We start from the raw sequence: 57671 nt of genomic DNA, 5'->3' as shown, positions 1-57671 counted from the left end.
AGTTCCTGCATCCATTTTATCCTTTGTAGGGGTAAATAGGTCAATAAATGGAATATTCATAGCTTTGGCTACCTCCGCCATTCCCTTGCTATAGATTTTTAAGTTTTTATTATGCTCTGACGGATCAGGGAGATTTTCATTTATTTTTTCATGGGCTATTGGAGAAATCAAGAAGATCTGAGGGTTGTTTTGATTCGGAATTTCCTGTTTTTGTAGTGATTCTAGGAGACTTTTGAGGTCCTGTTTAAAAACGTCTAAGCTATCAGGTCCTTTGAAGGATTCGTTCATTCCGAAGCAAGCAAAAATTACATTAGCCTGCAGGTCTTTGAGATGTTGTTGGATGGTTCCAAAGTTGAGCGGACGGGGCCTAAGATTCACTTCATCAGCATCCCAACCAAGGTTTCGAATCGTTAATTTTTCTTCGGGAAAGCTTTGATATAGCAAGGTTTCGAAATAGTTGCTTCTTTGAAGGCCTAAGGCGAAAGAGTTTCCAATAATGGCAATATTAGAATTTGAATCAGGTTTAAAGGGGAATTCTTGAGTTTTTGGCTTACAGGATGCCAAAAGGATGAAGAATAGTACCACAATTGGCCAAGAGTATCTTTTCATATTAAGGGTTTTAACCTAAACAATTGATTAGTAGATGTAGAAATTTAATGTTTCATGGTTAAATAAAACGGCCTTAAAGCTTGTTATTCTGTGATTAGAACAGCTTTTTTCTTGGGCTGAGATATTCTATTAATAAAGAAACAAAAAAAATATGTTGACCGCATCCTGTGCTAGCCTGTATCATTGGGCTTAACCTTTAGCACGGTTTTTGAAGCAAGGGTTAAAGCAATAAAACAAAGGTTTAAAAGTTTAAACATGTATTATTGAAAACTAAGCCTATTGGAAAAACATTGAGAAGAATTGAGAGAACAGTTCTAAAAATATCCTTTTGTAAAAATTAGGAGTTGTTTGGTGACTGTTATTCAAGTTATTAACTATTATAGACCAATTATGAAAAGTACCAAATTATTTAGTTTGCTGATTTTATTTCTAGCACTTTTTGCTTCATCCTGTAGTAAGGATGATCAGCTGGATGATGAGGAAGATCCGGATATAAATGTACCATATCTCCATGAAAGTAGATGGGGAATTGTGGTTATCTGAGGCGCCAGATCCTATTGATGCGTATTTTGAAATGGCCTGCCATAAGTATGATAATGTGGATCGCTACGTAATGCATATAGCAGGAAGAAATAGCAATGATTTCAATGATGATCGAGATTATTTCATTATTCGATTTGATACACCTAAAATGTTGGGATTAGGCACTTATACCTTTCCACTTAATGAGAATTGGAATTCAGCATTTTCAATAGATTTTGGCACTTGGGTAAAAGAAAATGAGACCACCTCAAATCTGGTGATCTATGCCGATAATTCGAATTATAGTCTTAAAGGTCCCTTCAAGGTTACAATCAACAAGGTGATTCCCATGAAAGGAGAGCCTAATAGGGCATATGTAAGTGGGAGTTTTGAAGGCGAACTAAAAAAGGCTTATGGGACTATGGTAAGGATTTCAGAAGGTAAATTTGAGTGGAAAGTAGATAAAGATGGGGAAGTTAAATGAAATTATGGAGTTTACAAGGTTCTTAAAAGAGATGTTCAACAGCTTGGAATGACCATCACTTAATTGATCCAAGGTTCTTTGCTGTATGATTGTACCTTTTATTACTTTTCCATTTTTTAGAAGGTTTTCATACTGTCTTTTGCTCCGTAAAAGTTTTCGCAGAAACTTATTATAGAACAATACAATTAGGGTAATCCATAGTAAGGTTCCTAAACCGGGGTAAAAAAATGCTAATTCTGCGGAACGATTATAATTGTATTTCCAGTCAACCTGATTAGAATGAATTAATATGGGGAGGCCAAAGGCCATCAAAATTGTGAAGATAGTCCAGAATGTTATGCCTGGAGTGGATTGGCCAATTAATGACGCTGGAGATCTGCCGTTTAAGTTGCTCATTTAAAACACAATATAAATAAAATTTACTCAGGATGTAAATAATATTTAACGATTCAATAGATTTTTAATTATTCTGAATTTTTAGGCTATAAAAATGAGAAAATACATAGTGGAAAGATCAAATTTTCGTATTCTTACTTTTTGTAATCAACAGCATTTATTTGATGAATTTGCCAAAGGAATTTATCCTTCCAAATACTAATTTCAGTACACTTTCCGTATTCGACATCTTAAAACATGTGGAACGAGCAGGGTTTATTGATAGTAGGGATTATAAACATATTTTCCCTATCAGTTTGGAATTAAATGCAGGTGTTTTTACCAAAACAGGAGGTTCAGTAGACTATCCCGTAGTAAATATTATTCAGTTGCGAGACAACATTACAACAAGCTGTACTTGTGGGAATCAATCTCGATGGCTATGCGAACATCAAGGGGAAGTCATCCATGCGATTCTAAAGGAGATGGAATTCAAGGCATTCTTTGATGCAGGAATTCGTTTGTCATTACTGAAGGATTTTGCTAAACCCTATGGCTTGGAAAATGAGCCGGATCTAGATTCTTATTTTGTACTGAAATTTGAAAACTCAAAGCTTGGTATTGAACCTCGTATAAAGGAGTTGATTCCTTATGATGAGCAGTTATTGAGTAATAAACTTATACCTAAACAAGTCTCACGATTCAAAAACTTACCCGAAGAAACTGCGGGGAAAGAGCAGATTTTGGTTCTTGGAAGACATCGGTATTATACTCAACTGAGTTTTCTTTTAATGGAGGCAGAGCATACTAAATCAGGAAAGATTAAGAACCCAGTAGAGAATGTAGATTTACAACCATTAATATGGAAGACTGATGAACCTTCAGAAATAAAGTTTTATACCGCAATTCAGTATTTTCAAAATAAGTTTACGGAAGATGAGGTTGAAACTGATGCTGAAGCGTTGAAGTTGATTATTAAAAATCCATTGGCATTAAATGTCTTTTTACATGACCGGAAAGTTTCTGAAACGATATCTTCGAAATCATTAATTCCAATTTACCTTGAAATATTAAAGACGGAGATAAAACTGAATGTTTTTAAAAAAGAGCCATTCTATGAAATTACAGGGGAATTGTTTTTCAATGACATCAGTTTACCTTTTAATCAGCTGAATCTTCGAAATGACTATTTTATTTACTATCGTAAAGGTCTTTATTTCATTGATAATCCAGATTTATTGAAGCTTATCAAATTCTTTAAATCCAATAATGAAATTCTGATTCTCCATTCTACAAAGTATGAAGAATTTGCCGAAACGATTCTTTCACCGCTAGAGGAGATTGTTCATGTGAATTATAGTTACATCCGTGAAGCTAGCCCGGCGCAGCTAAAAGAGAAGCAATATCTACAGAAAAAAATCATTTACCTACAGCAAGAAGGGAATTACATCGCAATCACTCCGGTAATGAGGTATGGCGAGATAGAAGTACCTACTTATTCCAAGAAACAGTTGTTTGATACCGATCAAAACGACAATGTATTCAAAGTTCAGAGGGACTATTCTGCAGAAGATAGTCTGGTTTCCAGTATAATGGGCACTCATCCTGATTTTGTAGAGCAGATTGATGACGCTCAATATTTTTATCTGCATAAAAACAGGTTTGTTGACAATGATTGGTTTATCAATGCATTCGAATATTGGCGGGAAGAAGAAATTGAAATTCTTGGTTTTAGCGAAATCAAAAACAATAAAATAAATCCGCATAAGGCGAAGGTCAGTATTGAAATTATCAGTGGGATAGATTGGTTCAATGCCAAGCTAAAGGTGGGCTATGGGAATCAACAGGCATTACTTCAGCAGATCCATCGGGCAATCCGTAATAAGAGTAAATATGTAAAATTAGGTGATGGTAGTCTTGGTGTTTTACCTGAGGAATGGATTGAGAAAATTGCGGCTTACTTTAGGGTAGGAGATATAGAACAGGAAATGATTACTATTCCTAAAATCAACTATTCGGAGGTTTCTGAAATATTTGAAGATGAATTGTTGAGTGAGGAAGTAAAGCAAGAGATTGAACTGTTGAAAAGTGACTTTTCGAGAGAAATCCATGCAGTAAATGTTCCAATTCCTAGGGGTCTAAATGCGGAGCTCAGGGAATATCAGCATCAAGGTTTAAATTGGCTTTCTTTTTTGGACCAGTATAATTTTGGAGGTTGTTTGGCAGATGATATGGGTTTAGGTAAAACGCTTCAAATTATAGCTTTTATATTATCACAGAAAGAAAGGAAAGGTTTCCAGACTAATTTAGTCGTTGTACCCACCTCGCTTCTGTTCAACTGGGAGGAGGAAATTTCTAAGTTCGCGCCTAGCTTAAAAATATGGAAACATTATGGGGCCGACCGAGAAAAGAGTCATCGTAAATTCGCTGATTATGATGTGGTTTTAACCAGTTATGGAATTTTATTGTCAGATATTCGATTCCTTAAGGAATTCACGTTTAATTATATTTTCTTGGATGAATCGCAGGCGATAAAGAATCCGAATTCAGAACGATATAAGGCCGCCAGATTACTGAAAGCAAGGAATAGGGTTGTTTTGACAGGAACTCCCGTTGAAAATAATACCTTCGACCTCTATGGACAGCTTTCCTTTGCCAATCCAGGGTTACTGGGGAGTAAACAGTTTTTCAAGGATACCTATGCCATTCCAATTGATCGGTTTCAATATAGTAAAAGAGCAATTGAACTTCAGGAAAAGGTGAAACCCTTTATTTTAAGAAGAACCAAAAAGCAAGTTGCCAAGGAGCTCCCTGAAAAGACTGAAATGCTTATTTATTGTGAAATGAATAGTGAGCAAAGGAAAATCTATGAAAGCTGGGAAACAGAGCTAAGGGAGTACATCTCTGCTATTGAAGAAGAGGATATCAAGGATAAAAGTATGCATGTACTGACCGGCTTAACTAAGTTAAGACAGATTTGTAATTCTCCCGTTCTATTAAAAAAAGGCTATTCAGACGTTGGTTCTGTTAAGATTGAAGTGATTCTGGAACAAATAGAAAGTAAATCAAAAGAACATAAGATTTTGATTTTTTCGCAGTTTGTAGGGATGTTGGATTTAATCAAGAAAGAGCTTGAACAAAGGGGTATTCCATTCGAATATCTGACAGGACAGACTAAAGACCGTGGAGAAAAGGTTCATAATTTTCAAAACAACAGTGATATTAGGATCTTCCTAATCAGTTTGAAGGCTGGTGGGGTGGGTTTAAACCTGACAGAGGCTGATTATGTTTACCTGGTTGACCCTTGGTGGAATCCTGCTTCTGAGAATCAAGCAATCGATCGTTCGTATCGGATAGGTCAAACCAAGAATGTCGTTGCGGTACGGTTGATCTGTTCAAATACCATCGAAGAAAAAATATTAAAACTTCAAGTGCGTAAAACCCAATTAGCACAAGATTTAATCCAAACCGACTCCTCATTTTTTAACTCCTTATCCAAGGAAGAATTGCTGGGAATTTTATAGTTTGCTTAAAAGTAATTAATATTAATTAAGCAGAAAATTCTATTATGCTGATTTTTTTGTTGCAATTGGTCATATATATAGAGAATTTCAACTTATCAAATGGAGCATCTCAGACTTTCGACAATATTCCACCTACTGATTATGGATTTATCTTTGATGTTTATTACTTAGATAATTCATTGAACTTAATCATTAATGGAGAACCTTTATTAAAACGAGAGTTTTGGCAAGAGAATAATCAAGGAACCGCATCCAACCCTAATTGGGTACAGACAGATTATACTAATCAGGGTTATGACTTCCAATTTGTGGATAAGCATGATGATGTGCCGTCATTGGTTCAGAATTTAAGATTTGCAAGCGATTAAGCGAGATGGGGTATACCAGGAACTAGCTCAACAGGGAATGATGTAGATTTTATCTACTTCCTGAAAGGTGATGCTGAACGTCCGATTTTCAGAATTCATATTCTTCAAAATGGACAAATAGAATTGCTTGGTAGTCGTGGAAATTATGGCCCATTGGAGCCGCTTGAGATTTTCGGTACAAGAAGAGGTCCAATCGTCAATAATGACTTTAAAACTAAAATAAGGTATTATTATAGAGCTTTTTTAAATCCAGAAGTAGTCTGGAATACTACAGGCCCAATAAAGTTGAAGCAACACAGGTTAACTCGGGTCCTACCAATATGAAGGGTGTAGCATATGGACGTTCAAGAATGGATTGTCCTCAATAAACAATATAAAAAATACGCAAGATGTCCTTCGCTCATTTGGACATTAAATAAATGAGCGCCTCCTAATACAACCATAACGTACATTCTATTTTTAGAATGGGCGTTTTTTTATGCCTAAAACCTATTGAACATTTCCTTAGAATTCAATAACTTAGCTTTCGCAACAAATTAAACTGACACACTTATTCTATTTTATGAAATACCTATTCCTCCTGTGTTGCCTGCTTTGTTGGGGTTTACAAGGCCACGCTCAGCTTTCAATTAAAATTTACGAAGATAAAGATTACCTGCAAACGCTTGAAAAAAGACTCAAAGAGGCTAAAACTGATAGCGCTAAGGCGATGAATGCATTTAGATTATCGTATTTCTACAAAAAGTATAGAAATATGGAACTCTCTAAACTGCGTTTAGAGGAAGGATTACGCTATTCGAACGGGAATAATCTTTTACTAGGCTCCGGGAAGTACTATCAGGCATACTATGACCTTGGCTTGGCAGACATAGCAAAGATTGATTCTCAATTAATCGTGGCTGATAGTCTCTTAAAAACAGTAAATTCTGAAGAGTCTAAGAAAATACAGAGTGGTCTTTGGTTGATACGAGGGACAATTAAACAACTACAAGGAAATGAAAAAGGAGGGATGGATGCCTATATAAATCATGCATTGCCTTTGGCAAAAGAGTCCAAGGATAAGTTTAGCGAAGGAAATGCCAGCAAATTTGTTGGCATCAGTTTATTGAATGCTTCGGAAAGGGAGAAAGCCAATGAATATCTAAAGGATGCTTTGTTGTTATTTAAGGAAGCCCCCAGCGAGAGTGAGGTCGCCAAATTAGAAGGAGTAATGGAGGTCACTATAATTCTAGCTGAGAATAATCTGTATCTAAATAACCTAAAAGAGAGCAAGACCTATCTGGATGAAGCTTATTCGGTTTTAAAGAATTACCCTGAATCTAATGTTTTATTGTTTTATTACTATCCAGAAGGGGTTTATTATGAGAAAACTGGCGATTATGAATCAGCAATCAGGAGCTTTGACAAGGCAATTGCTTTCCAGGGCGGGGTAACCGAAAACTTTTATATCAACCGGGCAAAGTTCGCCAGATTTGAAACCCTTAGAAAAACAGGACGTTATAATGAGGCAATCGTGGTGATGCAGGATTTATTAAAAAGTACAATCTTACTCCCTTCAGATCGTAATTCCTATGCCAATTTACTAGCCAATACCTATGCGAAAACGGGGAATATGAAAGCTGCCTTTGAATGGTCTCAGAGGTATATTTCTGTCAGCGATAGCTTGCATGCGGCCGATTATAAGAAAGATATGCTTGATATGGAGAATAAATATCAGTCTGTTGAAAAAGAGAAGCAGATCAATCAACTGCAGGCAGAAAAGCAAGCCGCAGAATTGGTCCAAAAAAACCAAAGGCTATGGGTTTTGCTGATGTCTGTTGGAGCGGCGGTCTTTTTATTGGGCTTTTTATATTTAAATAATATCCTGAAAAATCAAAAGATAGCAAACGAGTTCAAGTTCAAAGAATTGGAGCAACAGCGGGAGTTACAGGTAACCAAAGCTTTTTTAGAAGGGGAGGACAAGGAAAGACAACGAATTGCGCAGGATTTGCATGATGGGCTTGGAGGGGCATTATCGGGAATAAAAATGAAACTCTCCGGAATTCAGACGCAGTATCAAGAAACCGAAATAGACCAAACGGTCGATCAATTGGATAAATCCATTGTAGAATTAAGACGCATTGCCCATAATATGATGCCGACCAATCTATTGAGAAGCGGCTTAAATGTCGCATTGAAAGACTTGTGTACGGCATTATCCAACCCTAATGTGGAAATTGAACTCAAAACCGAAGGGCTTGATACCGCATTGAATCAACATTATCAGGTGAATATCTATCGTGTCATTCAGGAGTTGCTAAGCAATGCCCTGAAGCATGCCAATGCCAACCATATTTTGGTTCAGTGTATACAAAATGAAGATCAAATTCTTATAACGGTTGAAGATAATGGGAGAGGTTTTGATCTTTCTCGTGCTCAGGCCTCAAAAGGAATGGGACTGAGTAATATTCAAAACCGAGTAGATTTGATGAGAGGGGCTTTGGATTATGACGTCATGCCTGGAGAAGGGACAATTGTCAATATTGAATTATCCGTTTAGATCAGAACTTTCGTTTTCGGTAAACCAACTTTTATCTTGTTCTTCAACGAGTCAGGAATTGGGTTGTTGGAAATTTGAAGGTTCTTTAACCAGGTCAGAAATTGAGTCAGACAAGCATAACACCTTCTTGACTCCATTTATTAATTTCTTATTTAGTTTATAAGATCCTGCTACGACATTCTTCAATTGAAAAAATATCCTTTAAGACCTTCTTGACATCTTCCTCAAAACCTGTCATCTCAAATTTATGCACTAAAAATAAAGCATATCTTTCAGCTAAAATGTCACCCGATACCGAAAAATTCTTTCCCCAGTTTTTATTTCCTGAGGCTGATATAGATAATACGGATTGAAAGTTTCTTTCCCTAAAATACTGCGTAGTTACTGGCACTGATCCTGAACCGGTGGTATAAGTTATCAAATGTCCTGGCAATAACACATCACCTTCATTAATATCATTAATATTAATTGCTATCATATTACTAGCCATAGCCAATAACTTTTTAATAAAATTTCTGACATTTCCAGTTTTTGTATCGTAATATACAGCCATAAGGAGAGGTGTTTTAATAATATTAAAGTATACCATTATTGCAACTTAATCAAAACACAAAAGTTATTTTAATTCATCAACGAAAAAAAGTAAAACATTTATTGAAAATCACGCCGGAAAAAACAGCGAAGGATGGTCTGCCGAAGGAGACAGGACGCAAAAGAAGGGTAGGGGAGAAACATAATTAAAGGATTACTTGCTGAAATTTCTACCTTTTTTTACATTTGATTACTATAACTACGGGGCCGTTTGGCCAAGGTTAATAATTGGTTTGGTAAGAGCGACCTTCAACGGATGGTCGCCTTTCTTCTTGATAGACGCTCTGCAATTGCATAGAAATTTTACTTTCTCTCGTTTTTTGAGATTAGTATTCTTGAACTAAAACATCAGCAGAAATATGCAGTTCATTACTTAATTTCCTAATCTGTGGAAGATTTAACTTTCTCTTTCCTGATAATATTTCAGACTTTCTAGAAGCTCCTAGAATTTTACTTAAAAACGACTCTGATTTACCCATTTGGTCTAAACGAAATCTAATAGCCTCTATTGGATTTGGTTTTTCTATGGCATAATGAGTATCCTCATAGTTTTTAACCAGAATAGAAAGAATTTCTACTTCATCAGATTCCTTAGAATCTGCTTTTAAATCTGTCTGCATTAAGACGTAAATTCTTTCTAAATAACTTTCGTACTGTTTTTCAGATTTAATCGGCTTTAACATAATCAATTTTTTTAACGTTTATTTTATCATATTCCTTATGAGTTCCAAACCAAACAATAAAAACTATTTTTAGTCGATACTCAATATCTACAATTAAGCGATAAGTATTACCATGAATATTAAAGACTACTCTCTTATCGGTAAGTATAGAAGCACTCCCAAACTGGGCTTTTAATTCATTTGGATTATTCCATTCTGCACTTTCACATTCATCATACCATGCCAATAATGGCTGTTCCGACTTTGGGAAATCTTTAATATAGAATTTTAAAGTTTTAACCGCTATAATTCTCATATACAAATATATGAAAAACATTACCAATATGGTAATGTTTTTGTTTTTTTTCTTAGATTAAACTATTAAATACTAATATTTTACATATTTAAATTCACCATATAAATCATTCGGTAAACAGCAAGCAATCGAAGGGCGGTAGTGATCTGCCGAAGGAGATAGGCCACAAAAGAAGGGTTGGGAAAAATAACTTATTAAATTAGAGATCTCCGGTTGTCGATGGATCGAAACAAAGTATGATTGAAAACTTTAATGTGTTATGCGCAAACTGATTAAGATCTTCCGGAAATGAAAATGCTAGCATACAGTAAAATAGTTTTACTTACCTGGTCCTCGTTTGCTGTATTAATTGCCATAATGTTTTGTTTTTAAGTTCAAAATGTAAACAAGGCACAACAGAAATAGTTTATGTCTTCTTAAATTTAAACAATCTTGCCTATATAAAACACCTATTGGATTGATTGTTATAGTTCTACAGTATTAACAGGCTATTTGACAAGAACTTAAAAGATAGAGGCTAAATAAATAACAGGTAATTTTTTGTCCTCCACTCAAATGCAGACGTATTTACAACCCCATTTGTAGCTAAACCACTACATGTATTAAATTCAATAAACTATATGTCTATTAAATTAAACAGTCCGCTATTTTGGTAATTCTTAAAAAAACACAATTTAGCTGTTAGTTGCATACCAGTAACTGTAAAATACTTTTTATCATGGATAGATTGATGAGGATTTAATTGGCACGGGTATTGAATATTGTCGATTATACAACCTTAACATATAGATATAACCTATCCACACGCGAGGTGTACAGATAGACTATATCAAACATCTTCCTTTGCGCAAAGGGTTAATTAAATAGTAATATTTATTCACAAAAGCCCTATTAAAGATGAATTATAGATTTATAAAAGAAGAGGTATTGGTGCATACACCAACACTTTTGCAATACGCCAATAAATTCACTCAGGATCATAATGATGCCGAAGACCTTCTTCAGAACACATTGATCAAGGTGCTGAAGTATCAGAAGAAATACGTTACTGGAACCAACCTATTGGGGTGGATCTATACTATTATGAGAAATACATTCATTAATGATTGCCGAAGAAGAGTTCATCAGCTCAAGTATATAAATGGGATTACGGATTCCAAGGATATAGAAAGTCGGATCAGTAGAGATAGAGCGGAAGGCAATTTAATGAGTGAAGAAATAAACACCGTCATGAAAACAATTCCTGAAATATACTATAATGCATTCATGATGTATTATGAAGGGTTCAAATATTATGAAATAGCTGAATATCTAGGGGTACCTGAAGGAACGGTAAAGACCCGAATTCATACGGCCAGGAAAATCCTCCAGAAAAAGCTACGTAACTATAGGCATGATTAGGGAAAAACTATAAAAACAGAACCAGAGGTAATTAAATCAGGCCCTCTGGTTCTGTTGTTCTGTTATATGGTGCGGGTAATGGTAATCAAGCAAAGCTGACCCTGAAGCCATATTGATATTATTAATCGTTTTTATCGTTCTTAAATTCCCCCTAAATTTAAAGCCCCCAATGATAGTATCATTACTTCTCTTGCATAGGAGGGGACCTATGAATTCCATTAAGCAATTACATTCAATGTGCACATAGCTGACCCATGAAATTCTTGTTGATCAAAATATTTTAATTTATGATCCTCTGGTATATGTGATCAGGTATAGTGACCTTTCCATGGAGGAATTTTTCTATCATCATGCTGCCAACAACCCTTTAAAAACTCAAAAGGAGAAATGGTTCATGGTCTGTTTGGTATTCTGCTTAAAGAAACCGAAGTAATTCCAAGATAAGATGCGACGTAATGCTACGGAACACGTTGGATAATATGGGGATATTCTTCGATCAACTCTCTGTAGCGCTACTCAGGACGTTTTTAAGGTAGGAATAGAAAGTTTTTTGAGATTGTAAAAGTCGTTTGAATAGATGCTCCTGTATTTCTTCTTTGATTTCGGGGAAACTTTGTAACCCGTCCAAAAAATCCTTTTGTGAAAGCGTCAGCAGAATGCAGGAATCTAGGCTTTCTATGCTATAGAGGCTCGGTAGATCAGCACGGAAGCTTTCAATGGACGAAACTTTATCGCCTTCAAAAAAAACTGGGTGGAAATATCCTTACCATCATTATTGACCCAAGTCCGCAAACATCCTTTCTTAACAAAAAACATAGTTTTGGAGATTTCCCCTTCCTGTAAAAGAATGGTTTTGGCAGGAACTTCCAGCTGATTAAAGAGATTTTGGAGTTTATCACTTACCATTGTTAAGCTTCATTTATTATTGATTGGTAATACAATATTACGTTTTTTTAATAGATCCAATGTTTTGAGTCTCTAGGGTTAAAACGAATATTTTGTCTTGAATTACATAAAATATTTAAAAGATTTTTCAGAGAAATTTATTGGGTCTGAAGTATGAATTTTTATTCCTCCTGCAGATATAAGAGCATATCCTATTTTAACATTGATATGCTAGTGATTGTCTCAATCCCAATGGCGAGATTTCAGCGTTCTATAAAAAAACTGTCCAGAAATTTCTTTGGCACACTCATTGCAACTTCATGTACATACAACCATAAGATTTTTATTGGACCGGAGATTTAACGAGAGGTTTGTTTCTGGTCCAATTTCAATCTAAACCATCTTTGTGCAAAGGGGAATTAAAACCCGTTTTCTACTAAATCTCTTTTTAAAATGAACAATGATTTTATAAAAAATGAAGTGTTGGTTCATTCGGACACCTTGCTTCACTATGCGAACAAGTTTACCAAGGAACAAAATGATGCGGAGGATCTCCTCCGAGATACCCTCATGAAGGTCTGTTGTATAAAAATATCCCCTGCCCAAATTTATATCTCCAGAATAAAATCTTCACTACTTTTATCTAAATCCTACAGAAGCTTGGACAAATACCGAAATTCAGAACAATTATGAGCTTAGTTTGTTAAGTCCCCAAACAATCTTAACAATATTATCATGGCAACAACAACAAAATCTACTCCTAAGGAAACTAAAGTTAAAGCAAAGCCAAGCGCGGCTAAAGATTTAAATGAGCTATTTGAGGACGGCCTAAAGGATATTTATTGGGCTGAGAGGGAATTGGTAAAAGCATTACCTAAAATGGAAAAAAATGCTACGTCTCAAAAACTGAAAACAGCAATATCTTCTCATCTTGAAGAGACCAAGGAACATGTCAGTAGACTGGAAGAAGTTTTTGAATCGATCGGAATTAAAGCGAAGGCAGAGAAATGTGATGCTATGGCCGGGCTATTAGAAGAAGCTAAAAGTATTATGGAAGAGACAGAATCTGGGGCTGTGCGGGATGCGGGAATAATCGCCGCTTCCCAAAAAGTAGAACATTATGAGATTGCAACTTATGGCACGCTGGCGGCTTTCGCAAAAACGCTTGAACATAAGGATGCATTAAAGTTGCTCTTGAAGACATTAAAAGAAGAAAAGTCATGCGATGAAAAATTAACCGCCATTGCGGATACGAACTTAAATTCAAAAGCCGAGTAATATATATCTAGTAAAATAGGTATTTTTAAATGCCAACCTTCTAGGTTGGCATTTAAATTTAATATCCTATCTTACAGGCCTTGCGCGCAATTTTCATTAAACCAAAAAATGCCAAAGCAGAAAAGAAAATAAGCGCCTAGATCGATGTCCCCATTTATAACATTCTGAAATATTATTTTTAAACTTAAATTTATCAAACGAATTGATTCCCGAACTGTTCTAGGCAACATATCTGACGGAAAAAGAGAGAAAATACCCGCTAACAGGTGGATCGACATTCACGAACAAAGCAATGAACCTTACACCTGAAAATACACCAGGAATGGGCAAAAATAAAAATAAAGCTGCACTTCACCCACTGGAAGGGAACAGGACGTACTAAATTAATGACGGCAGCACAGCTCTAGCATAATTTGATCTTTAAATTATATATGCTAAAACAAAATACATTCGAAACAGATTAAGGGTATAGGAATAATTCAATGACAAGGAATGGAAGCAAAGAAACCTTTTAAATATGTAAACTGCAATTCAAAGGGCATCTCTAGGATACAAAACGGTGAGGTATTTGAATACTACGACCAAAAAAACGTGAGGATTGTGGATCCATCGGTCCTATCTCGGATCCATTCCTTGGTAATCCCTCCAAATTGGACCAATGTATGGATATGCCCGAATAGATATGGGCACATCCAGGCCACGGGCTTGGATATTAGGCAACGTAAGCAATATATCTACCATCCCCGTTGGACAGCTTTCCAGGACCAGGATAAGTTCAGCAGACTATATCACTTTGGAAAGAGCCTACCAGTATTGAAAAAACAGTTGGAGAAGGATATCAAAAGGGACCTGTGTGACCAGAGATATGTCTGTGCTCTGGCAATCATGATCATCCAGCACACCTCCATACGTCCAGGAAATACCATATATAGAAATTCCAATGGTTCCTTTGGTCTCACCACGCTCCAGAATAAACATGTTAAATTACAGCAAGGAAAGGTAATATTAAGATATAGGGGGAAAAAAGGTGTAAAGCAGGAGAAAGCATTTAGTAAGAAAAGGCTGTATGATAATATTGAGAAGATATTGCAACTCTCGGGAAAACAGTTTCTCCAATACTTGGACGAACAGAATGTTAAAAGAGCCATAAAGCCTTGCCATCTAAACAGCTATCTTTCTGAAATATATGGTGGGAATGTTACCAGTAAAACCATAAGAACGTGGAACGCATGCTTTTTGGCTTTGGGTCATCTTTTGGAAACCTATCCCGGCAACACTAAGAACCGAAACAAAAGCTGCAGAGAACTTGTCAGTTCCGTCGCGCATATTTTGGGAAACACACCATCTGTGGCACGCAAAAACTACATCTGTCCAGTTATCTTAAAAAGGTTTGAAGAGGGCAGTCTTGACGGCTGGATGAGAAGGTATGCAAACATTGCAAAGAAGGAGAAGGATACAATTGTCCAAAAAAAGCTCTTGATGCTATTGAAAGGGTGTTAGATAGATCATCATTGTTTTTATCCCGTAAAAAATCTGAATAATTTGTTATAATGAGTAAACTCACGGCACCGATCAAACATAGCTGAGACCATGGTTTAACCCATGATCTAGAGCCTCTTCATACATATTCCAATAAACTGTGGAGCTCAGGGGGGGATGGTGATAATAGATTGATGAAGGTTCAAACACCTGATAGGAAAACCTAAAGTCCCCCTCATCAACTTCTCGGAGTATTACCAATACAATCACTCCCTTATTTCTCAACCAGCTTTGTATACTGGTCGTGTCGGGATACCCGTCAAACCCTTTTTCCCTCGCATATTCAAGGATGTTCATATTATTGTTTACCATAAAACAATGATCTAGGATTAGTGTCTTAATACTAAAATAGATAAAGAACATTCTACGGTGAAAATATTAAATGGAATTGAGTGATTTGATTAAAAATTGTAGACAAGGAGCTATGGGTTACTGATTTTATCCAATTCTTTAAAACAAGATAAACAGAAATAATTTGGTCTATTTCTCACGAAAATTATCAGTTATAAAATATTTTCAAGAAAATTCCTTAAAAAATATAAAGTTGAACGGTCTTTGCAATAATATCCAAAAATAAATCAACTAATGGAACTATATATGGAAAATTTTAAAACAGCAGAAGAACTTGGTCTGGAAAAGGGATATTATCTATTATTGTTAGCCATCTTGGGAGAGAATGGCCAAGAACATGGTTCCAGGGAAGATAGTGGAATTCAAAACAGTGCCAATTGATCACAGTTTTTTAGAATGCTGTTCTCGAATGGCAGAAAATAGGTGGCTCTATTTCTGATCTGAGTGCAACAGCAAAATTGCAAAAATAGATAAAGAATAAAAAACGTCCATTTTTATGGACGTTTTTGAGAATTAGAGATTATGGATATGTTTTAAAATTAGGTTTAATCCTCTTTTTCAGCTTCGGGATTGATATGGTTCTCTGCAATAAAAGTGAGTTCCTGATCTTCCTCTTCCTGAGCTATTTGAGCCACCCCCGGAATTATTCGATCCGCGTGCCGAGCTGGTAGATCCGCGGCGTGAACCACTTGACCTTCGTCCCGAAGCGCTACCTTTTCTGGAACCAGAGCTGGATGAAGTAAACCTTCCATCGCTATCGCGGCGTCGGTTTGATGATCTGCCGTCCGAAGAGTATTCATCATCCTCATCATAATCATCATAATCATCCTCATCGTAGTCTTCATCCTCGTTATCGTAATCCTCGTCCTCATAGTCATCATATTCTTCTTCCTCGAACTCATCATCATAATCTTCATCATTTGATGCGTCGCGGAATCCATGACTGTACCCTAATTGGTAAATGTTTTCTAATGAATGTTCGTTATTGTCAGAGGCCCCCCTCTTGAGCGGCTGCTTGAATTATTTCTTTTCATGATAAATTACTTAAATGTTAAACTGTTTTGATACAGTGGTTTATAATAATAAAATAACGAAACGCTCTCTAGAACCGGTTTCTTAAAATTGAACCCTTTAAAATATAAAAGGTTCACAATTAGTGCGAATTCTACAATAGGCTTTTAGACTTGATCAATTATCACTCTTTGATTTCCTGAAAGAGAGAGACGTCCCCTTAACTCCGAAATGCATGGGTCAGCCCTATAATATTCAATCCATATCGTTATTCCCCAACATATTGGCAATTCTCTCAGCCGCTGTATCGCAGAAATCCAGGCCAGAAAAATCTGGGTTTACCCCACTGATAAATGGCACTGCCATAATGAAGAGTGAGGGATTGACTGCCCCGAACCTGTCCAGTGCCTGAAAGTTATCATTTATGGCCAGTCCCGTCACTTTCATGAAATATTTGCCCATGTCATCTCTGTACACATTGGCTGCATCGTTTTCAACATGTTTTTTTGCATTTTCCTCATCCTTGAAAAATAGGAATCCGGAAGTGACCTTACCCGTCTTAAGCCCGTCAAAGGGAAGGTCGTTGAAGTGCATGGGCCTCTGCCCAATGGCATCTACAAAAATCTCATAGTTTTCTTCAAATCTGTCCCCTTCGTCATCTACGAACGTTACTTTACATCCTGAACCTGTTGCATTGGGAACGAACTCGCTTTCCTCACCAACGGCGTAGTTACGAAGGAGATCCTGTTCATATAGAGCAATCATCTCATGGTAGGAAGCTTGGGGCAGGGACGCAATAACAATTGAAATGAGCGGCATAAGCACTTTTTTGTGCCGGACCATATCTTCGGCGCTGAGATGTTTTGCCGGGTAGTTGATGGCATAGCTAAAGGCAGACAGAGCTTCCTTCCAACTTATGGACTGCTGCCGCTTTATTGACTTTTCAGCTTCCCTGAATTCGGCCATAAATAGCTTTATGGCATCGATCTCTTCCCGGATTTGCAGCATTCTCTCGGTAAATTCTTCAATTCCCAGATCTTTCACCCTGGAGTAAAAATCGGGGTCCCTCTGACTGAGAGGGATCAGGAAGTTTCTCTCAAATACGTGGTCGAGATCCACGAAGCCCCCATTTTTCGCTTTATATTCATTGATTTCGTCCAAACCCATTGTCCACTCACTGGAAAATGCCTTATCCTCCGAATGGAACCTTAGGGCGGGAAGGAACCCTCTGGTGGAAAATAGGTCGATCCGAAAACCGCTGCTGTCTTCGTTCAATATGAAATCATAACCGCCTTCAGGTCTTTCCCTGAATTTTCCGTTTGCCCTGGCCAAAGTTTTTATGGCATCAACTGCCGTTAACGACGCCCCCCGGATCGCTACTGGGAAATTTGCATTCAAAGATAGCTTTGAGGGAGGATAGGGAGAATCGTACCACGAATTGATCCTTCCTTCATTTTTAAGGGGCCATAAATGGCCGGTGCACAGGATCACAACGTCCGCATGGGTGGTGCCCTGGGATGTCAGAATCCTGAATGGTTCTCCTCCATCGCCGGGAATAATGTCCTCCACACAGGTATCCAAACGTATATCTATGGTAATCCCCAGGGACCTAGCTATTCCGATATAGCTATGGAAAGAATATTCCAGATAATCACCCAATAACCTCCTAGGGATCACTTCGTAGGGATTTATTTTTTTTCGTTGACAGAAAGATGGATATCCCTCTGGCGGAAATCTTTGAACGTATGATTCAAAATCTTCTGCAAGTAAAGGAAGTTCATTTGCAGAAACATTGGCCAGGTGTTCCTTTCCTGCCCCCATTTTGCCGTAGGGCATACCCACCCCCAATCTATCGAACCTTTCGAAAATGGTAAGCTTTTGAAGGGTAATTTTGCGTTCAACAATGTGCTTGACCATAAAAAGTGCTGCTGGTCCGCCTCCTACAATCGCAATATTTTGCTGTATGTTATTTTTGTCCATGGAATTGTTATATATTAATTTGATAGTAGCCAAGTGCTAACATTATCGTCCCATAGCTACTGGGACTAACCATAAACATAAACGGTATGGAAAAGTTAGATGTAAATGCATTTTTTAAATTACAAATCCTCTTTTAATATATCTGCTTAAAAAATCCATAGTCCTGTTAAATATTTCGAAACCGGATTGCGATGTTTATATTTATATAGATGTTGGGCCAAGCTGAACAATAACCAATGAACAAACCTTTTTTATAGATTTAAAAATATGTGGCAGACTGAAATATGAGAGATCTCATCCGGAAACTTAAGGAATACCTGTGGGAGGCAGGATATGAAATAGACCAGGAAGATAGAGGAATGAGATATTTTTTCTATTCCTATACCTTTTTAACTGTTCTTTTCATACTGATTATGATATATATCCTCCTTAAAACGTCCTTATAAAAGAAGGAAGGCTTGAATCGACGACCCAAGCCCCTATTAACCAAACAATTATTATCCTATAAAGATACTAAAAATTTCAGAGCAACATGAGAAACCCGTTAAATATTAGTGGAGATTAAATTAATGGTTTTTGATAGTGGAGATTGTTTCCTATGGCTGGAGGATCTTATTTACTATGCCCTCCAGGCTGACCAAGTCAAAAGGTTTGGAAAGGAAATAATTTGCTTTTGCCTGACCGGCTAAAAATTCTATGTCACTGTTCGCTGAGACCAAGATTACCGGGATATCTCGATAAAGTGGGCTGGATTTCAGCATCTGCGTAGCCGCCACCCCTCCGATATCCGGAATCCAGTTGTCCATAAAGATCAGGTCAGGCTTAAAACTGCTCACTTTCTCCAACACGTCGTGCGACGTCCGCGATTGATCGACTATATGCCCCATGTCCTCCAATACGATAGTAAATATCTCAAGCACGTGCCTATCGTCATCGAAAATAAGTATCTTTTTGTTTTCCATTGTATTATGCGAAAATATCAAATCTCCCCAAATTTTGAAACATTAATTTATTTTCTGCCAGATTTTTTGGTCACCAATCTGTTGGAACCTGCCCCTCAGAGAGGAAAACAGGAGGGTTTCCTTAGGACCCAGGCCTAGGAACCCGGCATTTTCCAAGCTTGTGTCGAAGAGTTCTAGAACCGATCCCTGAAGGGATCGCCTAAAATAGATCAGAACGTTCCGGCACAGGATCAGCTGAAAGCTATTGAAGGAGGAATCACCGGCAAGGTTATGGGTAGAGAACACCATACGGGAGCGGAGCTCATCGCTAAACCGAAATTTGCCCTGCTTAGAAGAAAAATAGTCCGATAGTTCCCCTGTACCGCCCGAACTGAAATAATTTTCAGTATACTCCCCAAGGTTCTCCAAGGGAACAAGGCCTTGGCCGGCAATCTCTACAGAGAACGGGTTTAGGTCGGTTGCGTAAATTAGGGACCGTTCAATCAGTCCTGCCTCCTTTAGCAGTATGGCCATTGAATATGCTTCTTCACCCGTGGAGCAACCCGCTATCCAGACCCGGATCAGGGGGTAGGTACTCAGGTAAGGGATTACCCTCTGGCGGAGGTTGAGGAAAAATGAGGGATCTCGGAACATGGAGGTCAGGGGAACGGTGACCTGTTGCACAAAGCTTCCTGCCAACGAGGGATCCATGATCATCTTGTCTAGGAGTCCTCCCAGATCGGTAACCTTCCATAGGGACATTATCCGCACAATCCTTCTTTGAAGGGAGTCCAGGCTATAACCGGTGAAATCATACCCGAATTCCTCGAGTAACCTGGCCAGGAACATATCTAAATGGGATCCGATTTCCATTTCTCAGCCTTTTACTAATCCCCGGATCTCGGTCAACAGGAGATCAATATCAACTGGCTTGGATACATATCCATCAGCTCCCGCGCTGAGACATCTCTCCCTGTCCCCCCTCATGGCCTTTGCGGTCACGGCAATAACGGGAGGATAATCCTTCCCAAGGGAAACCCTGATGTGCTTCAAAAACTGGAATCCATCAAATTCCGGCATCATCATGTCCAGCAGCACTACGCTTATCCCGCTTCCCCCTTCTAGGATGTCAAGTCCCTCCTGGGCGGTAATGACGCCCTGGGCATCGTAGCCCCTAGATCTAAGCGCGGTCTTAAGGGCGAAAATATTCCGTCTGTCATCATCAATAATCAATATGCTCATCTGTTTCTAAGTTTTAACGGTTAAAAAGCCACACTCTTAGTAAGGAGACCAATTGGTCCACATCAACGGGTTTAGAGATATAATCTGAGGCTCCTGCCTTCATGCACCGGTCACGGTCCCCCATCATCGCTTTTGCCGTGACTGCGATTATGGGGAGTTTGCTGAACGTTTCCACGGAACGTATCTTTTCGATGGCCTGAAAACCATCCATCTTTGGCATCATTATATCCATCAGCACGATGTCTATATCGGGATGACTTTCAAGGATCTGGAAAGCTTCAACACCATCGATGGCTGAGTAGATTTCCATATTTAATTTTTCAAGTGCCCTAGATATCGAAAAGATGTTGCGGATATCATCGTCGGCAATCAGGACCTTCCTGCCTTCCAAGATTTCGGACAGTCGGTTACCTTTGGGATTCACTTGCGGAGGGATCCCTGAAGACTTGTGGTCAACCAAATGAAGGAACAGGCTCACCTCGTCCAGGATCCTCTGGAAGGAATGGGCCGTTTTCAGGACGATCGAGTCCGCATATTCCTTAATGCGCATCTCTTCCTGGCCAGAGAGGCTCTTTCCCGTAAAGACGATTATCGGAAGGTCTTCTAGCCCAGCCTGCCCCTTTATGGTTTCCAATATCTCATATGCACCTTGGTCCGGGATTCCCATATCCAGGATTACACATTCAACGTTCCCTGATTTAAGGGCCTTTACGCCATGGTCAAGGGAAGACCTCACCTCTGTGGATATGTCAAAGCTCTCAAGGTAGGAGGACAAGGCTTCGGCATGCTTGGGATTTTCTTCGACAATCAAAACCTTTTTGGAACCCTTTCTCAGGGCCATATCTATTTTGGAGAAAATCTCCTGGAAACCCTGTTTTTGGAAGGGTTTCCTGATAAAATCGATGGCGCCCCTACGAATGCTCTCGCTTTTCTTGGCGTGTTCTGCCGACATCATATGGACAGGTATATGGCGGGTATCCGGGTTCGACTTCAACCCTTCAAGAACTTGCCATCCGTCCATATGGGGCAGGACGATGTCCAGGAGGATTGCCCGGGGGGAAAACCTCAGAGCTGCTTCAATGGCGTGGTCACCCCTGCCGATAGCTATTGCCTTGTAGCCAGACCTTCTTGCATATTGCAGTATCAGCTTGGCGAACGCTTCATCGTCCTCTACGATCAATAGGGTCCTGTCCCCCGGTACAATGTCCCCTCGGTCATCGGCAATGAATTGCGGGAAAAAGGTCTCTGGACCAACAACCGGTGCACCAACTGCCTGCACAATGGGACCGATGGGCTGCTCCTGTTGCACACCAATCCCGCCTCTGTCTAAAAAATCCATGGGCAGCGAGAGTGTAAAACAGCTTCCCTTGCCCGGGGTGCTTTCGACGGTAAGTTCCCCGTGCAGCAATCGTGCGATTTCCCTGCTGATCGAAAGTCCTAGGCCGGTTCCACCGTACTGCCTCCTGGTAGATCCGTCCGCCTGCTGGAAGGCCTCGAATATCAGTTTTTGTTTTTCTTGGGGAATCCCGATCCCGGTATCTCTGACATGGAACAGGACAGAAGGTTCCTTTCCATCGATAAGCTCTACGCTGAGGGTTATGTATCCCTTTTCTGTGAACTTGGTGGCGTTGGAGAGCAGGTTTCTTAGGACCTGTTCCAACCTTAGGCGGTCGCTTTTTAAGTTAAAATCCTCCGGCAGGGTGTTCTCGATCCGGAGGTTCAGGTCCTTTTCCTTGGTTAGGGGGCGGAACATCTGCTGAAGCTCCAAAATGAGGTCGGCCAACCTAAATTCCTCGAGCTCTACGTCCATCTTACCTGCCTCGATCTTGGAAAGGTCCAGTATTTCGTCTATCAGGTTAAGCAGTCCCGTACCGGATGACCAGATGACCTGGGCTGATTCCACCTGTTCATGGTTAAGGTTGCCTTCAATGTTCTCAGTGAGCACACGTGAAAGCAAAAGGATAGAGTTAAGAGGTGTCCGCAGTTCATGTGACATATTGGCAAGGAACTCAGATTTGTATTTGGTGCTCAGCGCTAGGGCTTCCGCCTTTTCCTGTATTTCCTTGTTCCGTGCGACGATCACCTGGTTGGTTTCTTCTAAAAGATGCGATCTTTTCTCGAGTTCCTCGTTGGAGATAAGCAGTTCATCCTGTTGCGACCTTAGCTCCTCTTCTGAGATCCTGAGCTTACCGGCCTGTGCTTCCAGCTCGCTATTGAGGGTCTCCAGTTCTGCATGCTGGACCTGCAACTCTTCGGTCTGGGTCTGCGTTTCTTCCAATAGCTGTTGTACCCTGCGCCGGCTCTGTGCCGCGACCAGGGAAATCCCGATGATTTCACAGAAGTCGGAAATAACATCGAGCTTTTCTTGGCTAAGCTCTCCTCGAGACCCGACTTCGATGATTCCCATGCATTCCTGCTGGTAGACAATGGGTAACAACGCTATCTGGTTAATTGATATCTCCCCCTGTGCAAACGAGAGCTTGAATTCATCGGGACATAGGTCCCTGATGACCCTTTGGCGTTTGGTCCTGTGTACCTCTGCGAAGATCCCCTCCGTTAGAGGAAGCTCTGAGAAAGGAAGGCTATGTAGCCCCACGGTATGCATGACCTTGAAGGATCCCCCTTGGACCATGAAAATTGCTCCGTTCTCCAGATCCATGAAGTCGGTGATGAATTCCATGCTGTACTTCGCAATTTCTGCAAGATCGGGGTTCCCCATCAATCCAGAGTTCAGCTGGGCCATGCCATTTTTCCGCCAATCGTTCCATTGTAGCTCATCAAAGTTCTTCTTCAATGACTTGGTCATTATGCGAAGACTCTCCGCAATGTTGCCAAGGTCATCCTTTTTCGTATCATCTATGATCACAGAATAGTTTCCCTGGGTAATCTGGCGGGCGATCCCTCTGATAAGGTTCAATCTATGTTTTATGTCACGGTCCTTATCTAGCAATTCCTGCTGTAGTTCTGCCCGCCTTTTGTAGTCTCCTCGAAGTTTCCAGAACAGGATGGCAGTGATGACCAAGGACATCAAGGAGGCAAAGGCAAAAAGGATATTTGTTCTAAAAGTGGAGTTATCGAGGTGTTGGGAACGTTTTTCCGCCCGGGTCTCTTCCTCATGCTGAATCTCGCTTATCAGGTTCCTACATGAATCCATGATCGATTTTCCCCTGTCCAACAGGCCGGGGGAAAGGTCGGCCGACCTCAGTCGCTGTCCTATGAGTTCGTCAAGTACTTCAATCCTTTCTCTGGCCAAACGGCCTAGCTGTTGGGTCCGGGCCAATTGCTCGGAGCTCAGATTTCCATTCACAAGACCACTGAGGTGCTGTGGGAGATCTCTCTGGCTGTCCCTGTAAGGAGCCAGGAACTTTTCCTGACCTGTCAAGAGATAGCCCCTCTGTCCGGTTTCAGCATTCTGCAGGTCGATCAAGATCAACTGTGAATTGAGTATGGTCCGTTGGGACTGATCCATAAGGGCTTTGTTCTCCCGCTGATTGCGGAACGAGAAGAACATCACCGCTGATGAGGCCAAAAGGATGGCCATGGAAAAACCAAAGCCTATCTGGAGGTTCCTTAATACATTTTGTGCCATTATTTATTGATTGGTAGGGTAAAATAAAATGTCGAACCTGCCCCGAGCTTGCTCGTGACCCCACAGGTCCCACCGTGGAGGGTAATGATCTCTTTACATATGTGCAGTCCGAGGCCCAGTCCCTGGAACTTTGCTGATGCTTCTTGAACCCTATAGAACTTATCAAACACGAAAGGTATTTTGTGTTCTGGGATCCCTATACCGTTATCGGAGACCTCTACGGACAGGAAATTTTTCTCAACATAGGTGTGGATGCGGACCGTTCGGGAACCGGGAGCATATTTTATGGCATTGCTGAGGTAGTTTGAAAGGACCTGCTCCAATCTTAGGGGATCCGCCAAAATCCGCCTATCTATCTTTGTACCTGTCCGCTCTATTCTCATTTCCGCCGCTTGATGTTCTATCAATGCCGAATCAACAGCCTGTTGGATGACAGTCTCGATATCAATTTCCTGGAGTGTGAGTTTCATCCCCCCGTTTTCCAACCGGGATATGTCCAGTAGGTCCTCAACCAATGTATGGAGCTTTTCGGCCTGTTCCTTAACCTTGCAGAGATAACTGTAAGCACGATGGTCCTTTATGTCCTTCATTGAGCGCAGCGATATTTCTGCAAAGGCCTTGATACTGGTCAAAGGGGTCTTGAGCTCATGGCTCGCAACACTCAAGAATTCATCTTTTTTATTTTCTAATTGCTTTCGCTCATCTATATCGGTCATGGTACCCACCCATCTGTGTCCACCTGACCCCTGAGCTACGGGCACAATCTTTAGGAGATGGTATCGGTAATTCTCAGAATGTTTTTCGCGAAGCCTCAATTCAGCCTCCAATGGGAGTTTGTCTTCCAATTGGAGCTTCCATTTCTCAAATATCTGTCCATCTTCGGGATGGAGATCCGGCCATGTGGTCTTATCATGAGAATACCGAAGCCACTGCTCATTTACGAAATCAACATTCCCGCTGGAATCAGTGGTGAAGGCAATCTGGGGCAATGATTCTAAAGTCGTGTTCAGCTCCTTAAATTTTGAGGAGAGCTCCTTTTGAGAAGATTTGCGCCATTCGACTTCTCGTTGCAGCTCTTCCTGCATTTTATACAGGGCTGCGGTCTGTTCGTAGAGCCGATAGAAGGTCTTTACTTTTAGCAAAAGGATGTCTGGGTCCACCGGCTTGGTAATGTAATCGATGCCTCCGGAATCGTAGCCCTTTGTGATATACTTCTTTTCACGGTTGACAGCAGACAGGAAAATTATTGGAATATCCTTGGTTTTTTTTGTCGACGAAAGAAATTCCGCAACTTCATATCCGTCCATTTCGGGCATCTGTACATCAAGGATGATCAGGGCATATTCGTTCTTGAGGCATTTTTTCAGGGCCTCTTCTCCCGCAAGGGCAGAATCGGTCCGAAAACCTTTTGCTTGAAGGGTTTTTTCCAGCGAAAAGATGTTTTCGGGTTTATCGTCAACTATTAGGATCATTTGTTAATCATTTTTCGATGGTTCCCATTATCTCAGGACCATTGCCGAAAGTAGGTCAAGAAAAGAAATTATCAAAATTTTATTTGATAAAACATCAATTTCAATAATCAGATTATTTAACTTTAATATTTAGTTTTTATAAGATAAATCGATAATTTTAAACTTGGTCAGGAATATTATTTTTGATAAAAATTTATAATAATATTACGACATGATTTCTTTAATTAATCTTAATTATAAAAATTAATTAAGCTTTAAATCACAGCTAACACATATCAACTTTTCTTCAATGTCAATAAAATCTTATATACAATGCAAACTTGAGGATTCGTTAAAAGACTTGACAAATTTATATAATATACATCATCGTAAATCCGATCATAATATTCAAATGGAAATGGGCATACCCTTAAATACAGATATTTTTGTCATTTGTTTAATAAATAAACTAGAGATAAAAATTTACAATTTATACATTTTAAGGGAAGATTGTAAATTATCAACTGATTATAAAATTGGAGAATTAGTTGAGAAAATAAAAAAGGATGTGCTATCGATTTAAGAGGATGAAACTCGTTAAATTTTAAAAAGGAACTATTCCTAAAATATTTCTATAATTCTACGCCATTTAAAATTTAAATTTTTAAAAAATTAGGTTCGTTTTGTGAGACGAATACTTCGACTTAAGTTTTAACAATTTTCTATAGTAGCTGCACAATACTGACGAAACTTAAAACATAGTGATGTGTCGTGACCATTTCCATTTTTGTATTTCTAAGAAAGGCTACCTGATTAATATTAAACTATATTAAATTTTTCCCGTTATTGTTAGCATTAAATCTCGCTAATAATCTTACAAAGATTTAGATCAAAGTGCATATAGGATAAATTTAGCTTGATAAAGGATTTTATTTTTTCAGGAAATAAGGGTCGAATTCCTCAACGAAAAGTGTTTTTCTTTAGCCATCGCTTAAAATGTTACGATCATTTATTTGTACCTTCTATAATATATTATGAACATCTTATCCCCTATCTGCACTAAAATTTTAATAGTTTTTCGCGTTTAGGCCTTTCGAATGTAGATATTGACTAAGCTTTTGATATTCTAAATATTTCATGTAATGCTCCATATATGTATAATCTGGCTCACCGTTGGAATTGGTTGGCATAAGGAGTAGCTGTCTTTTCATTCTCTCTTCATTAAATTTAAATCCATATTCGTACTTTGATTTTTGTTGTAGAATTATGCTTTTAATGAACAAGAAATGGTACTTATTTCCTTCGATAGTTTTAAATGATATTCTTTTAACGTCGTATGAAAATAACGCATCGTAAGGATTGTAAAAATTCTCTACAACACTTCCGTTATAATTGACTCCTAAAACATTCCTATCTCGACTAGAGTTTTCATTATTAACAAACATTGTAACGCCGTTATTTGAATCACTAGCTACGACAAAAGGTGCGTTCCCATTTTCCATTGGGACTTGGTTAATCTAGTACCAGATTTTATATTAAAAACGTCTTCTATAAAGTAAGATTTCCATTTTTTATCTGATAAAGCCACAGGCTTTGGAGTAATCATGAAATTTTCTATTCTATCTTTGATGTAGTTTTGATACGTTTCTTCTTTATTTCTATAAATAGCTTTTATGTATGCCTCCATCAAAGCATAATCAGATTCTTTACCCTCAATACTAGGAAGAAGGAGATTTGTTTTGTTCAACCTTCCTAATGTCGCACCATTTCCCCCCCCCAGTTAAATTTTAATAACTGAATTTTCAATGAAGGAATAATGAATAAGGATGTATATATATTTATCCCTTTAAAACTTAGTATTTGAATATTTTGACCGGTATAGAATTTTGACCTTTGGTAGAAAACAGTTTGTGTATCCAAACCAATAGTAATTGTATTGCCTTCCTCAAGTTCATACTTTTCAGACTGTTCACCAATGAAGCTGCCTATACCATTTAATGTTTCTGTTCTTGTAATGTACGGGATATTGCCAATAACATTTACCAATTTATTTTTGTCAATGCCACTTTTCGTTGCTTTTGGTTCCTAATAATCTTCCAATACTGAAAACACTCCAATTAAGGGTTTCTAAACTATTCTTCACCATCTTTAAATAGATATTGACGTCCTTGCATAACCATACTAAATTAAAATGTCAAATACTCACCTATGTTTTTTTTAAAATCTTCTTGTTTAGGAATTTCGTCATTAAAGTAATAGAACGAATGAAGCCATTCGTCACTTGCCTCTACAGTGGTATTGACACAAAACTTAGTCGGCGATTCAATTCGATTAAACCAGACATCTAACAAATGTTGCCTCTTATCTTTAGCCTTTATAGTCTCAACTAATCCACGATGCTTTTGTACTTCAAATCCATCATCTTCAAAATTTATGAACTTCACTTTTTTATCAATATGGTGTGGTACGCCTGCAGTAAAAACTGCCATACATGGATTCGTACCAACACTATAAAAAGTGTTTTTGTTTAGGGTGATAACCCCCTCTAGAGTATGATGTTTTAATATGTTGATTTTCGAAGCTCGTTCTTCTTTTCTCTTTCCCGTCATCGACGATTGTGGTACAATTATAATAACTCTACCATCTTGGACAACGCTATTTAATAAATGCTCAGTAAAATTGATTTCATACAAGCTCGGATTAGATTTGGTACCCATTGAAGAGGGCGATGTTCAATATTGCATCTGGAAGATGTTTAATCTGGTTATTATCCAAGTCTAATTCTTTTAAAGAACTGAACTCAATAATGGTTTCAGGGATATCTATCTTCGTTTCGCAACTTGAAATATCTAGTTTCTGTAGGTTTTTCAAGCTATGTTTGAATAGGTTCTGCAATTGTATTTTCGGACTGTAATTGGCGTTTAACAGCAAGGTTTGTAGTTTCTCCAACTTTTCGAACCCTTTTGGAACCTCTTTGATTTTATTCATTGATAAATCTAACACCCTTAATTCTTTCAGTTCGAACAATTGCTCTGGAAGAGTTGAGATTTGATTAGTACTCAATATGAGTTCCTTCAAGCCTGTTAAGGAGGTTATGGTTTCAGGAATAGCCTTGATCATGCTGTCCGACAAGTTTAATCGTTCCAAGCAAGAAGATTTTGAAAGTCTCTCCAATATATTTTCTACGTCTAAGACAACTTGTTTTTCAGAAAACCCTAATTGCATTAAAGTAAAGGATTTCAATTTGGGTAAAGATTTAAAATCCTCAGGAATGGTTTTGATTAATGGGGCATTTAATTCAATTTCCTCCAAGTTTTTCAATTCGAAGAGCTCTTTTGGAAAGCCATAAATCTTTTCATGGACGACCAGCTTTTTCAGCTTGGTCAGACTTCCCAATTCCTTAGGGAGAGGTTTTTTGACTGGGGAATCAAAAGCTAATTCTTCAAGCTGTGTAGCTTTTGCAATTGCAGCTGGAACATCCTCTAGATCATTTAAACTAATTTTTAATTTCTTCAGGTTCCGAAGCTCAAACAGCCAATCTGGGAGTTCGTAAATCTGATTTCCGCCTAGATTTATTTCCTCCACCAATAGGCATTCCTTAAGAATTTCAGGAACTGATTCCAGCTATTTTTCAGACAGGTCTACTTTTTTTATCTGAGCCTTTTCACTTTCAATTTTCATAAGATTTTTTTCCATGCAGATAGAGGTTTATGAAGTTTAGTAAAATGATAGATTGCTGATTCTCTTAAAGATATTGAATAATTTTTAATTTTTATTGAAATAGAAAGGAATGTTGTTTGCTAAAACTTATTGAATCGCAATTTATCTCATTTTACAATCTAAAAATTGTAATCAATATCATTATTTGTATAAATTGCTGTTTAGCAATAGAAAAAATGAGCTAAAAGGTCTTGAAATTTAAAGATATGATAACAATAACTCAATATTAATTACAAAATCATGCTAAAAAGTCAGAAATTTTAATATGTTTGCACTCGAATAAGAAAATTCAACCTAACACTTTATTTCAATGACAAACAAAACTGCTTTAATCAAGTACTTGATTTTAGCTGCCACCTTGGGAAATGCTGGAAATTCATATGCCAGTAACCTTAATAAGGCTTCCTTTTGGCAGCAGTCTAAACTCGAAGGTACTATCAGTGATGCAAATGGACCTATAGCTGGGGCATCAATCACTGTAAAGGGGAAAGGTATTTCTTCATTTTCTGATGATAAAGGTCATTTCAGCCTTTCAGATGTTAAACCAGGATCTACTTTAGTGATCAGTTATATCGGCTACCGAACGCAAGAGGTCGTGGTTAACAATGAGACAACCTTGAATATCACATTGGAGTCGACAGTATCTGATTTAGATGAAGTAGTAGTTGTTGCCTATGGTACCACCAAGAAGTCAACTTTTACCGGATCAGCATCGGTTGTAAAATCAGATCAGATAGAAAAGATTTCAGGTACAGGCTTTGCCGAAGCTTTGCAAGGGGCAAGTGCAGGGGTAAATGTAACAAATAATGAAGGTAACCCAGGTGGTGATTCTCGCATACAGATCCGTGGTATTTCATCTATGTCTGGTGCTTCCAATCCGCTATATGTTGTGGATGGTATGCCTTATGATGGACAATTGAACTCTATTGGCCAAAATGATATCGAGTCTATTACGGTATTGAAAGATGCAGCAGCATCTTCACTGTATGGTTCTAGGGCTGCAAATGGGGTAATTGTGATTACCACGAAAAGAGGAAAATCAAATAAACCTCAGATTAACTTTCGTTCTAACTGGGGGACTTCAGATAATGCAGTGGTTAACCCGACCAAAGCAAATCCATATGAACAATTACTGAATACCTGGGAAGGAATGTACAATGACCAATTCTACAAATATGGCTTGAGCGAACAAGCTGCTGGAGACTGGGCATCTGCAAACCTTTTAGGGAAACTTCTGAAAGCGGTGAAAACAACGGATGGTAAAAACTCCTATGTTTCGCCATTCCAACATATCAATGAAGACTATGTCCTTCATGATGGTAAAGGAAATTCCTATGTAAACCCTGATCTGAAAATGATCTGGAATGAAAGCGATTATGACTTTTATGGTGCTGTATTTTCTAGAAAACTAAGACAAGATTATACGGTAGATTTAAGTGGTACAGCCAATGAAGGTAAAACCAATTACTTCTTGTCTGCAGGTTATTTGGATGATAATGGTTATGCGAGTCGTCAATATTTTAAACGTCATAACTTTAGAGCCAATGTAAGTTCTCAAATTACAGATTGGTTACAGATTGGTGGAAATGTATCCTATTCTGGGTCCAGACAAAATCTTTCCGGAGCATCCCGTGCATTGGTATTTACCAATACCCTCCAATCTCCTTGGTTAAGAAATGTAGATAATACAGATTGGGTTTATTCGCAGAAGACTGGAGAAAGAATGTTTGATTATGGTACTTATACCAACAACTTCTTTGGAATCCAGGTATTGAACAACGGTGGTGATTATTGGGATAATCCTAATGATGAATCCTTCAACAACAATATGCGTAGCATGATTTCATCAAGATTTTATGCTGATTTCACTCTACCATATAACTTAAAGTTCAAAACTTCATTAGGTCTAGATAACAATATCTATAAGTTCTTTGGTTATGGTTCTGCAATTCATGATGCGTCTCAACAGGCACCTTACGGGATCACTGTAATCACCAATGGTGGTAATGCGACAAGAAACAATGGAGATACCAAATCCATGACCTTCAATAATATCTTGACATGGGAGCAAAGCTTCGGATTACATAATTTTTCTGCATTAGCAGGACAGGAAGCTTATTCTAAGGATTACTATTTTGATTCTGCTTATGGTGAGGGAATCATGCAGATGGGGCAATTTGAATTAGGTTCTACCACAAGAAACTGGAGCAATAACTCTTACAGAGACCGCATCGCTTTATTATCCTATTTAGGAAAGATCGACTATAACTTCAATAACAAATACTTTGTTTCAGGATCTATCCGTAGAGATGGTTCTTCTCGTTTTAGCCCTGAAAACCGTTGGGGTAACTTCTTCTCAGGTGGTGTTTCCTGGAGAATTAGTCAAGAGGAATTCTTAAAAGATAAAACCTGGATCAATAATCTAGCTTTACGTGCTAGCTTTGGTACAACAGGAAACGATAAGTTGACAAGAAGAAATGCTGCAGGGATCCCTGGAGGAGAAATCTTATATGCTTATCAAGGTGTTTATTCATCCGATGACCTATATACAGTTGCTGGTTTAAGACCTTCGGCAGTTCCAACTCCAGATTTGATCTGGGAGAAAAATCAACAATATAATGTTGGATTGGACTTCGGATTATTCAACCGTATCAATGGTACTTTAGAATACTACCACCGTGATGCAATCGACTTGTTGTTCTACAAAGACTTCCCATTGTCAGCACAGGTAGGTGCAGCAATTGGTCAGAATACTAACCTTGGTAACCTCACAAATAGAGGTATTGAATTTAGCTTATCAGCAGATGTAATCCGTAAAGAGAACTTCAACTGGAAAGCGGATTTCAATATTTCCACCCTGAAAAATGAAATCACCTATTTGCCGACTGGTGCTTTCACTTATGAAAATAGAACCGCTGGATACAAAGTGGAAGAAGGTAAATCCCTTTTTGAATTTTATATGGTGAAGAATGCTGGTGTTAATGCCGAAACAGGAAACATGCAGTATTACATCAAAGGAGATAATAATAACTGGGATATTACAGAGGACTATAGCTTGGTTACAACAGATGATTATCAGTATGTAGGTTCTGCATTACCGAAAGTATTTGGCGCATTAACCAACAGCTTCGGTTATAAAGGACTTGATCTTTCCTTCATGTTTTATTATTCATTAGGTGGTCACATGTATGACTATGGCTATATCGAGCGTACTGCACTTCGTGGTGGAGTAGGTGTCATTCAAGACTTGGTTGAGGATAGATGGAGAAAACCTGGAGACAATGCTCTATTGCCAAAATGGTCAAATGATGATTATTCAAGCACCAGAAAAGCATCTGATTTCTACGTTTTCAAAAATGATTATTTGAGATTAAGAAACGTGACTTTAGGTTATAACCTTCCAAAATCAGTGTTGGATAGATTGACTTTATCGAATGTTAGAATCTTTGTTTCTGGAGATAACTTATTGACATTCGGATCTGCCAAAAACAGATATTCAGATCCTGAAACTGGATTATCAGGAAATAATTATAATGGAAGTGCGGATACTGACAATGGTATTCAAGGTTCTAGAAGAGTTTATACAGGTGGTTTACAAGTCTCATTTTAATTCGCGTCATGAAAAAGGTACTTAAGAAAATTCAAATTTTAGCACTTGCCGTTGCACTAGGATTAAATAGCGGTTGTAGTGACTTTTTAGATACAAGCTCTTCAGTGGATACTTCCGATGGAGATGTTCTTTCCAATACTGCAGGTCTACAGAAAGTGTTGACTTCAGCATATAAACAATTATATTTCAATTCCCAAGGAGCAGACCGCGTATATGCTGGTCTCCCAGGCTTACAAATGTATGTGGACCTTGGTGGTTCAGATGTACTTTGCCATACCAATATGGGAGGTAATCAATTGACGGCTTACCGTTATGAGCCTTTGAAAACACAGGCAAATGGTCTTTCGGATGCAATCTGGTCCATGATGTATAAAATCATTAACCAGACCAATATCATCATTGATAATATTGAATCCGCTCAAGGCGAACAAGCAACAAAGGATGCTATTTTGGGACAAGCAAAAGCCATTCGTGGAATTTGTTATTTCCATTTGATCCAAAATTACCAACAGACTTACGCTATTGCTAAACAAAAGCCGGGTGTGATATTGAGATTAACGTCCAAGGATGAACAAAACCTTCCACGTGCAACCGTACAAGCTACTTATGATCAGATCGTAAAAGACCTGACGGATGCAAAATCACTTTTAGGTTCATATACGCGTGAAGGAAAGTGGTTTATTAATCAGGATGTCGTAACAGGGCATTTAGCACGTGTTTATCTAGTGATGAATGATTGGTCAAAAGCCTTGGCTGAATCTACAGAGCTTTATGGTAAGTATCCGACGCTGATGAGCAAGGAACAATACCGTGCTGGATTTGATGATGTGATCAGCAAGAATTACCCTGAAGTTGTTTGGGCAGTAAAATTTACAGATCAAAACAACTTAGGTGGTGGTACGCAATTTAACTTCTGGTACAACCAAGATGCTAGCTATGGAGAAGGATTTACAGACGGACCGATTTATTCATTCTTAGATTTCTTTGCTGATGGAAAGTACGAGCAATTATTTGAGAAAACAGAAGACAGATATCAATTCTGGAAAAGAACAAATAATGCAAGTGCAGAATGGTCTACAAAATGGGCGTATGATAAGTATAAGCACTATGGTGATGGAAATGGGGCTAAGCAAAGTAATACTCGTCCGGAGATCTCATTAATGCGCAGTGCTGAAATGTTATTGATTATGGCAGAGGCATCTGCTCAATTGAATAATGGCCAAGGATTGACGCATCTTAACAAATTACAAAAAGCTAGAGGTGTAAAAAACCTAACTTCAGTAGCATCAGGAACGAATCTTTTGGAAGCAATTTATGTTGAGCGTAGAAAGGAATTGTTATGTGAAGGGGTTACTGGACTATACGATTTGTTAAGATTGCAGAAACCATTGGTTCGTTATCAAGAGACTGCTTCTTATAAAGAAGGTCATTATACTTGGGGAGTATCTTATTTGAATGGTTATGTCGCAAATTCGGTAAACCCTACAGGAACTTTCCCTTCAAATGATTACAGATTATTGTGTCAAATCCCACAATTGGAAATTGTGAATAACGAGGCATTAACTGAATCTGATCAAAACCCATATAGTGGCACTAAATAAGCTTTAAGCAGTGTTATCATAAATTTTGCAAAACCCCGTCATTCGAGAATGACGGGGTTTAATTTTAAAAGATTATATGAAAACTTACTAAAGAGTAATCCTTAATTCAAAAATTACCAACCTTCGTTTTGCGCAATTCCAGAATTGCTGACATCCTGTGGAGGAATTGGCCATACATGATGAACCGCTGGGTTGAAATTTCGAGGTGCCCAAACCGTAATAACAGTATAAGGAGAATTAGGGTCTGTTTTTACAGTGTGTTGTCTCCCTGTTGCTGGTTTAGCATATGCCGCTTGCGCATCTCCCCAACGAACTAAATCACTATGTCTATCGGTATATTCACCTGCAAATTCCGAACGACGTTCTCTCTTTAATTGAGTTAAGGTTGCGCCGCTAAGGTTACTTAAGCCGGCCCGGTTTCTAACTTTATTGATCTCAGCATCCCCATTTTTACCATCCATAATCAATGCCTCAGCTTTCATTAATAATATATCAGCATATCGAACCAATGGAATATTCAGGTTAGAAGTTGGATAATCCCCATTTGGATTTAAATGTTGATCCTTCGGGAATCGAAATGGCTGCATATATTTATTGAATTGAAAACCAGTCTGTGAGTTGGAGGAGAAATACTTACGTTCTTGACCAAATAAAGTAAAGGTATCCCCAAATTCAAGAATGGTAGCATTCCTTCTAGGATCTCCTGTTTCAAAAGAATTGTATAATTCTAATGATGGATGAAAATATCCCCATCCGTTATAGAGGCCATAACCCGTATTTTCAAACATAACTGCAGGTAAGATGGACCCATAGACTTTATTGGAAACGACTGAGAAAATATACTCTGATGAGTAATTGTTTTCAACATAAAAAACGCTCGCAAAATCTACAGCAGGATTATCCGTATCGATAAGTTTACGTCCAGAACCTGAATTGGTTACCATGTCGCAATATTTTACTACCTGAGCCCATTTTGACTTATCATATCTAGCCCATTGTACATTGGTTTTTGCTAAGTATGCATAAGCAGCATCTTTATTAGCGCGACCCAGATTACTGGCATCATAAGTCGTTAATAATGGAAGCATATCTGCTGCTTTTAACAAGTCAGATTCGATTTGCTTGAAGTTCTCTTGGACATTCGCAGGACGAGTGAATTTATTCTCATTCATATTCTGCTCAGTTACTATAGGTACCCCGGCTCTTTGATCTCCATAATATTGTGAAAGATAAAAGGAAGCATATCCACGCATGAAATAAGCTTCGCCAATTACTTGGTTTTTGGTTTTATCGCTGATGTTCATGGACGGAACTTTAACGATAATATTATTTGCACGTTGGATAATCTGATAGAACTTTTTGTACATGCTGTTGATACGGCTTTCATTGCCTGTCGCTGTAAAGTTTCTAACAGCAGCTGATCCAGCATCAGTTCTTCCGGTTACCACATCATCGGATGCATTTACAAACCAAAATAATCCCCGGCCAAACATATTATCATCATTAAAATGTTCGTATAAACCATTGGAAGCAAAGATAGCATCCGACTCGGTTTTCCAGAAGTTGGCATCAGTTGTTGTTCCCTGCGGAGTAAGATCAGTGAAGCTCTTGCTGCAAGAGGCCATGCCCGCCGCAAGACCTAAGGCCATTGCCGGCATGAATATATATTTCTTTTTAAATTGTAATTTCATTGTTCTGCTTCTTGAAAATTAAAAGTTGATGTTCAAACCTAAGGTGTATGTCTTTGCGAGCGGATAGTTCGCTACATCCAAACCAATTCTTCCTACCTCAGGATCGATTCCTGAATACTTGGTAAAGGTGAATGGATTTTCTGCAGAGACATATAGTCTAGAATTTAGTTTGCCAAAAAATTCAGGAAGATTATAACCTAAAGTGATGTTTTTGATACGGAAGAAATCACCATCTTCTAAGTACCAATCCGAAATCGTCCCGAAGTTACTGTTCGGATCCTGGATAGATAATACTGGAATGCTACTGTCGGTATTTTGCGGAGTCCATGCATCCAATACACGACTGTCTAAGTTGTACCCTTGTAAGCCTGCATTATAAGCCGTGAATTTGTATCCGTTGAAGATTTTAGAACCCGAAACACCATAGGTTAATACGCTTAAGTCAAAACGTTTGTAACCTAAGTTTAAGGTAAATCCATAGGTTGTTTTCGGAACGGCACTACCCATATATTCACGATCCTCCTCGTTGATTTTTCCATCATTATTCTTATCTACAAATTTTAAATCCCCAGGTCTAGCATTTTTCTGGATTTTCTCACCATTGAAGGTATAGGCATCTATTTCTGCCTGACTTTGGAAAATTCCTGCGTTGCGAATTAAATTGTAAGAATATAAAGGTTGACCTGCTGTAGAACGATATGGTAATAAGATCCCACGAACATGGTCTCCATGTTGAACAAAGTCATTGTAATAACCATTTAGGTTAAGAACTTCATTTTGGTTGATGCCAATATTTCCTCTTAAACCCAGTTCAATTTCTCCGAATTTCTTGTTATAACTTGCTGAAACCTCAAAACCCTTATTCATTACATCACCCACATTCGAAGGAGCTACTGAAGATACTCCAATATGTGGATCCGGCTGATTGCTTAAGATCATACCGATTGTTTTCTTTCTGTAATAGTCGGCTGTAATGGTTAATTGATTGGCAATCGTCATATCCAAACCAACGTCAAATGACTCTGAACGCTCCCAGATTAAGTTCGGGTTAGGTTGTTCCGTCAGTGCGAAATGACGTACCAGTTCCCCTTTACTTCCCAATGGAGTAACCATGCCTGTGTTCAATGGCAAGTTGAAAGCATAGGCACCTACGGATTGAATATTTCCGATCTGTCCCCATGAACCTCTAAGCTTTAGATCGTTGAACAGGCTACTATTGAAAAATGGTTCATTGGAAATACGCCATGCTGCTGAAACGGATGGGAAAATATCAGAACGGTTTTTTGATGCCAAGCGTGAGGTTCTGTCCTGACGAATACTCGCGGATAGAAAATAACGATTAGCATAATTATAGTTCGCACGGGCAATGGCTGAAGTCAATGCATCCTCATAGACGCCACTTGTTGGCAGCTTTGGAATAGATGCAGCATTACCAATATATTGGAACCAATCATCTTCTCTTTCGAAGCCCATTCCTTGTATATAATAACTTTCATATCTTGTTTTCTGAGCCGAATAAACCGCTACTAAATCCAAATTATGATCTCCAAATTGTTTGGTATAGTTCAATTGTTGATCCCATATCCAACGGTTTTCTCTAGAATCCTCATGGGTCAGGTAATTGTTTCCATTCGCACGACCGATTTCTGGAATTTTAGGGTCAAAACGCTTGTATGAATAGCGATTTAAGTTAATCCCGAAGTTTGTTTTGAAAGATAAACCATCAACGATATCAACTTTTATAAAAGCATTTCCGTTTAGATTCAACTGTGGGTTTTTAACGGTTGGACGTAACAGTAACGCTACTGGGTTATAAGTGTCACCATATGTTCCTGAGAAGCCTGCTAAATCAAATGGAACCGTTCCATGGAATAGATGGTTTTCATCGTATACCGGTGCAGCAGGGTTCATGTAAATAGCATTGATAATAGATCCGCTATAGGAACTTTCAGTGTTTGTCCCCTGCGTAGAGAGATGACTAGCATAGAAATTTTGTCCAACAGAAACTCGGTCAAAGAAATTGAACTCAGATTTTAAGCGGTAACTGAAACGTTTGTAACCTGTGTTTAATAGAAGACCTTCCTTATCATGGTAGCCAAAAGAAGAAGAGTAAGTTGCTTTCTCTGTACCACCTGATAATTGAACATTGGAGTTTAGGATATTTCCGGTTTGAAAGATTTCATCCATCCAGTTTGTTCTAGTTACTTGTCCCCAAGGGTTTTGGCTTGCATCATGACCAGGACGAGGATTTACACCATCATTTTTTGCTGCGGTATTGTATGCCGTCGAGTATTGTTCTGCATTTAATGCCGATGGGAGATTGCTGGCAGTTTGCCATCCACGATATACATCTGCTTGGACTTTTGGAGTTCCAGCTTTTCCGCTTTTTGTCGTAATCACGATAACTCCGGACGCTGCTTGAGCACCATAAATTGAAGCTGCAGCAGCATCTTTCAAAATGTTCACACTCTCGATGTCATTTGGATTGATAGGACCACCGTAATAAGGCAAACCATCCACTACATAAAGTGGAGCTTCTGCATTTAATGTTCCCATACCCCGGATCATCACCGAAGGCATTTTCGATGGGTCACCACCCGAAGACATTACTGTTACCCCGGCAACATTTCCTTGAAGCATGTCTGAAACATTACTTAATGGACGGTCCACTTGTTCCTTGACATCTGGAAGCGTAGAAACGGCTGTCGTCAAATCGCCTTTCTTTTGTTGGCCATAACCAATGACAACTACCTCTTCTAGATCCGCCAATTGCTCGGTCATACGGATAAGCATAGAACTGCTTTCCGAATCATTTAGTGGTTTAGTGTTGGTCTCATAATTATTAAATCCTATCATACTGACTTTCAGTCTGTAATTTTTTGCGCCTTCAATGCCAGAAAGAACAAACATACCTTTGCTGTCGGTAGAGGCAGCAGCAATAATTTGCCCCGTTTGATCCACCAACTGTACTGTAGCTCCTGAAAGTACTTTGCCGCTTTGGTCAACAATAGTACCTTTAAGTTGCCCATTGGTCTGTGCCCAGACATTTGCGGCCAAAAAAACTGCTGCCCCACTTAATAAGAGCCTCAGATTTTTCATCATTGTTTTCTTCTTCATGTAGTTAATACTGATTAGATTATTTAATTCTGTGTATTATCGTTTTTGTTTATATAAATCGTTCCTCCATTGTCATGGAAAGAGAGTTCATTCATCTGGCAAATAATATTCAATATCATTTCCAAGGAATTGCTCTCTGAAAATTCCCCAGTAAAGGTTTTCCCCGTTAATAGTTCTTTGTCAAATTCAATTTTTATGTTTTTCTCCTTGGCGATGATTTCAAATACTTGGTTCAAGTCTTGATTGTCAAACTTTAATAATGGCTTTTCCGAAGACGTTTCTATAGCCGGATTGATCGTCTTTAATGGTTTCTTGATATTGACCTGAGGTTTTGGAATAAATTCGTATTTCTCGCCTTCAATTTTCAACTTGTCTCCCGGATTGAGGATCTGAGGCTTCATGCCATTGGCTGTTTCATGTACTTGGTTAACTCGAACTTTGCCCGACAAAAGATCAACAGAAACCCGGTCTGACTCGAATGATTCTACAATGAAAATTGTACCCAAAGCCGTAGTGCTATAACCATGTGCAAAGACAATAAATGGCCTAAGGCTATCATGAGCGACTTCAAATTTTGCCTTACCCACTACATCTATTTTCCGGTCTTTCTTGCCATAATCTACAGCATAGCGAATACTACTTTTAGGAAATAGGGTAATCTTGGAATGATCAGGAAGGATGGCTATTTGGTTGACGGTTTTCTCATTTATTAAAAGAGTGCTGTCGTTTTTGGTCAATTGGTCTTCAAGTAGCTTATGATTACTGTTATTTTGGAAATAAATATAATAAGCAAACGCAGCCACAAGTAATATGGAAGCAGCTACTAGCCATTTTTTAAATAATGGAATGATGGTTTCATGGTTATGCTGAATACCAGTTTTTTGATGGATTTTTTGAAGAATTAACTTATAATCCTCATCAGAATGATTATTGTTCTTTTTATCAAAAGCGGATTTAAGAGAATTATACAATTCCAGATCTTGTTTTTCAAGGTCAGTCAATAATTGCTTTTGTTCCTCTAAATCAAGAGCCCCTTTCCAAAAGAGTTCAATTCTATGTTCTAAATTTTTGTCCATCATATCTAAATACAATGAATTGGAAAAAAGGGGATGCCTTTTCGAGTTAATTAATTGTTAAGTTAACATTAAAATAATGTAGAGTTATCCTTGAAGGAGGAGGAGAAGTAAAAGAGCTTTTCCAATGTGTTCAGGATGATGGGAAATAATATACTTTCGGATAGTTTGATTGGACTGTTTTAAGTAATCATTTACTGAACTAAGGCTAATCCCCAATCGATTTGCAACGTCTTCTTTGGAACAACCTTCATATCTGTGCAGCTTAAAAACTTCCTTTTTTCGAGGCGGTAATTCATTTACTGCTTCTTCTAAAATTTCTAATTGAATTTCGAACTGTTCTTCTATTTCAATGGACGCTGTATTGTCGGCGATTAATTCTTTATCCAATTCTTCCAAATAAGTAATGGATTCCTTCAACTTTTGTTTTAGGATATTCATGGACTTGTTGTAGCTCACTACAAATAACCAACCCCCGACTGATTTTTCAGTGTTTATCTTATAACGGTTTTGCCATAATGCAATAAAAACATCCTGTAATATCTCCGCGGACTGATCGGGGTTCTTTACGAATTTTAAGATGTTGGCATGTACAGGTCGGTGGTAATGCTGATATAATTGATTGAACGCCGTAACGTCACCCAAAGACATTGCTTGGATGCAGGATAACTCATCAAAATTTTTATTAATCCCGTCTCGATACTGATTCATAATTTCAATTACATTAAAATCGCCTCAAATGTAACCAACAGGATATCTAGAAAGACTTTCCGTCTATTATTAAATTATTAATTTTTTACTTTGTTGGTTTATTCTATTTGATTATTGGGGATTTCTAAAGCCGCCATTTTCTGTTTTTGTACTGAAATTGTCAAGGTTCTGGATTAATAGTATTGGCGCTAAAAAATCATTTATTTTAATACAATATACTAAGAGTTTATCAAAGGTCAAATAAAGCTTAAAAAATCCTTTTTAAATGTATACATATTTAACTAACACGTTTATTTTTAGGGGCATATTAATTATATTTGATTCAATCAACAAATAAACCATGTTAAAACCTTTAATTTCCTTATGTGTCTTGCTTTGCCTTGCCTTAGGTTTGAGTGCACAGCAATCGGACTCCGCCTATGTATTTTCTTATTTCAAAGGAAATGGCGAGGATGGCTTGCATCTAGCCTTCAGTGAAGACGGATTGAAATGGGCTTCATTAAAGAATGATCAGTCTTTCTTGACGCCTGAATTAAGCCCTGATAAGTTAATGCGGGATCCTTGTATTATTAAAGGTGGCGATGGATTGTATCATATGGTTTGGACAGTTAGTTGGACCCAGAAAGGAATTGGACATGCCAGCTCCAAGGATTTAATCAATTGGTCTGAACAACAATATATTCCAGTCATGGAACATGAAGAAAACACTCGAAATACCTGGGCTCCGGAAATTACCTATGATCCGGAAACAAAACAATATATGATTTATTGGGCTTCGACGATAACAGGTGAGTTCCCTGAAACACAAGTGGAAGCCGATGAAGGGTATAACCACCGAATGTATTATACTTTGACCAAAGACTTTAAGTCCTTTTCAGAGACTATGCTACTCTATGATCCTGGATTTAATAGTATCGATGCAACCATTCAAAGAAATGGAAAAAACTGGATGATGTTCATCAAGGATGAAACTCGAGAACCTCAAGCAGAGAAAAATTTGAAACTAGCCTTTGCAGATCATCTTGAAGGACCCTACTCGGATGCAAGTGAAAAGATAACTGGAGATTTTTGGGCTGAAGGACCTACTGTTGCCAAAATAAATGGGGAATGGTATGTTTACTTTGATCGTTATATGGATAACCATTTTGGATTGATCAAATCCAAGGATCTTAAAAACTGGGAAGATATTACCGATCAGTTGGAATTACCCAAGGATTTGAGACATGGAACCATCCTAAAAATTTCTCGAAAAGAATTGAATAAGCTTAAGGCGCTTTAGCCTTAAGCTTTTATTGTTCCCTAAATATTTTAAGACGGCTTGTCATAATGAACATTAAAAATCCAAATAAGGAGAATAATGCAAATGAGTATCTTAAGTTGAATATTTCAGCTATATAACCAATCAGTGGTGGACCCATTAGAAATCCTAAATATGATATACTGGACACCATTGCCAAAGCGACTCCCGCAGGAATGCTTTTATGTTTTCCAGTAACGCTATATACGGTAGGCACATTACAAGCCACCCCAAGACCAACCAACATAAACGCCACAGTACAAACCCATAGGTTCGGGAAAATCACAGAAGATAACATCCCCAAGAACATTAGGATCCCACTGATTTGTAGCGTTCTTTGTCTCCCAATTCTACTGATAATGGCATCTCCAATAAAACGGCCGGTTGCCATCATGATCATAAAGGAAGCATAACCCAGGATTACCAGGCTTTCGGGTGCTTTGACAACATCACTGAAATATACTCCGCTCCAATCAAACATGGCTCCTTCTGTTGCCATGCTAAAGAAACCGATTATCCCTAGTTGTATAATCAATGAATCTGGCTTAAACTTCGACTTTACCTTCTCCTTCTTTTCTGTGCCAACCTCTGGAACTAGAAATTGTTTGTTAATAAGGATATTTACTGTCATTAGAATAATCACTCCTACAAAATGACCGAAGGTATTGATCTGAAAATTTAAAGTTAATAGTCCGATCAAAGCTCCTGTAAACCCAGCCAAGGACCAAGCTCCATGAAAGGAAGACATGATTGATCGACCATAAAGTTCTTCAGCTAAAACACCCTGTGTATTGACGGAGATATTACAAATATTACCGGTGACACCAAATAAGAACAATGCAGCACCCAAAAACCAAGCATTTCCTGAAAATGCAATAAACAATAATACTAATGAATACAGGAAGGCCGCCCAAGGTAGAATTTTATGACTACCATACTTATTGACCAAGGCTGCTGAGATAGGCATAGTTAACAATTGCCCAATTGGAAGCATTAATAAAATCGTTCCTAATTGTGCCTCTGATAGGCCTAATGCTGCTTTTATGGTCGGAATACGACTTGCCCAACTGGCAAATCCTAAACCTTGACCGAAATAGAATAACGCAACAGCAATTCGAATTCTACTTTTCATGGATTGAGAGACGTTTGCACTCGCCTCGCCTAATGATGTCATCGTCGATAATTTTGTAACAAAAATAGAACAAATTTTAGACTTCATAGACAAGAAAGTGTAAAAAATACACAATTATAACTCTTTGTTAATCTTTATGTTATGCGCGTATTTTATTTTATCTTTTTCGTTAATATTTGAGGAAATTATTAGGATTTCCTTTTGTTTTTATCCAATTCATAAGATTGCTTGTTCGGCTCTACCATATTCCGCAAACAAATCTTAAATTTGATAGCATCAGCATGTTAACATACAAATGCTAGGAATCAAATTAATAATTAACCCTTTTTATGAATAAAACTTTGCTATCTATTGCCTTATTGCTTGGGGGATCCTTGCAACTGCAGGCTCAGGTACAACCCACGTTTCTTTCTAATCCAACTTTGAGTCCAGACGCGCAAACAATTGTGTTCTCTTTTGAAGGGGATTTATGGAAAGTGCCGTCCGCTGGTGGTCCTGCACTCAGACTGACAGCCATGGAAGGTAATGAGGTCATGCCGCGAATCTCCCCAGATGGTCAGTGGCTCGCCTTCTCTTCTAACCAAAATGGTAATATGGATGTCTATGTCATGCCTATGGCTGGTGGAAATATTACGCAGATTACAAGTCATGAATCAACCGATGAAGTGGATAGCTGGAGTTGGGATAGTAAGCAGATTTATTTTACCTCAGGTCGTGAAAACCGTTTAAGTAGCTATAAAGTAAGTAAGAATGGTGGAACCGCAGTTCGTATTTTTCCGCACTTCTTCAATTATATCCATAATATGGTGGAAACTCCTGCAGGGGAATTACTATTTACCGATACCTGGGAAAGCTACACTGCAGCAAACCGTAAAAGATATAAAGGAGCATTCAACCCAGATATCAAAGGTTTTAATCCTAAAACTAATACTTATAAGGATTACACAACTTATGAAGGGAAGGACCTATGGCCAACCGTAGATAATAAAGGGATCATTTACTTTGCTTCTGACGAAGGAAACAATGAGTACAACCTATATAGCATCTCAAATGGCCAAAAAGTTGGATTGACACAATTTCCCGAATCCATTCGGAGTCCTCAGGTAGCGGCAAATGGATCAGCGGTGGTCTTTGAGAAAGGCTATCAGATCTTTGTTTATGATGTAGCCAGTAAAAAAACAAACCAACCTGCGATTAGCTTAAGTCGCAATCAAGTCCTTGCTAAGTCCAAGGAATTTGATGTGAAAGGAGCAATCAGTAATTATGATGTTTCCCCGGACGGTAAGAAAATGGCTTTTGTTTCTCGTGGTGAGCTGTTTGTTTCTGATGTCGATGGCAAATTTATTCGACAAATGCCAAGTCAAGGTGAGCGCATTGCTGAGGTACAATGGCTAAAAGACAACAAGACTTTAATCTATAACCAGACCCTCAACGGTTATTTAAACTGGTATTCTCGTTCTGCTGATGGCAAGGGTGAGGTGAAACAATTGACCCAGGACAATCGGAACAATAGGGATATCAATTTTAATAAAGATAATAGTAAGGCAGTTTATTTGAGCGGTAGGGATGAGGTACGCATCATGGACTTGAATAGTCTGAAAAGTGAAACCATCGTAAAGGATGAAATTTGGGCTTTCCAAAACTCTTCACCATCCTTTTCGCCAGATGATAAATACGTGTTGTTTACAGCGATTCGCAATTTTGAGCAAGATATATTTGTTTACAATATTGCAGATAAGAAAACAATTAATCTAACCAATACAGGAGTAACAGAAGCTTCACCTGCATGGTCTCCTGATGGAAAATATATTTATTTCTCCAGTAACCGTACAAAACCTGCTTATCCATCAGGAATGGACAACGCCAGCCTTTATCGAATGGCATTGGAAAATTATGATGAACCTTATCGTATCAGCAAGTTCGACGAGCTATTTAAGGATGCTGAAAAAGATAAGGAAAAGGAGAAAAAAGATACAACAACTACGAAAGACGATAAAACTAAAAAGGCTAAGGATACCAAAGATAAGCCTGCAGCTAAGGATGAGAAAAAGGACGATTCCAAGAAAGTTTTGGTGAGCATAGATGTGCAAGGTCTTTCAGATAGAATCACGCAGGTGAGCCCATCTGCTGGGACTCAATACAGTCCATTGCTTTTTGCCAAAGGCGAGAAAACCTTTTTATTTTATCAATCTAACCATGAAGGTAAATGGGCAACCTATAGAATCACTTTTGAACCTTTTACCAACAGTAAAACGGATAAAGTTTTGGATGGTTCCTTACAAGGACTTATGGAGGTTGACGGGAAATACTTTGCCATTGTGAATGGGAATATTCAGAAGTATAATATCGACCAGAATAGACTGGAAAATGTTGATATTGGTTTCAAATTCAATAGAGATTTGGATAAAGAGTTCAAGCAGATGTTCTATGAAACTTGGGCAAATGTTGAGGAAAACTTTTATGATGAGAAATTTCACGGGGTGGATTGGGAAGGAATGAAAAAGAAGTATAGCAATTATCTTTCGGGAATCAATAACCGCATGGATTTACGTATCCTTCTAAATGATATGCTTGGAGAATTGAACTCTTCCCATATGGGATTTAGTACTTTCGGTACAGATGAAAGAAAGCAATATAATTTTGTAACGAATGAGCTTGGTGTCACTTACGACGCAAAGGATCCGTATAAAATCGCTCATATTGTTGCTAAAGGTCCAGCTTCCAAAAAAGATGTCAACCTAAAAGTAGGGGATGTGTTAGTTGCGGTAAATGGAACCCCAATTGATAAGAGCAAGGATCGAGATTCTTATTTTACTTGGCCATCTTTGGCGAATGAAGTGCAGTTGACTGTAAATCGTGCTGGCAAAGAAGAGAAAATTAATATCAGACCGCAAAGTAATGCTGCTTTCAAGGATCTATTATATGATGAATGGATAAAAGGTAATCGCTCTAAGGTGGATCAACTTAGTAAAAACCGAATTGCTTATTCGCATATGAAGAATATGGGTTCGGATGAGTTGCAATCCTTCCTGATAGATATGGCCGAGCAAGAAAATAATAAGGATGCCATAATCCTGGACTTACGTTATAATACGGGTGGAAATGTCCATGATGAAGTCTTAAAATTCCTTTCACAACGGCCATATCTAAAATGGCAATATCGTGGAGGTAAACTGTCCCCACAAAGTAACTTTGCTCCAGCCGGAAAGCCTATTGTCTTGTTGATTAATGAACAATCCCTGAGTGATGCTGAAATGACAGCAGCCGGTTTTAAAGAACTAAAACTCGGAAAGATCATAGGAACTGAAACTTATCGTTGGATAATTTTTACCTCCGGAAAAGGATTGGTGGATGGATCTTTCTATCGTTTGCCTTCTTGGGGTTGTTATACCTTAGATGGAAAGGATCTGGAATTGACCGGTGTATCACCTGATATCGCCATAAAAAACACGGTCGCTGACCGCGTGGCCGATAAGGACCCACAATTGGAAAGAGCCGTACAGGAAATCTTGAAGGATTTAAATTAAAAAATTATTAAATAAAGTCTTTGAAGGCCGGCAGGTGACAACCTGCTGGCCTTCTTTGTTATCAAATGTAAACTAATCATTCCCTTAATCTATTTGACAGGTTTAAATTAGCTAGAATCTTTTCTTGTCACATTAATTATTTATTATTAGTTAATGATTGCGTAATATTTTATAAATATGTGGCGATACTTTTGTGCAATTATTAAAAAATATAGTACATGAAATTAATTATTACGTTTTCGCTGCTACTTTTTGTATTTGTTTCTTGCTAAAAAGATGAATTCCAGACCTCTAAGGTAAAACCTGAGGTAAAACCTTTAGTAAAAAAAGAAAACCTTCTAGACTCTATTCAACCTGCTCAGGAGTATGATGCTCATTTTGTATACAGTCAAGATGGAAATATCTATTTCAAGAGAATCTTAAAATCTGCTTCTGGAAAGGAACTGGAAACAAAAACCTTTTCTCAACCTAGTAGTTCAGAATTAGAATTCACAGTTTTTATCAATCATATCAATAAAGAAAATAAGGATATGAAGGTGAAAATTAAGCAAAATACAGTTTTTCAGAATAAAGGTGAATGGACTACCGACGAACAAATCTTGGTCGTATCTGACTATGAAGGTGAATTTTTCCAATTGGTTGATCTATTAATTTCTGCACAAGTAATTGACGAATACTACAACTGGAAGTTTGGAAACAAGCACTTGGTGTTTCTTGGGGATGCTTTTGACCGTGGAACAATGGTTCATGAAATCCTTTGGTTACTCTATAAATTAGAATCTGAAGGTGCAAACTTTCATTTCCTATTTGGGAATCATGATATAATGAATATCTCCGAAAATCAAACTAATTATATAGACGAGAAATACAAAGCTGAATTAAAGCCTCTAGGTTTCGAAGGAATTGAAGACTTGTATAAAGAGAATACTATTCTTGGTGGCTGGTTAAGACAGTAAAATGTTATTGAAAAAGGAAATGATATTTTATTTGTTCACGGTGGTATCTCTGAAGTTTTATTCACAGAACAGCCTAATATGAACATTGCCAAAGTCAATGAGATTGTTCAAAAGAATTTAAATGATCCTAAAAATCCGGAATCTGCACCTTATTTGCGTTCTAGTTCTGCACTAACATGGTACCGTGGTTACTTTAGAAACCCTAAACAGGACCCTGCGTTTTTAGATGAGGTATTGAGCCATTTCAAAGCAAGACTAGTTTGTGTGGCGCATACCATTCAGAAACAAGCGGGCTTATCCTATGATGGAAAAGTTGCTGGTACGGATGTGGATATTCATAAGGGTCAAAAAGAAGGCTTAATCTTCGACAAAAAAGATGTTTATAGAATTGAAGTAAAAGATAAAAATACAGCTGCAGTAAAAACGAAGTTGTAGAGGAATTCCCTGCTCAATAAAGCATTCCCAATTAATTGTTTCTTTGTAAAAGAGCATTAATTGGGAATGCCTTTTTAATAAGAGATGGTGGGTTTAGGATAAAACCTTTTAAAAAAGTAATCATATTGTTGCAATTCTCGAATAATCGGTTATTTTTACAGAAAGTAAACCCTAAATCACCTTAACCTATTAAACTACATGGATGTTATTGAACCTAATTTACATCAAATTTCTAGGGAAGATTTTGACCTTATCAGTCGATTGAAAAACAACGATACCGAAGCTTTTTCAGCGATTTACTTTGCGCATTGGGAAAGTTTTTTCGATATCTGTTTGGGATTTTTGAAAGAAGAGGAACTAGCAAAAGATGTATTACACGATGTGTTTTTAGATTTCTGGAGAATCCGGCATAAACTAGAAATTAAATATTCCTTAAGGGCGTATCTTAGTGTATGTATTAAAAACAAATGTATTTTTGTTCTGAAACAACAACAAAAGCTAAAAACGACCAACTTGGAGAATTTAGATTTTGTAACTTCTGAATATGATCAGTTGGCTGTGAATGATATTGAAAAACAGCTGGATTATATATTAAAGAATAAACTAACCAGTAGAAGTAGAGTAATATTTGAATTAAACCGATTTGAAGATATGACCTATAAGGAAATTGCTGCCAAGATGAACTTGAGCGTGAAATCGGTTGAATATCATATGTCAAAAGTGCTAAGTTTACTGAGAAAATCAATATTGCTCTTATTTACCTCAATATTATTCTTCTAGAAAATGGAGGATATGAATGAAAATAAAAAGGAAAATTTAGGCGTAGAAATCCATGAGCGAATTTTCCAATCCATACGTAAGGATAGGAATAGAGAAACTAAGAAGAATCTAACAAAGTTATCCTTAGTTGTCATCGCTATAATTTCTGTGACGGTCTTATTTGTCAAAAGAGATCTATTAAACTCTTATTTTAGGGATGAGAATGGTCGTGAAATTACTGCAGATTTTCTTGCAGGCACTCTTACTGAATCTGATAATAACAGCATTAAGTCCGATTCTCTCCATATAGGAAAAGATAAGAATGAGGCTATTTATTTAGATCAAAGCCAAAATCGGATGGTGATGAATATTGCCAAAATGGACTTGGATGATAAAGACATCTTAAATATTAAAACGGGTCTTGGGGGGTTCTATAGAGTCGAATTACCTGATGGCTCTATTGTAAATTTAAATGCCAATTCAAACTTACATTATGCCGCATCCTATATGCGAGACCGTAAATTAACTTTATCTGGAGAAGCTTATTTCGAAGTAAAGAAAATGATTGTTGATGACAAAAGAATGCCTTTTGAAGTTAAAACAGATCAACAAACCATTAAAGTTCTAGGAACTCAATTTAATGTTAGAACCTCAAGTGGCTTCGAAGAAACTCTTCTTTTTGAAGGTAGTCTCGATGTAAGAGCTGTTAAATCTTCAAAGTCAAATATATTGTCTCCGGGGGATTTAATTAGAGTAGCTGCAAACCAAATTTCACGCAATAAATTAAATGAAGGCGAAATTGAAGAGTTAGTTGCCTGGAAAGAAGGCTTTCTGTATTATGATAACCGAAGCTTAAATTATATCCTTGAAGACCTTAAAAAGTACTATGATTTTGATTACAATGTATCTGAAGTCCCCAATGATAATTTTACCATCTATCTAGCCAGAGAAAATAATTTAGAAGAATTAATATCATTATTAAATGAAGCTAGCTTTCTTAACCTAAAGCTTCAAAATAAAACTATCCAATTTTCTAAAAAATAATTTAAATTTTTTTAGGGTATAACTCAAATTCATACTCTATATAGGTGAAGAACATTATAAAGACCATTTTTATAGTCCTTAAACACCTAAATCTGTATGAATAAAAAATTCTTAACTCACTTTCAGAGCTGTAGAAAATTTGGAAGCCTGCCTTTTTTGAAGGTCTCAAAAGCATCTAAATTAGCTATAGTAATTTCATGTTTAGCTCTGAATGGATTTGCTTTGGGTTTTAGCCAAACCATCTCCTTAAACCTTAAAAATGCCAGTACTAAACAAGCCCTAAATGAAATTCGAAAGAAAAGTGGCTTTCAAATTGTTTACAATGAATCCCTACTGTCAAAATCCACCAAAGTAACCATCGTTGATTCTAAAATCACCCTACAGACAGCTTTAAATAAAGCTCTTGCAGGGCAAGATGTTACTTATGAGGTGAAGGACAAGGTTATCTTACTCAAGCCGATATCTAAAACCTCCAATATTGAAATATTGCCCGGCAGCAATAAAACAGTACAGCAGCTTGCTGTTAAAGGACGCGTTGTCAACAAAGAAGGGCAACCTATCGCTTCTGCAACAGTGACAGAGAAAGGAACTAATAATCGTACTTTAACAAATGAACAAGGGGATTTTTCTTTAACGGTATCAGGTGCTGATGCGGTTTTAGAAATAACCTCAATTGGTTTTAGCCCTCAAACAGTATCGGCATCCGGTCAGAATATCTCAGTAACATTAGTTGAACAAGAAAACCAAATGGACGAAGTTGTCGTAGTAGGGTATGGTCAACAAAAGAAAGTAAATCTAACTGGCGCGGTTTCAACGGTTAGTGCAAAAGAGTTAGAAGCAAGACCAGTACAAAATACAGGGCAGGCCTTACAAGGACTTGTCCCGGGGTTGAATGTGCAGACAGGAGGATTAGGAGGTGAACTAAATCAGACCATGAATGTCAATATTCGTGGTGCTGGGACAATTGGTGTTGGATCGAGTTCTTCCGTTTTGGTATTGATTGACGGTATGGAAGGTGATATGAATGCTTTGAATCCTAATGATATTGAAAATATTACCGTTCTAAAAGATGCTGCAGCATCCTCAATTTATGGGTCGCGGGCTCCATTCGGTGTCATTTTAATCACTACTAAATCTGGAAAAGCAGGCAAAACCCTCGTAAACTATAATAATAATGTTAGGCTAAGTAAACCCCGTGGATTACCTACTATGTTAGACTCTCGGACTTTTGCCTACTATTTCAATGAGATCAAATCGAATGATGGTGAACAAGCCGTGTTTTCTCAAGAAGTCCTAGACCGTATTACTGCATATCAAAAAGGGGAAATTACAACGGTAAGTACACCTGCGGGAAATGGTAAATGGGAATACTACGGCGGTTCCAATGGAAATACCAATTGGTTTGATGAAATATATAAAGACTTTTCTCCATCTCATGAACATACCTTGAGTGCTAACGGCGGAACTGAAAAAGTTCAGTTTTATAGTTCATTGAATTTCATGGACCAAAATGGATTGAACAAATATGCGGATGATCGATTCAAAAGATACTCCTTCTCAAATAAAGTCAGTGTCAAGCTTCATGATAAAATTGACTTAATGTCTAATACTCGTTTTGTGCGGGAAGATTATGGTAAAGCTTCACATATGAATGATTTGTATTACCATAATATTGCAAGGAGATGGCCAACAATTCCGGTTAGGGATGATAATGGTCATTTTTCGGATCCAAGTGAATTAGCGCAGATGACAGAAGGCGGAAGGTCAAAATTGGTTAAAGATTTCTTATATCAGCAATTGCAATTGGCAATTCGACCTTTAGAAAACTGGAACATTACGGGTAATGTGAATTACAGAATTACCAATCACAATGGTCATAATGAAATTTTGAGGTCATTTGGTTATGATAAGGATAATAACCCTTATCCTTTAGCGGTGGGGTATAACTCGGCTGGATATACTAGTGTTTCAGAATTTAATAGAAAAGACGAGTATTTCAGTACAAACCTTTTTACTGATTATTCATTAAAAGTTGCTGATGATCACAATTTTAAATTCCTATTGGGTTTTAACTCTGAGCTGAATAAATACAGCACGTTAAATGGCAGCATGAGTGATCTGATTTCAGACAATGTTCCTACACTGAATACTGCCACTTTGAATCCATTAACTTCTGGCCAATATCAACATTGGGCTACTGCAGGTTTTTTTGGTCGCTTCAACTATAATTACAAAGAGAAATACTTATTTGAAGCAAATGGTCGATATGATGGTTCATCTAGATTTCCGAAAGATTTAAGATGGAATCTATTCCCTTCATTCTCTGCTGGATGGAATGTGGCTAATGAAGATTTTTGGAAATGGGATGAAAGTATATCGGTATTTAAACTGAGAGCTTCTTATGGTGAACTAGGAAACCAATATACTGATAACTGGTATCCTTTTTACCCGACTTTACCATTTACTGTTAATGGGAATACTTGGTTGCTTAATGGTCAAAAGCAGAACTATTCATCATCACCGGGCTTAATTGCCTCGACATTGACTTGGGAAAGAATCTCAAGCTGGAACGTTGGTTTTGATTTGCAGGCCTTGGATAATCGATTGGGAATGGTGTTCGAATTGTATCAACGCAATACCTACAATATGATTGGACCTGCTCCAGAATTACCAGTTATTCTAGGTACAGGAGTTCCTCGTCTAAATAATGCGGAAATGAACTCCAAAGGTTTTGAGCTTGAATTAAACTGGAAAGATAATATTGGCAACTTTAATTATGCGGTTAGAGGGGTGCTCTCTGATGATAAACAAACCGTAACGGAATACCCTAACTTAACAGGTACCTTGGATACATGGTATAATGGTAGAAGAGTTGGGGAACTTTGGGGATATACCACGCTTGGAATTGCAAAAACGCAACAAGAGATGGACGCTCATTTGAGCCATACCAAACAAAATTTTGCGAGTCAATGGCAATCTGGAGATATTATGTACCAAGACTTGAATGCTGATGGATTGATTTCTGCTGGAGCAAATACAATTAATGAACATGGTGATTTAACTATTATCGGAAACACACAACCTCGACTACGCTATAGTTTAGATTTGAATGGATCGTATAAGGGTTTTGATTTCCGGGTATTCTTCCAAGGTGTTGGAAAACGTGATTATATGCCAAACGGTCCATATTTTTGGGGAGCGAATGGCGGAATGTGGCAATCTGCTGGATTTGAAGAAAACCTCGATTTCTTCCGTGATGAAAATTCTGTAATGGTTCAAAATGGAGTTTTAGGTCAAAATCTGGACTCTTATCTGCCAAGACCTTATTTTAATACCAATAAGAACCAATATACACAGACACGTTATTTGCAAAATGCGGCATATTTGCGCTTAAAGAATGCTCAGATTGGATATAATTTTAATTCTGCAAAATTAAACCAAATTGGAATTTCTAAAATACGCTTGTATTTATCTGGTGAGAACCTCTTGACATTTACTAAGATGGCAAAAGTATTTGATCCTGAAACCGTAGGATTGGGAGGTTGGAATGATGGTAAAACTTATCCATTCTCTACAGTTTATTCTTTTGGCTTAAACGTAAATTTCTAACTCAGACCCATTATGAAAAAATCATTTAAACATATAATTAATTTAGCAGCTTTAGCATCCGTATTTTTTGTTGCGAGCTGTAATAAATATCTTGATAGAGCTCCATTATCCAATATTACTCCTGGCGATTATCTCAATACTGAAGCGGATTTAGCCACCTATACTTTAAGTCAATATTCATTTCCTTCACATTCCGGTTGGGGATTGGGAACTTTTGCAAATGATAACCATACAGATAATCAATTGAACAGTTCGTTTGCCAATAGATGGGTTCCTGGAGAGTGGAAGGTACCTACCTCAGGAGGTGAATATGCATTTACTGCCATTAGAAACATCAACTATTTCTTCGAGCAAGTGATTCCAAAATGGAAGGAAAACAAAATCTCAGGGAACTCTGCTAACATCGAACATTATATTGGTGAAGCTTATTTTCTGAGGGCATACGAATATTTTAGTAGAACACAAGCCCTTGGGGACTATCCAATTGTAAAGACCACAATGAAAGATGATTTGGGCCAGTTGGTTGACGCTTCAATCAGGCAGCCTAGAAATTTGGTGGCTAGATTTATCTTATCAGACTTAGACTCTGCAATTACATTGTTAAAAACACCTTCACCGAATCAACAGAATCGTGTTTCCAAAAATGTGGCGCTTTTATTCAAATCAAGGGTGGCTTTATTTGAAGCAACATGGTTAAATTACCATAAGAATACTGCTCTGGTACCTGGAACAGCAAACTGGCCAGGTAAAAAGTCCCACCCTAACTTTTCACTGCAAATTGACAATGAAATCGACTTTTTCTTAACCCAGGCAATGGAAGCCGCAGAACAAGTAGCAGATGTTGTTCCTTTAGTGGAAAACAAATTTGAGAATAGTTATAACTCCTCAGCAAATCCATATTACAATATGTTCAGTGATATTGATTTGAATAAGTACAATGAAGTTTTATTATGGAGAAGCTATTCCACGGCTTTGAATGTTTCCCACAATGTGAGTAACTACATGAATGGAAGTGGAGGAAATTCTGGCTATTCACGAGGATTGGTTGAAAACTTTACCATGGCAAATGGCTTACCAATTTATGCATCAGGATCAGGTTACAAAGGGGATGATTCTATTTCCACTGTAAAAACCAACCGAGATACAAGGTTACAGTTATTTATGAAAGCTCCCGGGGAATTGAGATTCACTGATAAGAATAATACCAATGGCACTCCAGTATTAGAAGGATATCCTGATATCACGGGCTTAGCTGAAACAAGATATGTTACTGGCTATGCCTTGAAAAAAGGGATGAGTTATTTATCAGCACAAGCCGAAGGCTCTGCAGGAACCACAGGGTCGATCATTTTCCGTGGGGTGGAAGCTTACTTGAACTATATTGAAGCAAGTTATTTAAAGAATAAAACCATTAATGCTAAAGCCGCAAATTATTGGAGACAAATTCGTACCCGGGCTGGAATCAATCCGGACTTCGAAATTACGATTAGCAATACCAATATGAATGAAGAAGCCAAACGAGATTTAGGAGCCTATTCAGCAGGGACAATCTTGACGGATAAAGTGCTTTATAATATTCGTAGAGAAAGAAGATTGGAGCTCATAGCAGAAGGATTTCGTTTCGCAGATCTAAAACGCTGGCGTTCTCTTGATCAATTAAAATCTAATCCACTGATTTTAGAAGGAATCAAGGTTTGGGGGCCAATGGAGAAATGGTTTGTCCGTGAAGGCAAGACCTTGTTGATAGAGCCTAATACTCCAGGCAAAACAGCAAATGTATCCTTGAGATCTGAGAGCCCATATATTCGTCCATATAGAATTAATTTGAACTCCAATAATTTGGTGTTGAATGGATATAGATGGACAGAAGCACATTATTTGAGCCCTATTGCATTCAACCATTTTTCAATTACATCACCGGATGGTACTGCACAAAATTCTAAGTTATATCAAAATCCAGGATGGCCAATAGTTGCTGATCAAGGAGCATTACAGTAATAATTTTAGTTAGGTTTGTTTTGTTATTTATTAGGGAAAGGTACATTTATGTACCTTTTTTTTATAAATCAATTATGGTTGACATACTATAGCTAATTTTATTTTCACTCAAGGATACTTCAGTTCAAACTTTGGGTTATCGGGGATTCTCTTCTCATCTTCACCGGATTTCAGTCGGACCTTGTTCGAATTTTTTCGGTCGAAATCCGAAGAAGGTCCGGAGAATGTCCGACGGAGATACGGGAATACCTTGAGTTTAAGACGAGTTAATTTTGAGCGAATCTGCATCTCAAGGTATCGGTAAGGATTTGGAATTTATTAGTGACATCTCCTGTTGAATGATTAACTTAACAGTAGATTAACTTTTTATTAATCCTCATAAGCTATGTTTGGGGCAAACAACCATAAACACATGAAAAAATTATATTGGTCTTTACTAGCTTGTCTTCTGACTGGGACGGCATTTGGGCAAGAAATGGCAAAGGGAACTGTTTACATTGATGGAAATGCAAATGGTCGCTTTGATAAAAAAGAGACGGGGATTGCTGGTGTCAGCGTAAGTAACGGTAGGGAAGTCGTTCAAACGGATAAAAATGGTAAATATGAAATACCTGTTCAAAACGATAATATCATCTTTGTTATCAAACCCTCAGGTTATGAGTTACCATTAGATGCTGATAATCATCCAAAATTCTACTATATCCATAAGCCGAATGGCTCTCCTGAGTTGAAATATCCTGGAGTTACAGCGACTGGTGAACTTCCAAAGTCTATTGATTTTGCATTGAAGGCTAAGGAAGAGCCTAGCAGTTTTTCAGCCTTTGTATTTGGGGATCCGCAAGCCTATACCGCCGAGGAAATAGAGTTTTTCAAGAATGGGGTAGTGAATGAGGCAAAATTAAAAAAAGGACCACTTTTCGGAATTAGTTTGGGAGATTTGGTTGGGGATGATTTATCCTTGCACCCTAGTTATAAACAAACTATTGGACAGATGGGATTGCCATGGTTTAATGTTATGGGAAACCATGACATGAATTATGATGTCAAGGAAGATTATTTATCGGATGAAGGATTTGAGAGATCCTTTGGACCAGCGAATTATTCCTTCAACGTAGGGAATGCGCATTTTATCATTCTGGATGATATAATTTATCCTCACCCGGAAACTGGAAAAGGTTATCAAGGCGGATTAAGACAAGATCAGATCGATTTTGTTGCTAATGATTTGAAATTTGTTCCGAAAGATAAATTGATTGTTTTGGCATACCATATTCCATTGAATCCTGAGAACAGTAAATCATTCCGTAATGAGGATAGGCAACAACTTTTCAACATCTTGGCGGAGTATCCTAATACTTTAGGGCTTTCAGCTCATACCCATTACCAACAACAGAACTTCTTTGCAAATGAGCATGGTTGGAATGGTAGCAAGCCGTATCATGAATACAATGTAGGGACTACTTCGGGAGATTGGTATTCAGGTTTACCCAATGAACAAGGAGTTCCAGTTTCAACAATGCGTGATGGAACGCCAAAGGGTTATGCTATTCTATCAATTGATGGGAACCAGTATAAATTTGATTATAAAGTTGTTGGCAAGGACGATAAGTATAGCATTGGTTTATTTGGACCGGCTGTTGTTAAAGCCAAGTATGCAGGACGTTATCAGATTTATGCGAATTTCTTTTTAGGTTCAGCAAAAGACCAAGTTCGATACAGAATTGACCAAGGGG

Annotated in this window: 40 protein-coding genes (2 of these 40 only partly in view); 20 read left to right on the top strand and 20 right to left on the bottom strand. The window is 38.0% G+C overall.

Annotation, left to right across the window (positions count from 1 at the left end):
* Positions 1–609: the 5' portion of a PVC-type heme-binding CxxCH protein gene (locus PZ892_RS18045; RefSeq protein WP_277711799.1), read on the bottom strand. Its footprint begins 2652 nt before the window's first position; the window shows 609 of its 3261 coding nt (coding positions 1–609); the start codon lies at positions 607–609; its stop codon lies beyond the left edge, outside the window.
* Positions 610–999: 390 nt separating this feature from the next.
* Between PZ892_RS18045 and PZ892_RS18040 the strand changes: the two genes are divergently transcribed.
* From PZ892_RS18040 to PZ892_RS18020, 5 genes are all read left to right on the top strand, one after another.
* Positions 1000–1152, top strand: a complete 153-nt coding sequence (locus PZ892_RS18040) for a hypothetical protein (RefSeq protein ID WP_179221492.1) — start codon at positions 1000–1002, stop codon at positions 1150–1152.
* Positions 1121–1615: a hypothetical protein gene (locus PZ892_RS18035; protein WP_182497757.1), complete on the top strand. Its 495-nt coding sequence runs from the start codon at positions 1121–1123 to the stop codon at positions 1613–1615. Before PZ892_RS18040 ends, PZ892_RS18035 begins: the two co-directional genes overlap by 32 nt.
* A gap of 560 nt (positions 1616–2175) precedes the next feature.
* Positions 2176–5514, top strand: a complete 3339-nt coding sequence (locus PZ892_RS18030; protein ID WP_277711797.1) for an SNF2-related protein — start codon at positions 2176–2178, stop codon at positions 5512–5514.
* A 44-nt stretch (positions 5515–5558) separates the two neighbouring features.
* Positions 5559–5882 (top strand): hypothetical protein, encoded by a 324-nt coding sequence (locus tag PZ892_RS18025; protein ID WP_277711796.1) that lies wholly within the window; start codon positions 5559–5561, stop codon positions 5880–5882.
* Between the two features lie 562 nt (positions 5883–6444).
* Positions 6445–8421: a sensor histidine kinase gene (locus PZ892_RS18020; RefSeq protein ID WP_277711795.1), complete on the top strand. Its 1977-nt coding sequence runs from the start codon at positions 6445–6447 to the stop codon at positions 8419–8421.
* A gap of 157 nt (positions 8422–8578) precedes the next feature.
* On the opposite strand, the gene nrdI is transcribed toward PZ892_RS18020, so the two are convergent.
* The 3 genes from nrdI to PZ892_RS18005 all read right to left on the bottom strand — a co-directional run bounded on the left by nrdI (position 8579) and on the right by PZ892_RS18005 (position 9990).
* Positions 8579–8974, bottom strand: coding sequence for a class Ib ribonucleoside-diphosphate reductase assembly flavoprotein NrdI (gene nrdI, locus PZ892_RS18015; RefSeq protein ID WP_179221491.1), 396 nt, complete (start codon positions 8972–8974; stop codon positions 8579–8581).
* Positions 8975–9338: 364 nt separating this feature from the next.
* Positions 9339–9695 (bottom strand): transcriptional regulator, encoded by a 357-nt coding sequence (locus tag PZ892_RS18010; protein ID WP_094258399.1) that lies wholly within the window; start codon positions 9693–9695, stop codon positions 9339–9341.
* Positions 9679–9990, bottom strand: a complete 312-nt coding sequence (locus PZ892_RS18005; protein ID WP_094281107.1) for a type II toxin-antitoxin system HigB family toxin — start codon at positions 9988–9990, stop codon at positions 9679–9681. The genes PZ892_RS18010 and PZ892_RS18005 overlap by 17 nt, the downstream gene beginning before the upstream one ends.
* 897 nt (positions 9991–10887) lie before the next feature.
* Between PZ892_RS18005 and PZ892_RS18000 the strand changes: the two genes are divergently transcribed.
* The 4 genes from PZ892_RS18000 (at position 10888) to PZ892_RS17985 (ending at position 15825) form a co-directional block, all read left to right on the top strand.
* On the top strand, positions 10888–11391 hold the full coding sequence (locus tag PZ892_RS18000; RefSeq protein ID WP_094258397.1) for an RNA polymerase sigma factor: 504 nt from the start codon (positions 10888–10890) through the stop codon (positions 11389–11391).
* A gap of 1620 nt (positions 11392–13011) precedes the next feature.
* Positions 13012–13554, top strand: coding sequence for a ferritin-like domain-containing protein (locus PZ892_RS17995; protein WP_094258394.1), 543 nt, complete (start codon positions 13012–13014; stop codon positions 13552–13554).
* A 492-nt stretch (positions 13555–14046) separates the two neighbouring features.
* A complete protein-coding gene (locus PZ892_RS17990; protein ID WP_277711794.1) occupies positions 14047–15054 on the top strand; it encodes a hypothetical protein in 1008 nt (335 codons plus the stop codon).
* 636 nt (positions 15055–15690) lie between these two features.
* Positions 15691–15825 carry a hypothetical protein gene (locus PZ892_RS17985; protein WP_256962546.1) on the top strand — a complete coding sequence of 45 codons (135 nt, stop codon included), beginning with the start codon at positions 15691–15693 and terminating at the stop codon, positions 15823–15825.
* A 164-nt stretch (positions 15826–15989) separates the two neighbouring features.
* On the opposite strand, the gene PZ892_RS17980 is transcribed toward PZ892_RS17985, so the two are convergent.
* The 11 genes from PZ892_RS17980 to PZ892_RS17930 all read right to left on the bottom strand — a co-directional run bounded on the left by PZ892_RS17980 (position 15990) and on the right by PZ892_RS17930 (position 29243).
* A complete protein-coding gene (locus tag PZ892_RS17980; RefSeq protein WP_277711793.1) occupies positions 15990–16385 on the bottom strand; it encodes a hypothetical protein in 396 nt (131 codons plus the stop codon).
* A gap of 325 nt (positions 16386–16710) precedes the next feature.
* A complete protein-coding gene (locus PZ892_RS17975) occupies positions 16711–18468 on the bottom strand; it encodes an FAD/NAD(P)-binding protein (RefSeq protein WP_277711792.1) in 1758 nt (585 codons plus the stop codon).
* A 563-nt stretch (positions 18469–19031) separates the two neighbouring features.
* Positions 19032–19397 (bottom strand): response regulator, encoded by a 366-nt coding sequence (locus PZ892_RS17970; RefSeq protein WP_094258388.1) that lies wholly within the window; start codon positions 19395–19397, stop codon positions 19032–19034.
* A 42-nt stretch (positions 19398–19439) separates the two neighbouring features.
* On the bottom strand, positions 19440–20249 hold the full coding sequence (locus PZ892_RS17965) for a protein-glutamate O-methyltransferase CheR (protein ID WP_094258387.1): 810 nt from the start codon (positions 20247–20249) through the stop codon (positions 19440–19442).
* Between the two features lie 3 nt (positions 20250–20252).
* Entirely contained in the window at positions 20253–20618 is a 366-nt protein-coding gene (locus PZ892_RS17960; protein WP_094258386.1) for a response regulator, read from the bottom strand.
* Positions 20619–20631: 13 nt separating this feature from the next.
* Positions 20632–24207 carry a response regulator gene (locus PZ892_RS17955; protein ID WP_277711791.1) on the bottom strand — a complete coding sequence of 1192 codons (3576 nt, stop codon included), beginning with the start codon at positions 24205–24207 and terminating at the stop codon, positions 20632–20634.
* Positions 24207–25679, bottom strand: coding sequence for an ATP-binding protein (locus tag PZ892_RS17950; RefSeq protein WP_277711790.1), 1473 nt, complete (start codon positions 25677–25679; stop codon positions 24207–24209). The genes PZ892_RS17955 and PZ892_RS17950 overlap by 1 nt, the downstream gene beginning before the upstream one ends.
* A gap of 1046 nt (positions 25680–26725) precedes the next feature.
* The gene (locus PZ892_RS17945) at positions 26726–27160 is read right to left on the bottom strand and encodes a restriction endonuclease subunit S (protein WP_169715238.1); all 435 of its coding nucleotides are present in this window, start codon (positions 27158–27160) and stop codon (positions 26726–26728) included.
* The gene (locus PZ892_RS17940; protein ID WP_169715237.1) at positions 27130–27405 is read right to left on the bottom strand and encodes a hypothetical protein; all 276 of its coding nucleotides are present in this window, start codon (positions 27403–27405) and stop codon (positions 27130–27132) included. The genes PZ892_RS17945 and PZ892_RS17940 overlap by 31 nt, the downstream gene beginning before the upstream one ends.
* 439 nt (positions 27406–27844) lie before the next feature.
* The gene (locus PZ892_RS17935; protein ID WP_094258381.1) at positions 27845–28375 is read right to left on the bottom strand and encodes an N-6 DNA methylase; all 531 of its coding nucleotides are present in this window, start codon (positions 28373–28375) and stop codon (positions 27845–27847) included.
* Positions 28359–29243 carry a leucine-rich repeat protein gene (locus tag PZ892_RS17930; protein ID WP_277711789.1) on the bottom strand — a complete coding sequence of 295 codons (885 nt, stop codon included), beginning with the start codon at positions 29241–29243 and terminating at the stop codon, positions 28359–28361. Before PZ892_RS17930 ends, PZ892_RS17935 begins: the two co-directional genes overlap by 17 nt.
* 445 nt (positions 29244–29688) lie before the next feature.
* Between PZ892_RS17930 and PZ892_RS17925 the strand changes: the two genes are divergently transcribed.
* Positions 29689–32988, top strand: coding sequence for a TonB-dependent receptor (locus PZ892_RS17925; RefSeq protein WP_277711788.1), 3300 nt, complete (start codon positions 29689–29691; stop codon positions 32986–32988).
* An 8-nt stretch (positions 32989–32996) separates the two neighbouring features.
* Positions 32997–34589, top strand: coding sequence for a RagB/SusD family nutrient uptake outer membrane protein (locus PZ892_RS17920; RefSeq protein WP_277711787.1), 1593 nt, complete (start codon positions 32997–32999; stop codon positions 34587–34589).
* Positions 34590–34702: 113 nt separating this feature from the next.
* On the opposite strand, the gene PZ892_RS17915 is transcribed toward PZ892_RS17920, so the two are convergent.
* The 4 genes from PZ892_RS17915 to PZ892_RS17900 form a co-directional block, all read right to left on the bottom strand.
* Positions 34703–36280 (bottom strand): RagB/SusD family nutrient uptake outer membrane protein, encoded by a 1578-nt coding sequence (locus tag PZ892_RS17915; RefSeq protein WP_277711786.1) that lies wholly within the window; start codon positions 36278–36280, stop codon positions 34703–34705.
* Between the two features lie 18 nt (positions 36281–36298).
* Positions 36299–39397 carry a TonB-dependent receptor gene (locus PZ892_RS17910; RefSeq protein ID WP_277711785.1) on the bottom strand — a complete coding sequence of 1033 codons (3099 nt, stop codon included), beginning with the start codon at positions 39395–39397 and terminating at the stop codon, positions 36299–36301.
* Between the two features lie 23 nt (positions 39398–39420).
* Positions 39421–40476: a FecR family protein gene (locus PZ892_RS17905; protein ID WP_277711784.1), complete on the bottom strand. Its 1056-nt coding sequence runs from the start codon at positions 40474–40476 to the stop codon at positions 39421–39423.
* Between the two features lie 81 nt (positions 40477–40557).
* Positions 40558–41181 carry a sigma-70 family RNA polymerase sigma factor gene (locus tag PZ892_RS17900; protein ID WP_277711783.1) on the bottom strand — a complete coding sequence of 208 codons (624 nt, stop codon included), beginning with the start codon at positions 41179–41181 and terminating at the stop codon, positions 40558–40560.
* Positions 41182–41521: 340 nt separating this feature from the next.
* Between PZ892_RS17900 and PZ892_RS17895 the strand changes: the two genes are divergently transcribed.
* Positions 41522–42460, top strand: coding sequence for a glycoside hydrolase family 43 protein (locus PZ892_RS17895; RefSeq protein WP_277711781.1), 939 nt, complete (start codon positions 41522–41524; stop codon positions 42458–42460).
* Positions 42461–42470: 10 nt separating this feature from the next.
* On the opposite strand, the gene PZ892_RS17890 is transcribed toward PZ892_RS17895, so the two are convergent.
* A complete protein-coding gene (locus PZ892_RS17890; protein WP_277711780.1) occupies positions 42471–43652 on the bottom strand; it encodes an MFS transporter in 1182 nt (393 codons plus the stop codon).
* A 287-nt stretch (positions 43653–43939) separates the two neighbouring features.
* Here PZ892_RS17890 and PZ892_RS17885 point away from each other — a divergent pair, with 287 nt between their 5' ends.
* The 8 genes from PZ892_RS17885 to PZ892_RS17850 form a co-directional block, all read left to right on the top strand.
* Positions 43940–47137, top strand: a complete 3198-nt coding sequence (locus PZ892_RS17885) for a S41 family peptidase (RefSeq protein ID WP_277711778.1) — start codon at positions 43940–43942, stop codon at positions 47135–47137.
* Positions 47138–47667: 530 nt separating this feature from the next.
* Positions 47668–48093 carry a metallophosphoesterase gene (locus PZ892_RS17880; RefSeq protein WP_277711777.1) on the top strand — a complete coding sequence of 142 codons (426 nt, stop codon included), beginning with the start codon at positions 47668–47670 and terminating at the stop codon, positions 48091–48093.
* Positions 48094–48171: 78 nt separating this feature from the next.
* The gene (locus tag PZ892_RS17875; protein WP_094258370.1) at positions 48172–48528 is read left to right on the top strand and encodes a hypothetical protein; all 357 of its coding nucleotides are present in this window, start codon (positions 48172–48174) and stop codon (positions 48526–48528) included.
* Positions 48529–48726: 198 nt separating this feature from the next.
* A complete protein-coding gene (locus PZ892_RS17870; protein ID WP_094281956.1) occupies positions 48727–49308 on the top strand; it encodes a sigma-70 family RNA polymerase sigma factor in 582 nt (193 codons plus the stop codon).
* 12 nt (positions 49309–49320) lie between these two features.
* Positions 49321–50331, top strand: a complete 1011-nt coding sequence (locus tag PZ892_RS17865) for a FecR family protein (protein WP_182497738.1) — start codon at positions 49321–49323, stop codon at positions 50329–50331.
* Positions 50332–50427: 96 nt separating this feature from the next.
* Positions 50428–53940 carry a TonB-dependent receptor gene (locus PZ892_RS17860; protein WP_182497737.1) on the top strand — a complete coding sequence of 1171 codons (3513 nt, stop codon included), beginning with the start codon at positions 50428–50430 and terminating at the stop codon, positions 53938–53940.
* 12 nt (positions 53941–53952) lie between these two features.
* The gene (locus tag PZ892_RS17855) at positions 53953–55938 is read left to right on the top strand and encodes a RagB/SusD family nutrient uptake outer membrane protein (protein ID WP_094281954.1); all 1986 of its coding nucleotides are present in this window, start codon (positions 53953–53955) and stop codon (positions 55936–55938) included.
* A gap of 412 nt (positions 55939–56350) precedes the next feature.
* A protein-coding gene (locus PZ892_RS17850) for a calcineurin-like phosphoesterase C-terminal domain-containing protein (RefSeq protein WP_277711774.1) crosses the window boundary here: on the top strand, positions 56351–57671 show its 5' portion. It continues 242 nt past the right edge of the window; only the first 1321 of its 1563 coding nucleotides appear in the window; it begins with the start codon at positions 56351–56353; the stop codon falls past the right edge of the window.

Origin of the sequence: Sphingobacterium sp. WM, assembly GCF_029542465.1 — a bacterium.
GTDB classification, from domain to species: domain Bacteria; phylum Bacteroidota; class Bacteroidia; order Sphingobacteriales; family Sphingobacteriaceae; genus Sphingobacterium; species Sphingobacterium cellulitidis.
Note: the sequence above shows the minus strand (reverse complement) of the source record. Positions and strands in the feature narration are given on the sequence as shown.

Coding starts and splice junctions, on each gene's coding strand:
- PZ892_RS18040 (WP_179221492.1), top strand. CDS start 1,000: ATGAAAAGTACCAAATTATTTAGTTTGCTGATTTTATTTCTAGCACTT.
- PZ892_RS18035 (WP_182497757.1), top strand. CDS start 1,121: ATGAAAGTAGATGGGGAATTGTGGTTATCTGAGGCGCCAGATCCTATT.
- PZ892_RS18030 (WP_277711797.1), top strand. CDS start 2,176: ATGAATTTGCCAAAGGAATTTATCCTTCCAAATACTAATTTCAGTACA.
- PZ892_RS18025 (WP_277711796.1), top strand. CDS start 5,559: ATGCTGATTTTTTTGTTGCAATTGGTCATATATATAGAGAATTTCAAC.
- PZ892_RS18020 (WP_277711795.1), top strand. CDS start 6,445: ATGAAATACCTATTCCTCCTGTGTTGCCTGCTTTGTTGGGGTTTACAA.
- nrdI (WP_179221491.1), bottom strand. CDS start 8,974: ATGGCTGTATATTACGATACAAAAACTGGAAATGTCAGAAATTTTATT.
- PZ892_RS18010 (WP_094258399.1), bottom strand. CDS start 9,695: ATGTTAAAGCCGATTAAATCTGAAAAACAGTACGAAAGTTATTTAGAA.
- PZ892_RS18005 (WP_094281107.1), bottom strand. CDS start 9,990: ATGAGAATTATAGCGGTTAAAACTTTAAAATTCTATATTAAAGATTTC.
- PZ892_RS18000 (WP_094258397.1), top strand. CDS start 10,888: ATGAATTATAGATTTATAAAAGAAGAGGTATTGGTGCATACACCAACA.
- PZ892_RS17995 (WP_094258394.1), top strand. CDS start 13,012: ATGGCAACAACAACAAAATCTACTCCTAAGGAAACTAAAGTTAAAGCA.
- PZ892_RS17990 (WP_277711794.1), top strand. CDS start 14,047: ATGGAAGCAAAGAAACCTTTTAAATATGTAAACTGCAATTCAAAGGGC.
- PZ892_RS17985 (WP_256962546.1), top strand. CDS start 15,691: ATGGAAAATTTTAAAACAGCAGAAGAACTTGGTCTGGAAAAGGGATAT.
- PZ892_RS17980 (WP_277711793.1), bottom strand. CDS start 16,385: ATGGATTCCGCGACGCATCAAATGATGAAGATTATGATGATGAGTTCG.
- PZ892_RS17970 (WP_094258388.1), bottom strand. CDS start 19,397: ATGGAAAACAAAAAGATACTTATTTTCGATGACGATAGGCACGTGCTT.
- PZ892_RS17965 (WP_094258387.1), bottom strand. CDS start 20,249: ATGGAAATCGGATCCCATTTAGATATGTTCCTGGCCAGGTTACTCGAG.
- PZ892_RS17960 (WP_094258386.1), bottom strand. CDS start 20,618: ATGAGCATATTGATTATTGATGATGACAGACGGAATATTTTCGCCCTT.
- PZ892_RS17955 (WP_277711791.1), bottom strand. CDS start 24,207: ATGGCACAAAATGTATTAAGGAACCTCCAGATAGGCTTTGGTTTTTCC.
- PZ892_RS17950 (WP_277711790.1), bottom strand. CDS start 25,679: ATGATCCTAATAGTTGACGATAAACCCGAAAACATCTTTTCGCTGGAA.
- PZ892_RS17945 (WP_169715238.1), bottom strand. CDS start 27,160: ATGGAAAATGGGAACGCACCTTTTGTCGTAGCTAGTGATTCAAATAAC.
- PZ892_RS17935 (WP_094258381.1), bottom strand. CDS start 28,375: ATGGGTACCAAATCTAATCCGAGCTTGTATGAAATCAATTTTACTGAG.
- PZ892_RS17925 (WP_277711788.1), top strand. CDS start 29,689: ATGACAAACAAAACTGCTTTAATCAAGTACTTGATTTTAGCTGCCACC.
- PZ892_RS17920 (WP_277711787.1), top strand. CDS start 32,997: ATGAAAAAGGTACTTAAGAAAATTCAAATTTTAGCACTTGCCGTTGCA.
- PZ892_RS17915 (WP_277711786.1), bottom strand. CDS start 36,280: ATGAAATTACAATTTAAAAAGAAATATATATTCATGCCGGCAATGGCC.
- PZ892_RS17910 (WP_277711785.1), bottom strand. CDS start 39,397: ATGAAGAAGAAAACAATGATGAAAAATCTGAGGCTCTTATTAAGTGGG.
- PZ892_RS17905 (WP_277711784.1), bottom strand. CDS start 40,476: ATGATGGACAAAAATTTAGAACATAGAATTGAACTCTTTTGGAAAGGG.
- PZ892_RS17900 (WP_277711783.1), bottom strand. CDS start 41,181: ATGAATCAGTATCGAGACGGGATTAATAAAAATTTTGATGAGTTATCC.
- PZ892_RS17895 (WP_277711781.1), top strand. CDS start 41,522: ATGTTAAAACCTTTAATTTCCTTATGTGTCTTGCTTTGCCTTGCCTTA.
- PZ892_RS17890 (WP_277711780.1), bottom strand. CDS start 43,652: ATGACATCATTAGGCGAGGCGAGTGCAAACGTCTCTCAATCCATGAAA.
- PZ892_RS17885 (WP_277711778.1), top strand. CDS start 43,940: ATGAATAAAACTTTGCTATCTATTGCCTTATTGCTTGGGGGATCCTTG.
- PZ892_RS17880 (WP_277711777.1), top strand. CDS start 47,668: ATGAAGGTGAAAATTAAGCAAAATACAGTTTTTCAGAATAAAGGTGAA.
- PZ892_RS17875 (WP_094258370.1), top strand. CDS start 48,172: ATGAACATTGCCAAAGTCAATGAGATTGTTCAAAAGAATTTAAATGAT.
- PZ892_RS17870 (WP_094281956.1), top strand. CDS start 48,727: ATGGATGTTATTGAACCTAATTTACATCAAATTTCTAGGGAAGATTTT.
- PZ892_RS17865 (WP_182497738.1), top strand. CDS start 49,321: ATGAATGAAAATAAAAAGGAAAATTTAGGCGTAGAAATCCATGAGCGA.
- PZ892_RS17860 (WP_182497737.1), top strand. CDS start 50,428: ATGAATAAAAAATTCTTAACTCACTTTCAGAGCTGTAGAAAATTTGGA.
- PZ892_RS17855 (WP_094281954.1), top strand. CDS start 53,953: ATGAAAAAATCATTTAAACATATAATTAATTTAGCAGCTTTAGCATCC.